A 57,671-nucleotide genomic window follows, 5' to 3' on the forward strand; every position below is an offset into this window, starting at 1 on the left:
TTTCTTGACCCTGTTGATTGAGTTTTACTAAATGAAAATCGTAACAGTTGTTTTGCTTACTGCCTGAAGCTTGTTGCTTATTGCTTTGAATAGAACTTCCTGTGATAAGATACTGCCCGTCGATGGTTGTGGTAACCTGGCTTAGAAAATCCTGGGTAGAGGATTTGATGTCTTTCTGCCATAGCACTTCCTGGGCAGATACGTCCAGAACCATGCACAAAGTAAGTGCACTGAGATAAAACTTTCTCATTCTAATGTTTTTTTGAGTTAGTAATTAGCTTTTTAAAACCTTGCGAATTTAACACTTTTTAATATGCAAAAATCACATTAATGCGATTTAATGTAAAACCTGCTATTAAATGTTTAATTTCCTAATTTATATTTAGTTTTATTTTATTCTGAGGCAAAAATATATACACACAACGACAAAACTTGTCGTAATTTTTTAATTACAAAAATAAAAACAAAAAGCCCCGGAAATAACTCCCAGGGCCCACTATTGGTTAAATAATGATTAATTAAATTCTTTCGTTTTTGATTTCTTCAACAATTTCAGGATTTAAAAGCGTACTGATGTCTCCAAAATTACTGAAGTCACCTTCTGCAATTTTTCTCAGAATTCTACGCATGATCTTTCCGGAACGTGTTTTCGGAAGCCCAGAAACAAACTGTATCTTGTCCAGTTTCGCAATGGGTCCGATCTGATCCGAAATTAACTGATTGATCTCCTTTTTAAGATTTTCCTTATCACGTCCTTCTCCGGTTTCTTTAAGCATTACATAGCCATACAGCGCATTTCCTTTGATGTCATGAGGGTAACCTACAATGGCGGATTCTGCAACAGCCGGGTGCTGGTTGATACTGTCCTCAATAGGTGCTGTCCCAAGGTTGTGCCCTGAAACGATAATTACATCATCTACACGCCCGGTAATTCTGTAATAGCCCACTTCATCCCTCAAAGCTCCGTCTCCTGTAAAATATTTTCCAGGGAAAGCTGTGAAATAAGTTTCTTTATATCTTTGGTGGTCACCCCAGATGGTTCTTGCGATTCCGGGCCATGGAAAACGGATACAAAGATTTCCTGTCACTTGATTTCCTGTGATTTCATTGCGTTTATCATCCATCAGAACAGGTTGTACACCTGGTAAAGGAAGGGTAGCGTAAGTAGGTTTTGTAGGCGTTACAAAAGGAAGCGGTGAAATCATGATTCCTCCTGTTTCCGTTTGCCACCATGTGTCTACAATCGGACATTTTTTCTTCCCGACATGGTCATTGAACCAGTGCCATGCTTCATCATTGATAGGTTCACCTACTGAGCCAATGACCTTCAGAGAACTCAGGTCATGTTTGTCTACCCATTCCGTACTTTCTTTTGCTAAAGAACGGATCGCAGTAGGTGCCGTATAAAACTGAGTAATCTTGTGTTTTTCAATCACTTCCCAGAAACGGTCCGGTTCCGGATAAGTAGGAACTCCTTCAAAAATCACTGTAGTTGCGCCGTTCAGCAGCGGCCCGTAAAGAATATAGGAATGTCCGGTAATCCATCCGATATCTGCTGTACACCAGTAAATATCATTTTCTTTATAGTTGAATACATTTTTAAAAGTATATGCGGTGTACACCATATACCCGGCGCAGGTGTGCAGCATTCCTTTTGGTTTTCCTGTAGATCCGGAAGTATATAAAATGAAAAGAGGATCTTCAGAATCCATAATGACAGTAACGAAATCAGGAGAAGCTTTTTCATACAGATCGGCCATCCAGTAATCTCTTCCTTCTTTCATTTTAATTTCGTTGTGGGTTCTTTTTACAACAAGAACTTTCTCCACGGTCGGCGTTTTTTCCAGCGCATCGTCTACAATGCTTTTCAGATCCAGAACTTTATTACCTCTGTAGCTTCCGTCCGATGTGATGACCATTTTGGCTTCACAGTCATTGACCCTTGAAGCCACTGCTGAAGCTGAGAATCCTGCAAAAATAACAGAATGTACAGCTCCCAGTTTTGCACAGGCAAGCATCGTAATAGCCAGTTCGGGGATCATAGGAAGATAAATGCAGACCCTGTCTCCTTTTTCAATACCCATATCGCGCAAAACATTGGCCGTTTTATTCACCCGGGTGTATAATTCGTTGTAAGAAATATGCTGTGCTTCTTCCTTAGGATCATTGGGTTCCCAGATGATTGCTGTTTTTTCTCCTCTTATGGTAAGATGTCTGTCGAGACAGTTTTTGGTAATATTGAGTTTCGCATTTTTAAACCAGGTGATCTTCGCTTCATTCATGTCGTACTTAACAACCTTGCTCCATCTCTGATACCACACGAAGTTTTGATCTGCAACTTTATCCCAGAATTTTTTAGGATTTTTGATAGACTTCTTATAGTCTTCAAAATATTGTGGTAAATCTTCTATTAAGTAATTTCTCATATCCCTTTTGTTTTTTGAAATTTGAATTTATTATATTTTTAAATTTATGTTTAATTTCCCGTTTAAGCTCTATAAACCTGGATTTTTTCCTGGATTTCCTCAATGATTTTTTCGTCATCAATAGTGGATGGAATCTGAAAATCTTTACCATCCAGCAGTGTCCGGATCAGCTTTCTTAAAATTTTTCCGGATCTCGTTTTGGGTAAACGTTTGACAACCATTACATTTTTTAAAAAAGCAACTGCCCCGATTTTGTTGCGAACCATCTGAACGATGTCTTTTTCAATATCTTCTTCAGAAATCGCCGAGCCGTTTTTCAAAACTACCGTGGCAAAAGGAACCTGTCCTTTTAAATCATCATCAATGCCTACCACTGCACATTCTGCAACATCAGGATGTGAGGAAACAATTTCTTCCATTTCGGAGGTCGAAAGCCTGTGTCCTGCTACATTGATCACGTCATCCACTCTTCCTGTAATGAAAATATAACCATCCTCATCCTGAATAGCTCCATCTCCCGAAAAATAATACCCTTTATACTGAGACAGGTAACTGCTTTCAAAACGGGCGTAGTCTTTCCATATTCCAAGCATGGCGCCAGGTGGGAGGGGAAGTTTGATCACCAGATAACCTTCATGGTGAGGATTGAGTTCGTAACCGTTTTCATCAAATATTTTAATATCATATCCCGGAACAGGTTTTCCTGCAGAGGCCCTTTTGATCTGATAATTTTCATCATGAGTCAACAACCCCAGCATTGGCCAGCCGGATTCTGTCTGCCACCAATGGTCTATTGCCGGAACACCAATATGTTCTGCAAACCAGTCCAAAGTGGCAACATCGCATCTTTCACCAGCGAGAAACTGTTTTTTAAAATGGGTTAAATCGTATTTTTTTACCAGTTCTCCGTTCGGATCTTCTTTTTTAATAGCTCTGATAGCAGTAGGGGCTGTAAACATCACCGAAACTTTATATTCTGAGATAATTCTCCAGAAAGTTCCTGCATCAGGAGTCATGATGGGTTTCCCCTCAAAAATAATAGTCGTGTTTCTGTTGATTAAGGGGCCGTACACAGAAAAGCTATGGCCAACCGCCCATCCGAAGTCTGAAGCGGCCCAATACGTTTCTCCCGGTTCTACACCATAGACATAAGTCATTGAGAATTGTAATGCCGTGGCATAACCTCCTGTATCACGAACGATCCCTTTAGGTTTTCCGGTAGTTCCTGAGGTGTAAAGCAGGTAAAGCGGATGAGTAGATTCTACAGAAACGCAGTCCGCAGGAGCTGATTTTTCTAACAGTTCTTCATAATCAATAAGTCCGTCAAACATCTCATCCTGATTATCTACTAATTTTCTGTTGTATACAACGATATTGTCTACTTTGTCCTGAGCCAGCTCGATTGCTTTTTCTACCAGTGGCAGATAGGGAATTCTCTTTGCAATTTCCACACCGGCCGTGGCTGTGATTAAAACTTTCGGTTTGCAGTCATCAATTCTAACTACAAGCTCATGAGGAGCAAAGCCTCCGAAAACCACATTGTGAATCACCCCGATTCTTGCGCATGCCAGCATGGCAAAAAGTGTCTGAGGAATCATAGGCATATAAATAACAGCTGTGTCTCCTTTTTTTAATCCTAAAGAAACCAATCCTCCTGCCAGCTTTGCTATTTCCTCTTTTGCCTGATGAAATGTGTAGGTTTTCTTCTGATGGGTTACAGGAGAATCATAAACGATTGCAATCTGATCACCAAAACCGTCTTCAATGTGTCTGTCAATGCATAAGTAACACATATTGAGCTTTCCGTCAGAAAACCACTGTGGGTAATCGTTTTCACCATTGGAAAGAATCTGCTGCGGAAATTCAAACCATTGTATTTTCCCGGCCTGTTCCTTCCAGAAGTCTTCTTTGTTTTCTATACTTTGTTTAAATAAGGTATCTGTATTCATATCAATATCAAGGTCAATAGTTGTGTTTAGTGTCTGCGTGTCATTGCGAGCCGCAGGCGAAGCAATCTCTTAAAACATCTCCTCAATCTGCTGCATCAGTTTCTTAATCGAGTAGGGTTTTGTAACGTAAGCGTCAGCTCCCATTTCCAATCCTTTTTCAATATCTCTTGGATTGTTTTTGGCACTCAGAAAGATGACTTTAGTATCCTTTAGTTTTTCGTCCTGCTTAATGAGATCGAGCGTGCTGTAGCCGTCCAGATTGGGCATCATGATATCGAGAAGAATCACATCCGGAACCATGGTTTTCAGAAAGTCAAGGACTTCCATTCCGTCACGGGCAATATAAACATCATATCCGTTTTTCTTAAAACTGTATTCCAACGACATCAATATTTTGTGTTCGTCATCTGCAATAATTATCTTTCTCATAAGAAGGTTTTAATGGTGTTCAACTTCATCTGTAATCTCTTTTTTAGTTTTTTTGGGAATGTTGATGGTGAAAGTTACGCCCAGTCCGCTGTTTTCTGCTTTTATACTTCCTCCGTGTGCCTCTACAATTTTTTTGGAAATGGCCAGTCCCAGTCCGCTTCCTGTAGGCTTTAATATGTTTTGGTTTTTTGATTGATAAAATTTATCAAAAATCATTTCCAGATCCTCTTCCGGGATATGCTTTCCCGTATTGAAAATGGTAATGATCAGCTGCTGGTCTTTTTCAAACAATTTGGTCTGAATGGTGCCGTGTTCTTCCGTAAATTTTAAGGCGTTTCCCCAGATATTCTGAAACAGCTGAATCATTCTTGCTTCATCATATTCAAATATAGACTGATTCAGGAGATTAACTTCACTCAAATGAATATTTTTCTGCTGTATCAGGTGAAGAAGCGGATTCAATGCTTTTTTATACGTGTCAACAATATTGTTTTCCTGAATATGCAAAGAGATTTCACCATGCTGCAGTTTGTCCAGATAAAGAATATCATTGATGATTTCGCTTAATCTGTCGGATTCTGTGATGATGTTGTTTAAAAACTCCTGTTTGATGTCAAAAGGAATATCATCGTCATCCGCTAAAATTTCTCCTGCTGAACGGATGGCCGTAATCGGAGTTCTTAGCTCATGAGCGACAGAATCCAGAAAATCGTCTTTTTGGCGGTCTTTAATAATCAGACTTTCGTTGGCAGTTCTCAGATCATTAGACAATTTCTGAAGTTCTGCAGACTGTTCGGTAAGCTTTTTATTTAAGCTGATATTTTCCTGTGATTCTTCGAGAATATTTAAAACTTCTTTTAACGATATTTTATCTTCTTTGGTTACTCCTTCAATCAATATTTTTGCGGAAGCTGTACCGATTCTTCCTGCCAAAAGGTTTTCTGAGAATTTGATAAACCTTGAATCGGCAGTCTCAGTATTGGAGTCGATGTTATATTTTAAATTAAAAATCCTTAAGGCCTGTTCCGTTTTATTCTTACCTAAGAAACGTTCCAGAATATTCTGAATGTCTGAAATATAGGCGGTTCCACGCCAGATAAAAGCATTCTCATGATTCTGAATGTACTTATCAATGTCTACGTAAAGCTCAGCAAAGTTTCTTTCGCGGTAATTTCCTTTTGAACTTACGGAAACAATGGTAAACAGGCTTGTATTGACCAGCATCGACCAGAAAAAGATCTGTGGAATTCTTCCTAAATAAGGAATGGTAAAAAAACCGAAAGCATTATACATATCCCTCAAGACCCCTTTAAATTCCTGATTGTACGAAAAATAATACTGGGGAATAATCAGTCCGAAATAGCAGATTACCAATCCGGCTAAAAGTCCTGCAACAGCACCTTTATAACTTCCTCTTCTCCAGAATAAAGCTCCGAAAAATGCAGGTGCCAGCTGTGCAATCACGACAAATGAGATTAATCCTACCGAATCAAGTGAGGTCTTCAGAATGAAATATTTATAGAAGGCAAAAGCCATAATAATCAATGCGAAAATACTGAACTTCCTGATATTGGTGATGATTCTTGTATTTTGCTCCTCGCTTTCAGATTTTAATTTTCCCAGTAATCCGTATGGAATGATGAGATTGTTGGAAAGCATGATGGATAAGGTAATGGCAGAGATAATGATCATGGAAATACATGAGCTCAATCCTCCAAGAAAGACGAATACTGTGATCAAAGTATTGTCGAAATGCTGTGGAATCAGGATAGAGTAGAACTCGGGATTTACTTTCTGTCCGTCAAAAATTAATCTTCCTCCCCAGGCAATCGGGAAAATAAATACAGTAAAGATTAAAAGGTAAAGCGGAAAAAACCAAATAGCTGTTCTGATGTGTTTTTCCTGCCTGTTTTCAACAATGGCAGTGTGGAACTGTCTTGGGAGAATGCAGATCGCTGTTGCAGAAATCATGCAGAGAACCATCCAGTTCAGGGCACCTTCAATTCCGTTGAAGGTGTTTTTTTCTTTAAAATCTTCAAATTTACTGGCTTTCTCATAAATATCAGAGAAACCATCAAAAACATAATAAATGACAAAAAATCCGAGAATGATAATGAAAAATAACTTTAAAAAACTTTCCAGAGCAATGGCGGAGATAATTCCAAGCCTTTTTTCTGAAGCATCCACATATCGTGTTCCATAATAAGAAGAAAATAAGGCGATTAAAACTACCACGAAAGTTGCATTATCAGTAAGGATATCTTTCGACATCGGAGTTTCAGTTACCAAATGAAATGTTTCAGAAATAGCTTTGATCTGAAGTCCGATATAAGGAACGATCGCCAGAAGGCAGACTATCGTGATAATGGCACTCAGGCTTCTGCTGTTACCATACCTTAATGAAATGAAATCAGCTAAGCTGCTTATCTTATTGACTCTTGAAATTCTTACAATCCGGGTGTTGATGTATATCCATGCCGGAATAATCATAATAGGTCCAATGTAGATTGGTAAATAGTTTAATCCGCTTGTCGCTGCCACTCCGATACTTCCATAATACGTCCAGGCGGTACAATATACAGCAAGGGATAAAGCATAGATGTATGGATTATTGATCCAAAGCTTGCTTCTTTTCTTCTCTGCCAGGTAGGCAACTAAGAAAAGGAGGGCCAGATAAAACAGAACGACAAAAAATAATGCGAAACTACTCATCATGTCTTTTTACAATTACAAAAGAAATCACAATGGAAATCATCCAGACCACGAACAGGTAAATAAGGATCATAGGATAGCCCAAAATTTCCCTGTCACTGTTGAAAAGCAGTGAAATAGGAATGCTGAAAGCAATCATAAGCCCTACGCTCAGTATGATAAGTTTTTGTTCGTGTCTTTTTTTCATAAATGATTTTTGATAAAAGATAATTGATGAATGACTACATTCATCAATTATCCATATTGCTTTTAAATTTTATCGTCAGAATATTCTCCTTTTAAGGCGTAATAACCGAAAACTGCCATTCCGCCTGAGATAATCGGCATCAGTACAAAAAGAATGATGATGCCAAAAACCAGATCTTCCTGTTTTCCGGAAGTTATTTTCGGGATTCCCAGTACGGTAATTCCGAAGTAACCCACAATTACTGCTATTGCGATCCAGAGAATGCCTAATATTTTTTTTAGTCCGTTCATTTTAGTAGTTTTAAAATTAATAAAAATTTAAGTGATTCAGTACCTAATCGTGAAGATTATTGTTCTTATTTTTAAGATAAAATAATCCGATGACCAAACATACGGCAGCGACTCCAATTGGGTACCAGAGTCCTTCCAGATACCATGTTGCATGTCCTGCTTCTTTTCCTGTAGTCACCAGATAAGTAGCTACCGCTGGAAGAAGTCCTCCAAATACCCCGTTTCCAATATGATAAGGTAATGACATTGAGGTGTAACGGATTCTCACAGGGAACATTTCAACAAGGAAGGCAGCGATAGGTCCGTAAACCATCGTTACAAAGATCACCTGGATGAAAACAAGGAATACCAGGTACCATTTGGTGTTGTCATTTAATTTTAAACTTTGAGAAACTTTGGCTTCTTCCGGTTTTCCGTCTTTCATAACAATCCCTGAAGGTGACCAATGAACTACGCTGTCTTTTTTAATTAAAGTTCCGTCTGTATAAAGTGTTTCTTTGTGAAAAGTCACCAGGCTGTCTGTCGCAATATCATTGTGGATTTTCGCCGTTCTTTTTTCTGTAATTCCATTGGCTGCAATTGTTTTGTTTTCGAGGTTTACACTTTTAAACATGCTGTCGTAAATAGGTCTGTACGCTAAAATAGCGATAAGCATTCCGGTCATCATCACTGCTTTTCTGCCGATTTTGTCAGAAAGCCATCCGAAGAATACAAAGAAAGGTGTTCCTAAAAATAAAGCCGTAGCCATCAATGAATCTACCTGTGCCGATTCTACATTCATGACCTTTTGAAGGAAACTCATGGCATAGAATTGTCCCGTATACCAGATCACACCTTGCCCCATCGCAGCCCCGAATAAAGCCAATAGTACAAATTTGAAATTGTATTTGTTTCCGAAACTTTCCTTTAAAGGGTTTTTGGACGTTTTTCCCTCGCTTTTGGCTTTCGCAAAAAGGGGAGATTCTTTCATGTTCTTTCTGATAATGTAAGATACAGCAACCATCAGAATAGAGATCCAGAATGGAACTCTCCATCCCCACGTATCAAATTCTTCTGCAGAAAGAGTGGTCTTGGTGATCAGAATAACAATTAATGAAATGAAAAGTCCGGCTGTTGCTGTAGTCTGGATCCAGGAGGTCCAGTATCCGCGGCGATGAGGTTGTGCATATTCTGCGACATACGTGGCAGCACCTCCGTATTCACCTCCTAAAGCAAGTCCCTGAAGTAATCTTAAAATTAAAACTAAAACCGGTGCCAGAAATCCAATGGTTTCATAACTTGGAATACATCCGATCAGGAAAGTGGAAAATCCCATAATCAGTAACGTAACCAGGAAGGTATATTTTCTTCCGATAAGATCTCCCAGTCTCCCGAAAAATAATGCCCCGAAAGGTCTTACTACAAATCCGGCAGCAAAAGTAGCCAGGGTAGATAAAAATGCGGCAGTAGGATTATCCGCAGGGAAAAATTTGGTGGCTAAAACAACGGCCAGACTTCCAAAGATATAGAAGTCATACCATTCTATCAATGTTCCGAGAGATGAGGCAGTGATCACACTCCAGATGGTGCGGTTTTTCTGCCTGTCGGTCATATTTTCGTAGCTTTCGTGATGATTTTCGCTCATATTGATTAGTTTTTGATGTTAGTGGAATAGGATGTTAATTTGTTTTTTTTTTTAGCCATTAAGGATTTTATGATTAAGTTCATTGCTTTGGGATTATTTCAAAGTTTCATTCTGAATGAAATGTAATGAAGAATCTCATGTAGTTCTGGTTGTTAATAAGATTCTTCCTTCGTCAGAAATCAAAGATTCGACGTAGTCAATGACAAAAGTCAAATTATTTGAATCTTGAGAAAGTATCCCTGATCTATCTTAATTTCTTTACTGTTCTTAATGGTCTAAATTTTAAAGGTAGATCTGAAATTGTACAATAAATTCTCCTTTAGAAGAAGGACTTTCCGTAGGATTGGTGTAAACAGGTCTTGTGGAATATTGTGTTGTTATTTTCGCATGATGTCCGTCTATGAACCAGTTGGCACCTACATCAAACTGTGATGAAGATTTATCGAAAGCCTCAAAGCTTTTGTGGGTATAAGCTGCAAAAGGCTGTATTCTGATCTTTGGCTTTTCTGCCTGACTTGGTAACAGTAAACCTGCCTGAGCGTAGATAATATTACCTGTCCCGATGGTTGGCTGCAGATTTCCTGGCCCTGCAATAGCTTTATTCCCGATGAAATTAGGATCCGATGCTCCAATATTCATCGTTCCCAGATTTCTTACATAGTTCGGTCCGAAATTGTAATTATAGTATCCGGCATATGCAGAAACGGCCATTTTGTTTTTTGCCTCACCCAAAGGTATATCTGCAAACGCATCTACCGCGAAAAGAGTGATGTCGTGTTTTTCAATATTTGAGTTCACAGAAGTTCTTGTTCCATCAGCCTGATGATAAAAACCTGCGCCTACATTGAAAACTTTCTTTGTTCCAAGGTAAGATCCCACTTTGAAAGGAAGGGTGTTGGATTCTTCATCAAGGAATTGATATTCAACATATCCTGCCTTTGAAAAACTGGGATTTCCGTTATTATCAACAGCGACTGCTTTTGAAGGATCTGTCACATTCACAGGAACGAGGTCCGTAGCAAATGGTTTATTTAAGCTAAAACGGTATTCGAGTTTTCCATATTTTCCTTTGGCAAACATTCCGAGCTGTCTTGCAAACTGATCTGAATTATCAATTAAAGGCCATGAAAAAACAGGAGAATCTAATGTAAGAAAGTTAAGCGTAGAAGCCATAGTCATACGGGAAAGTCCCATATAATAGTGAAGCCCGGCCCCTAAAGTTAAACTGAATTTTCCCGCTTCTCCAGGTAAAATAACTGCATATTCGTTCCAGGCATCATGAAAAAACAGCTGGGTTTTCTTTCCGTTTCCATAACCTCCTGTTCCTGAGGTGCCTGAAGCGCCGCCATTGATGAAAGTCTGATTATTAATTCCAAAATGGAGCAGGATCATATATCTCTTAGAGATCTGTGCGTACGTTAATGCACGTAACCTTCTGTTTCCCAGGCTCCATGAGTTGTCAGCAGGTTCACCGCCTACCATAGTCCCAGGGTTCATAGATGTATTTCTTACCCAAAACTGGTCCCATAAAATAAATCTGACGAATTTATCCCCGTTTTGGTTGAGGTTAATTTTTAAGCCACTGCCATAATCAGGAGAACCTTGTGAGTATACGGAACTACTGATTAAAGCTAATCCAATGAATGTAAGTAATTTCTTCATAAATTATCAATTTTTGGCGTTGTTTTTTGTGAATGCCAAATTGTAATTAATAATTTATTTATGAAAATTTAATATATATTAGTGGTAATAGTATAGTTAATGTTGGCGGGGCTTTGAGTTTTGAGGTGAGGGATTCGGGTTTCGGGTTTCGGGGTTTTGTGATTCGGGATGCGGGTTTCGAGGTTCGAGGTTCGAGGTTTGGGGTTCGATATTTTAAAAATATAATTTTTTAAAGATTTGATATACAGTTTTTTGCAAGAGTATTTTTACCTCGGTTTTTAAACCTCGTAACTCGCATCCCGAAACCGCGCATCCCGTAACTCGTACCCCGTACTACTTCTTAAACCGTTCCCATTTAATCAGCATATACTTATCAGCAAATTGGGTGATGATAATTCCTGAGTTTTTAATATTCTCTTCCTGAGCGATATACTCAATCAGTTCGCTTTGTTTTAATATTTTATAAACAGGATGGAATTCAGAATGGGGAGGTCTTGTGATATTGTATTTTTTAATCCATGAGCTTATGGTAACATGGGAAACCCCGATGATTCTTTCAATTTCACGGTAACTTAAACCTTCCAGATAAAGCTGAAGAGCTTTGGTTACGTAGTAATCATCAATTTGTTTTCCCAGTTTTTTAACGGTAAAATAATAATTGCAGTCTTTGCAGTGGAAGCGCTGTTTATTGTTGATAATGCCGCTTTTTACTACTTTGATACTCTTGCATTTAGGACAGGTATTTTCCATAACTATATTATTTTAGCAAATATATAATAAATTAGCAAATGTATATTTTTCAATAAAGATAATTTTACCTGTTTAAAATTTTAAAACAAAAAAAATATCTTTTTTATTTGGATTTAAAAGAAATTATATTTTAAATTTGCCAAAAAATTTAGATAAATAAATGGAAATAGAAATTTCCTCATGCGAACATCTAATGTATGTGAGTGAAATACAGCAGGAAATGTACGATTCTGCACAGCGTAGAGGAACGGGTATCGCAAAACGTTCCATAGAATATTTGAGTAAGAAGATTTCAGAAGGCAATGCTGTGGTAGCCACTGAAAACGGTGAGTGGGTAGGTTTCTGTTATATAGAGACCTGGTCGCACGGGAAGTTTGTGGCCAATTCGGGGCTGATTGTGTCACCGAAATTCAGGAACGGGGGAGTAGCGACTCAGATCAAGCAGAAAGTTTTCCAGTTATCTAGAGACAAATATCCGGATGCAAAAGTGTTTGGATTAACAACAGGTTTGGCAGTGATGAAAATCAATAGTGATTTGGGATATAAACCCGTGATCTATTCTGAACTGACTCAGGATGAAGAATTCTGGAACGGCTGCAAAAACTGTGTGAACTATGAAATTTTAATGATGAAGGAACGCAAAAACTGTCTGTGTACAGCCATGTTGTTTGTTCCTGAAAACGATAAAAAAAAAGAGGAGGTAGTGAATAATCTGCCTGAAAATAAATATGATGGAATGATTCAGAAAGATTTTGATGAATTCCATGTAACCATTAATAAAAATAAAAAGAGTCCAGATGAAAAAGAAAGTCATCTTAGCGTTTAGCGGAGGTTTAGATACTTCCTACTGTGCTAAATATCTTAGTGAAACACTGGGATATGATGTGTATGCCGTTACTGTAAATACCGGAGGTTTTTCAAAAGAAGAGGAAAAAGAACTGGAGAAAAAAGCCTTAAACCTTGGAGTAAAAGAATACAGGTGCGTAGACGCTCAGGAAGATTACTATAATTCATGTGTGAAATATTTGATTTTCGGGAATGTATTGAAAAATAATACGTATCCGCTTTCTGTAAGTGCTGAGCGTACTATTCAGGCGCAGGAAATTGCAAAATATGCCATTGAAGTACAGGCAGATGCTATTGCTCACGGAAGTACAGGAGCTGGGAATGACCAGGTTCGTTTTGATCTGATCTTCCAGGTAATGTGCCCAAATATCGAAATCATTACGCCTATCCGTGATATGGCTTTGTCCCGTGAGGAAGAAATTGAGTTTTTGAAAGAACACGGTTATGAAATGGAATTCCAGAAAGCGCAGTATTCTGTCAATAAAGGCCTTTGGGGAACTTCAGTAGGCGGTAAAGAAACACTGACATCCAGAAATTACCTGCCGGAAGAAGCTTTTCCATCCCAGATTAAAGAAACTCAGCCTTCAGAACTTGAAATAGAGTTTAAAAACGGAGAAGTTATAGCTGTCAATGGAGAAAGTTTTGAACATTCAGTATATGCCATTCAAAAAATAGAAGAATTGGCTTCAGCATATGGAATTGGCCGTGATATCCATGTAGGTGATACTATTGTTGGAATTAAAGGACGTGTGGGGTTTGAAGCAGCTGCAGCATCGGTGATTATCAAAGCGCATCATTTATTAGAAAAACATACGCTTTCAAAATATCAGCAAATGATGAAGTCGCAGTTATCCGACTGGTATGGAAACTGGCTTCATGAAGCGCTTTTCTTAGATCCTGTGATGAGAAATATTGAGTCTTTCCTGGTAGATTCTCAGAAAACGGTGAGCGGAAAAGTATTTGTAACCCTTCATCCATACAGATTTATTTTGAATGGAATTGAATCTGCTCATGATCTGATGTCTGACAAATTCGGAAGCTATGGAGAAGCGAACAGAGCATGGACAGGAGAAGATGTGAAAGGATATACTAAGATTGTTAGTAATTCTCTCAATATATATCATCAGATTAACCAAAATATCAACTAGTTCCGCAAGGACGATGTAATGAAAGGCAGAACAAAAATCTGTCAGAATCAAAATGAAGAAAACAGTAGGAATAATTGGTGCCAACGGTTATACAGGAAGCGAACTGATACGCTTACTGGCTTTTCATCCCCATGTGACATTGAGTTTTTTATATAGTCGTTCGAATTCGGGAACAAAAATTTCAGATCTGTACCCGGATTTAACGACGGTTTGTGAAATGGTTTTGACGGATAAATCTGAAGACGTAGATATTCTTTTTCTGTGTCTTCCACATAAAGAAAGTCAAAACTGGTTAACGCAGAACCCTGTCAAAGATGAAACGCTGGTGATTGATCTTGGAAACGATTTTCGTTTAGAAGGAAATTTCGGAAAAAGAGATTTTATCTACGGATTGCCTGAAATTAATAAAAAACAACTAACGGGTGCTAAGAGTATTGCCAACCCGGGATGTTTTGCTACGGCTATTCAGTTGGCCTTGCTGCCATTGGCGGAAAAAGGAGTGTTGAATGAAGTCTTTACCACAGGGATTACGGGTTCTACAGGAGCCGGGCAGTCTCTGCAGGCAACGACTCATTTTACCTGGAGAAATGATAATGTCTCAGCTTATAAAACCTTAACACATCAACATGTGGATGAGATTTTACAACAGCTGATTTCATTCAATAATAAAGAAGTAAACCTGAACTTTGTTCCTTGGAGAGGAGATTTTGCAAGAGGGATTTTTACAAGTTCCACCATGAAGACGGATCTGGAGCTGGAGGAAATAGAACAGTTGTATCAGGATTTTTATGCAGAGGAGCCTTTTGTTACAGTAAGCAGGAAGGCAGTGGATTTAAAGCAGGTTGTCAATACCAATCGCTGTGTGATTCAAATCGAAAAGAGTGGAAATGTTGTCGTTATTCACTCAGCGATTGACAATTTGTTAAAAGGTGCTTCGGGGCAGGCCGTACAGAATATGAATCTGGCTATGAACTGGGAAGAAAATGCAGGATTAAACCTGAAACCGATAGCATTTTAAATTGACGGTAAGTAATTGAGAATTTTAACAGAAAGTAAATCCGACTTAGGAAAATGGAGCGTTAAGAAAATTAATTCTATGAACGTTAAGAAAATTCTACTGTTCGAAGTGCGAGGAAAATAGAGAACCGAAGAACCAATTCGGATTTCGCACAAGTTTTAGAATTTTTAGTGAATAGAACTAATTTTTAGCGGAAGTTTCCAGGTCTTGAACTTTTGTTTCTTTTGTTTTAAGACAAAAGAAAAATAAAAAATAAAAAAATGAATTTATTCAACGTATATCCATTATTCAACATCAATCCGGTAAAAGCTCAGGGATCCTTTCTTTGGGACGATAAGGGAGAGCAATATCTTGATTTTTACGGAGGTCATGCTGTAATCTCTATCGGGCACAACCATCCGTATTATCAGAATAAGCTGAAAGATCAGCTGGAAAAAATTTCCTTCTATTCCAATTCTGTTCAGAATGAATTACAGATTGAACTGGCAGAAAAATTAGGAAAGCTTTCAGGATATGAAGATTATAACCTTTTCCTGTGTAATTCCGGAGCAGAAGCGAATGAAAATGCATTGAAGCTGGCTTCTTTTCATAACGGAAAAAGCAAAGTGCTTTACTTTTCAGGTTCATTCCACGGCAGAACTTCTGCAGCGGTTTCAGTGACTGATAATCCGAAAATTGTAGCTCCGGTTAATTTTTCTGAAAGATTTATCAAATCAGAATGGAATGATGTACAACAGCTTGAAGAAACCTTTGAAAAATATGGAAATGAAATCTCTTCTGTGATCATCGAGGGAATTCAGGGAGTAGGAGGTATTATGATTCCGACACCGGAATTTTTATCTAAAATCAAAGAACTGTGTGAAAAATATGATACTGTTCTTATTTTGGATGAAGTGCAGTCCGGATACGGGCGAAGCGGATATTTCTTTGCGCATCAGGAATTTAGTGTAGAGGCAGATATTATTACAACCGCAAAAGGAATGGGAAATGGCTTTCCTGTGGGCGGAGTTTTGATCCATCCTAAATTCCAGGCAAGCAACGGTTTGCTGGGAACGACATTTGGAGGAAACCACCTTGCCTGTGCCGCCTCTATTGCTGTTCTGGATGTTATGAAAGATGAAAATCTTATCGAAAATGCGCAGAAAATGGGTGAGTATATTGAAAATGAAATTAAAGATTTACCACATATTAAATCCATCCGAAGGAAAGGATTGATGATCGGAATAGAACTCGACAGAGACTGTTCAGAAGTAAGGAAAGAGCTCCTTTTTGATCATCATATTTTCACAGGAAACTCTAATGATAAAACCGTGTTGAGGATTCTTCCGGCACTGAATATCAAAAAAGAGGAAACGGATCTTTTCATCAATGCTTTGAAAGCAGTGCTTGGAAATATTTAAACCATAAAAGTCACAAAAGAATTTAAACACCTAAGTGATTTTAAGAAAATACTAAAGGCTTAAGAAGTGCACTTAAGTTTTCGAAAATCTTTGATTTTCTTCCTATGTGAGCTTATATATTTTCAAAATAATCAACTTTTAAAACTTAAGTGTTCTAAAGTGTTTTAGTAAAAACTTTTGTGCCTTTTGTGGTTAGATCAACAATCAATGTGTAAACAAAATCTTTACAATCAATTCAATGAAATGGATATTCCATTTGTCCATTGAAAAAAATAGAAAATACCAAATGAAAAAATTTACCTCTGTAAGTGATGTAGAAAACTTACAGGAAATCATAAAAAAAGCTTTACAGATAAAAGCAGACCCCCTTACTGAAACAGAAAAAGGAAAGGGAAAAACAATCGGACTTGTATTTTTAAATTCAAGTTTAAGAACCCGTCTGAGCAGCCAGATTGCAGCTCAGAATCTTGGGTTGAATGTATTGACGTTAAACGCAGCACAGGAAGCCTGGAATCTTGAATTTGCTGATGGAGCGGTAATGAACGGCGACACGGTAGAACATATCAAAGACGCTATTGAAGTCTTAAATCAATATTGTGATATCATTGCGGTACGTTGTTTTGCAGGGATGAAGAGCAAAGAAGATGATGTGAATGAAAGCATATTAAGCCAGTTTGAAAAGCATGCAAAAGTACCTGTCATTTCTCTGGAATCAGCTACACGCCATCCTTTACAAAGTCTTGCAGACTGCATCACCATTACAGAAAACTGGAAAAAAGACCATAAACCAAAAGTAGTATTAACATGGGCGCCGCACATCAAGCCTATCGCTCATGCTGTTGGAAATTCTTTCGCAGAATGGATGCAGGAAATGGATGTGGAATTGGTGATTGCTAATCCCGAAGGGTATGATTTAGATAAAAACTTTACCAAAGATGTGAAAGTAATCCATGATCAGGATGAAGCTTTGAAAGATGCAGACTTTATCTATGTGAAGAACTGGTCTTCTTTTGATGATTATGCTGCAATGCCCGAAGTGAAGGGAAACTGGATGCTGACGAATGAAAAATTAGCCCATACCAATAATGCGAAAGTAATGCACTGCCTTCCGGTTCGCCGTAATGTAGAATTGAGTGATGAGGTGATGGATGGAGACCATTCTATCATATATCAGCAGGCAAAAAACCGGATTTTCTCAGCACAAGCCGTATTCAGTGAAATTTTAGATGAATTAAAAGCTTAAAATAATCCTTGTCAAGGTTCAAAACCTTGACAAGGATAGAAAAGATCAAGTATCCCAAAATGTTTACAATGAAAGAAAAGTTATACATCATAAAAATTGGCGGAGCTTTAATAGATGATGAGGAATTATTAAACCAATTCTTAGAACAGTTTTCTGAAATTACTGAAAAGAAAATCCTTGTTCATGGCGGTGGCAAGTTGGCAACAACGCTGGCTGATAAACTGGGCATTGAACAGAAAATGATCAATGGCAGGAGGATTACGGATAAAGAAACTTTGGACATTGTAACGATGGTGTATGCGGGAGGAATTAATAAAAATATTGTGGAAAAGCTGCAGCAGAAAAAATGCAATGCCATAGGATTCTCGGGGGCAGACGGAAATTTAATTAAAGCTAAGAAAAGAGAACATCCTGAAATCGATTTTGGATTTGTGGGGGATATTACAAAAAAAAGTGTGAACAGGAAGCTGGTATCAAAATTAATCAAGCTTGATCTTGTTCCTGTGTTTTCTGCGATTACCCACGACAGAAAAGGAAATCTTTTCAATACCAATGCTGATACCATTGCCTCTGTGATGGCTCAGGCTTTGTCTGAGAAATATGAAGTTGAACTGTTGTATTGTTTTGATAAAGAAGGTGTTTTAGAAGATGTAAACGATCCGGAATCTGTGATCAAAACTGTCAATGAAGAAGAATTCACGGTATTAAAAGAAGAAGGAAAACTTCATAAAGGGATTTTACCCAAACTTGAAAATGCTCTTGGAGCGATAAAAAATAATGTAAATAAAGTGTTTCTGATCAAAGAAACAGAACTGAAAAACCATATAGAAAATCATCATGCAGGAACTGAAATCTGTTTATAATAAAGAAGAACTGTTGAATAACGCGGTCGGATTGCTTAAAAATTTGATTGAGATTCCTTCATTCAGTAAAGATGAATTCAATACGTCGGTAGAGATTGAAAATTTTTTCAAAAAACATCAGATTCCTACCAAACGTTTTAAAAACAATATCTGGGCGGTGAACAAACACTTTGATGTGTTTAAGCCTTCTGTTTTACTGAATACCCATCACGATACGGTAAAGCCTAATAAAGCTTATACACTTGATCCGTTTGTACCGATCGAAAAAGAAGGTAAACTGTTCGGATTGGGTAGCAATGATGCAGGAGCTTCTCTGGTTTCTATGGCACAGGTTTTTTTACATTTTTATGATAAAGAAGATTTAAAATATAATTTAGTTATTGCTTTGACGGCAGAGGAGGAGATTTCAGGATTTGATGGAATCGAAGCCTTATTTCCGCAGCTACCCAACGTAGAACTCGCCATTGTAGGAGAACCCACGCAGATGAACCTGGCGATTGCAGAAAAAGGACTTCTTGTGATTGATGGAGAAATGAAAGGTACTCCTTCTCACGCCGCTCATCCTAATGATGATAACTCAATTGTAAAATGTATGCAGGATCTGCAGAATATTCTTTCCTTTAAATTTCCGAAGGTTTCAGAATATCTGGGCGAAGTTAAAGTGACTTTATCAGGAATCCATGCAGGAGTACAGCATAATGTGGTTCCGGAATCGTGCAATTTTACATTGGATGTGAGGGTAACGGATGAATATTCCAATCAGGAAGCATTTGAAATCATCCAGTCTCAGATGAAATCTACATTAACGGCAAGATCGTTCAGGCTGAATTCCTCCAAGATCGAAATGGATCATCCGTTTGTAAAAGCAGGAATTGAAATCGGAAGGACAACCTACGGTTCTCCTACTTCCTCAGATCAGGCGATTATTCCATGTACATCAGTGAAAATAGGTCCTGGAGACAGCAGGCGCTCTCACACAGCAGATGAATTTATCTATATCCATGAAATAGAAGAAGGAATAGAAATCTACATCAGCATTTTAGAAAAAGTGTTATAAAAATGGAAGATGGGTGTAGGAAGAGGGAAGTTATTGCAGTATGTTATTAGCTTCCTGCCTCCAGCCTCAGGCTTTCAGCTCAATATATGTTTTGACTCCGTCCGGCAAGCTCTGGAAGTTCAGTTTTTAATAAGATTTATGCAAAAAGAAAATTAAAAATGAAAGCTTTACATAAGGAAATGTTTTTTTATAGTTATTAGTAATAAGGATTGCCTTGCCGGGCATGTCAAAACCAACAAATATTTAAATCAAATATTATCATGAAAAAAATATGGCAGAAGGATGACCTTGCCACCAATATATTAGTCAATCAATTTACAGTCGGTAAAGATCTTGACTTCGACGAGCGTTTAGCCAAATATGACGTTAAAGGTTCTATGGCACATTGTAAAATGCTGGCAGAAACCGGTATTATTACAAAAGAAGAATCAGAGCAGATGTTATCTGTTTTAAATAGTATTTTAAATCAAATTGAGGATGGCACTTTTGAAATTGATAAAGAAGCTGAGGATATCCATTCTCAGGTAGAAGCGATCCTGATTGAAGAATTAGGAGATACGGGAAAGAAAATCCATACGGCACGATCAAGAAATGATCAGGTTTTACTGGATATCAAACTGTATTTATTGGATGAAATCCGTGAAATTACAGCCCTTACAGACGAGTTTTTTCAGATTTTAATTCAGCTGGCAGATCAGCATAAAAATGTTCTGCTTCCGGGATACACCCATTTTCAGATTGCGATGCCTTCATCATTTGGATTGTGGTTCGGAGCTTATGCAGAAGCGCTTTTGGATGATGTGGAAATGCTGTTTTCAGTGAAGAATATCATTAATAAAAATCCACTGGGATCAGCTGCTGGTTATGGTTCGTCTTTTCCGATCAATCGTGAAAGTACCACCTATAACTTAGGCTTCCAGTCCATGAATTACAATTCTGTTTACGCTCAGATGACCCGTGGAAAGTCAGAAAAAATGCTGGCCATGGCGATGGCTACTTTAGCGGGAACGCTTGGCAAGTTCGCTTATGATGTATGTCTTTACCTGAGCCAGAACTTTGATTTTATCAGCTTTCCAAAAGAATTTACTACGGGAAGCAGTATCATGCCGCACAAAAAAAATCCGGATATCTTTGAGCTGGTTCGTGCACGATGCAACAGAATTCAGTCACTTCCAAACGAACTGATCCTTCTAACAAGCAATCTGCCTTCAGGATATCACAGAGATGTACAGCTGACAAAAGAAATTCTTTTCCCTGCGATAGATTCTTTAAAGGAATGTCTGGAAATCTTAAGCTATACTTTACCGAATATTAAGGTGAAAGACGGGATTCTGGAGGACGAAAAATACAAATACCTTTTCAGTGTGGAAAAGATCAATGAAGAGGTGAAAAGCGGAAGTTCTTTCCGTGATGCTTATGTAAAAGTAGGGCAGGAGATTGAAAACAATACGTTTGAATTTGAACCCGGCAACCTTGAACATACCCATCAGGGAAGTATAGGAAATCTTTGTCTGGATAAAATAGAATATCAGTTCAATAAACTGAAAAATAAATTATTGGGTTAGAATCTAAGCCATTAGGATCATCAAAACTTAAGCAAAAATCAGTAGAATTTCTAAAATTATTTTAGCCTGCTGTCTTTTCGTTGTGGAAGCCTTAATCTTAAATCTTATCTGCTTAAGTGATCTTAATGGTTGGATTTTACTCTGCTCTTTGAATTTGATGATTGATAAATTGAACCATTAAGGTAGTTGCAGATTTCAAGGTTAATTAAGGAAATCTGCTGCATAAAATTTTATCGGAGATAAAATCTTTGCTCCTTATTACATAAAGTTTATAAATTTCTTTTGCGTCTTTGCGTTTTCTAACAAAATAAGAGATTATAAAATCGAAAAATGTTGGTATACGCAACGGCGCAAGGAATTGTATGATAAATATTACTTTTAAGACGCAAGAAAATCCAAAGATTTTCAGCAAGTGAAATAGAAATAAATAGTGAGTTTAAAATAGAAGGATTACTCCAGATCAATTTTGAATTTGGTAGATTTTTTTACCTCATGAAGGACAATGGAACTGTGGTACTGCCCGATATTGGGAATGTTTGAAATAACATTAACCGCAAATTCGTTATAAGAATTGATGTCCTTGGCAATAATCTTCAACATATAGTCGTACTCTCCGGAAAGGCTGATGATTTCCTGTACTTCATCATATTTTCCGATATGGTTCTCAAAAGTTTCCAAAACTTTCTTGGATTGTTCCTTGAGACGGACATTACAATAGACTACAATATTTAAACCCAGTTTTTCACGGTTTAAAAGTCCCACATACTTCTGAATGATCCCCTGCTTCTCCAGTTGTTTGATTCGCTCATACGTAGGAGTAAAGGTAAGACCTATCTTTTCGGAAATTTCTTTAACCGATAGCGTAGAGTCTTCCTGAATAATGCTGAGAATCATTTTGTCTTTTAAATCCATAGAATAAATTTGAGTGTTAACAAAAATATTAATTTTAAATGAGAATAAGGAAAGACTGAAGTTTTTAATTTATTTTAAACATAATTTTTGCCAGTTCATAAAATTGTTGTATCTTTGCACCTAATGAATAAAAAAGCATTTATATCATTAGATTTACCGGGCGAAAGCGCCCTTTACGATATTTATTGTTATTAGCGAAGATTGTTGTCTTCGCTTTTTTTATGCCCAAAAATTAGAATTATGTTTACGATTACAGAACTAAGCACCGAGAGAATCAACAGTATACTGACAGAAGCACTGGCTTTTGCAAACGGTAAAACTGCTAAAATTGAAGGAGAAGTTTTTTGCTCAAATCTTTTCTTCGAAGACAGTACAAGAACGAAAACAAGTTTTGATCTTGCAGAAAGAAAACTGGGACTTCAGGTAGTTCCTTTTGATGCATCACACAGTTCGGTAAACAAAGGTGAGAGTCTTTATGACACCGTAAAGACTATTGAAAGTATAGGAGTAAACCTTGTAGTGATCCGCGATAAGAAAGACAGATACTTCGAAGAACTGAAAAATATTAACATTCCGGTGATCAACGGAGGAGACGGAACAGGAAACCACCCTTCACAATGTATGCTGGATTTGCTGACTATTTATCAGGAATTCGGAAAGTTTGAAGGATTGAAAGTAGGAATTGTAGGAGATGTAAAACACAGCCGCGTAGCAAACTCAAACGCAGAGGCATTACGAAGACTGGGTGCAAAAGTTTACTTCTCAGGACCGGAACAGTGGTTTGACGAAGGAGCCCTGATCAACGGAACTTATATGTCGGTAGATGAACTGATCGGCGAAGTGGATGTGTTAATGCTATTAAGAATCCAGCACGAAAGACACGATTCCGCAATGAGTTTCACCGCTTCAGAATACCATAAAAGATATGGTCTGACGAAAGAAAGAGAAAAGGCCATGAAAAAAGAAGCAATCATCATGCATCCTGCTCCCATCAACAGAGGAGTGGAAATAGATTCGGATCTTGTAGAATGCGAAAGATCAAGAGTCTTCAAACAAATGCAAAACGGAGTATTCGCAAGAATGGCCATCTTAAAAGGAGCATTGGAAAGCAAAGGGTATACTTTTAAATAAGAGCCAGGGTGAAAAGTAAAAAGGTAAAGAGCCCTGTAAGGGCGACCTGTTAATGACATATAATAAAATAATAAGAGATAAAAGTTTAAAATGAAGAAAAAATTAATACTGGAGTCCGGTGAAGTGTTTCATGGAGAAGGTTTCGGAGCAGAATTGGAAACTGCAGGGGAAGTAGTTTTCAATACCGGAATGACAGGGTATCAGGAATTGATTTCTGACCCATCGTATTGCGGTCAGATAGTTTGTATGACCTATCCGCTTATCGGGAATTATGGTATTAACCGTGATGATTATGAAAGTATCGAGCCGGCAATCAAAGGACTTATCGTAAAAGAACTTTGCGATCTTCCTTCCAACTTCCGTACTCAGATCACTTTAGATGAATTATTTAAAAAGAAAAACCTTTCAGGAATTTCAGGAATCGACACCAGAAGACTGACAAGAGTTCTTCGTAACCATGGAGTGGTAAAAGGAAAAATTGTAAATGCTGATGCTGATGAAACGGCAGTAGCTTCTGAATTGAAATCAACAACTTTCCCTACCAATCAGGTTGAGGAGGTTTCTACAAAAACACCTTATGCTAATCCAAACAGAGGTTTCAAAGTAGTATTGGTAGACTTCGGTGCCAAGCTGGGAATTATCAGAGAATTGTCTCAGAGAAACTGTGACATTATCGTGGTTTCTCAGGATACCACAGCAGAAGAAATCCTGTTGATGAATCCTGACGGAATTATGTTGTCAAACGGTCCTGGTGATCCTGAAGATGTACCCCATGCTTTAGACATGATCAGAGGATTATTAGGAAAAGTCCCAATCTTCGGAATCTGTTTAGGACACCAGTTAATTGGTCTTGCTTGTGGAGCCAAAACTTTCAAACTGAAATTCGGACACAGAGGAGGAAACCACCCGGTATTGGATCTGGAGAAAAATACAGTAGCCATTACTTCTCAAAACCACGGATATGCGGTAGATCAGGAAAGTTTAAAAGGAACAGACCTTATCGAAACGCACATCGCCCTGAATGACAGAACAAACGAAGGATTAAAACACAAAATCCACCCTTGCTTCTCCGTTCAGTATCACCCTGAAGCAAGCCCGGGTCCTGAAGATGCAAACTACCTGTTTGATGAGTTCATTCAAATGATGGAGGACTTTAAGAAATAAGAGAGACTTCAGATATTAGACATCAGATAGCAGACTTTATCATGCATAATTTTGAAAAATTGGTCTTTTGGCAGAAATCTATTGAACTTGCAAAACAGGTTTATATCATTTGTGCGGAGTTACCTAAAGATGAAAAGTTTGGTTTGATTTCTCAAATTAAAAGATCTGTAATCTCTATTCCTTCAAATATAGCTGAAGGTGCAGGAAGAAATAATGATAGAGAATTTTATCATTTTCTCGGTATAGCAAATGCATCCTCCTTTGAGTTACAGACCCAGTTAATTTTAACTAGAGAATTAAATTTACTTGAAGCAGAAAAAGTTAATGGTTTAATATCAAATCTAAATGAAATTCAAAGAATGATTTATACATTCAAATCTAATTTAAAAAAGTAAATCAACCTGTTGGAAGTCTGAAATCTGACATCTAACATCTGGTATCTAAAAAAAGAAAAATGGCAAAACGTACAGATATAAAAACAATTTTAGTAATCGGTTCAGGACCTATCATCATCGGTCAGGCAGCTGAATTTGATTACGCAGGAACGCAGGCTTGTCTGTCTCTTAAAGAAGAAGGCTACAAGGTAATTTTGATCAACTCGAACCCTGCAACGATCATGACGGATGTGGAAATCGCTGATAAAGTATATATCGAGCCGATTTCATTACAGTTTGTAAGCCACATCATCAGAAAAGAACGTCCGGATGCTTTATTACCAACTCTTGGAGGGCAGACAGGTCTGAATATGGCGGTAGAACTGGAGAAATCAGGAATTCTTGAAGAGTGCAAAGTGGAAGTATTGGGAACAAAACTTTCTGCCATCAACAGAGCAGAAGACAGAGACCTTTTCCGTGAGCTGATGAGAGAACTGAACGAGCCGGTACCGGAATCTGATATCGTCAATACGGTAGAAGGAGCGCTTGCTTTCGCAGATGAAATCGGATATCCTGTAATTGTTCGTCCTGCCTTTACAATGGGAGGAACCGGAGGTGGTATCGCTTCCACAGAAGCTGAATTGAAAGAAATCGCTGAATTGGGATTAAAGCACAGCCCGGTTACACAGTGTCTTATTGAAAAATCAATCGCAGGTTTCAAAGAAATTGAATACGAAGTAATGCGTGATGCAAACGACAACGCCATTGTGGTTTGTAACATGGAAAATATAGACCCGGTAGGTGTTCATACAGGAGATTCAATCGTAGTAGCACCTTCTCAGACGCTTTCAGACAGAGAATATCAGTTACTGAGAAATGCTTCACTGAAAATCATCAGAGCATTAGGAATTGAAGGTGGATGTAACGTACAGTTAGCTTTAGATCCGCATTCATTCGATTACTATATCATCGAAGTAAACCCTAGAGTTTCCCGTTCATCAGCGTTAGCAAGTAAAGCAACAGGTTACCCGATTGCAAAGATTGCTGCGAAGATCGCAGTTGGATTAACTCTGGATGAAATCATGAACCCGGTAACAGGAAAAACATACGCATGTTTTGAGCCGGCTCTTGACTATGTGGTAACGAAATTCCCAAGATTCCCATTCGATAAATTCGAAACGGCAGACAGAAGACTTTCTACTCAGATGAAAGCTACCGGAGAAGTAATGGCGATCGGAAGAAACCTGGAAGAATCTTTACAAAAAGCGATCCGTTCATTAGAAACAGGAATCAAACATTTAGGATTAAAAACAAAGCAGGCTCAGGCACTTACTGCTGAAGAAATCGAAAGAAGAATCAGAGTATGTGATGACGAAAGATTATTCATCATCGGGGATGCTTTAAGAAGAGGTTACGACTGGGAGCAGATTGTAGAATGGAGTAAAATCGACAAGTTCTTTATCTGGAAACTGAAAAAACTGGTTGACTTCGAAAAAGTAATCGCTGACAACAAATTTGATAAAGAAACCCTGATTGAAGCTAAGAGATTAGGTTTCGCAGACATCAATATCGCTGTTCTTTGGGATGTAAAAGAGCGTGAGGTTTTCAACTTCAGAAAAGAAAACGGAATCATGCCGGTTTACAAAATGGTAGACACTTGTGCCGCTGAGTTTGAAAGTGAAACACCTTACTTCTATGGAACCTACGAAGAAGAAAACGAAAGTGTTGTTTCAGATAAAGAAAAAATCATTGTACTAGGTTCAGGACCTATCAGAATCGGACAAGGTGTTGAGTTTGATTACGCAACCGTTCACTCAGTATGGGCAATCAAAGAAATGGGGTACGAAGCGATTATCATCAACAACAACCCTGAGACAGTTTCTACAGACTTCTCAATTTCAGATAAACTTTACTTCGAGCCGCTTACAGAAGAAGATGTGATGAACATCATCGAGCTTGAAAAGCCTAAAGGAGTAGTGGTACAGTTCGGAGGGCAGACAGCGATCAACCTTGCAGATAAACTAGCCGCTCACGGAGTACAGATCTTAGGAACTTCATTAGAAGATCTTGACAGAGCTGAAAACAGAGATAAATTCGAAAAAGCACTTCAGGAGCTTGGAATTCCTCAGCCAAAAGGAAGAACTTCAACTTCCAAAGAAGAAGCGATAAAAATTGCCAACGAAATCGGATATCCGGTATTGGTTCGTCCAAGCTATGTTCTTGGAGGTAGAGCAATGGAAATTGTATACGCTGAAACAGAATTGGCTCACTACATGGAGCACGCAGTAGATGCGAGTCCTGAACACCCTGTTTTGGTAGACAAGTACATGGTAGGAAAAGAAATCGAAGTAGATGCCATCTGCGACGGTGAAACGGTAGTGATCCCGGGAATTATGGAGCACATCGAAAGAGCAGGGGTTCACTCCGGAGACTCTATCGCAGTGTATCCGCCGCAAAATATCTCTCAGAGCGAGATAGATACTTTGGTAGACTACACTCAGAGACTGGCAAAAGGATTAAACGTTATCGGATTAATGAATATCCAGTATGTTCTTTTCGAAGGAAATGTTTATGTAATTGAAGTAAATCCACGTTCTTCAAGAACAGTTCCTTTCTTATCTAAAATCACAGAGGTTCCTATGGCGAACCTTGCAACAAAGGCAATCTTAGGACAAAAACTGAAAGATTTAGGTTACGAAAACGGATTGGTTCCAAACAAAGAAGGCGTATTTGTAAAAGTACCCGTATTCTCTTTCTCTAAATTAACGAAAGTTGATATCTCTTTAGGCCCTGAAATGAAGTCTACAGGAGAAGTTATGGGGAAAGATACAACCCTTGAAAAAGCATTGTACAAAGGATTGGTTGCAGCAGGAAGAAAAGTTCCTATGCACGGATCTATCCTGTTCACAGTGGCAGATAAGCACAAAGATGAAGCAGCAGCTCTTGCCGCAAGATTCCATGAAGTAGGATTCAGAATCTGGGCTACAGAAGGTACTGCGAAGTTCTTCGAAGAAAAAGGAATCCCTTGCAAAATCGGATACAAAATAGGAGAGGAAGATGTAAACCTTATCGACCTGATCCAGAAAGGAAAAGTTCAGTATGTTGTGAATACCACTACAAAAGGTAAGCAGGCAGAAAGAGACGGATTCCAGATCAGAAGAATGAGTGTGGAAAACGGTGTTCCTTGTTTAACTTCAATGGATACGGTAGAAGCCATCTTAAAAGTAATCGAAAGCATGAGCTTCAAAATGGAGACGATGTAATTTCGAGCTATAATAAATATTAAAATCCCACAAGTTTTCTTGTGGGATTTTTTTATCAATTAATCCAGGAAAAATAAAGGATTCTGTTTACTTTTGCAAAAGCCATTTAAACTTCAGTACAATGAATATAAAATCAATTACGATAGGATTTCTATGTTGTATTTTCGTAGCAGTGCTTTCAGGATGTTCCTGGATAACTGATTTCTATATTCAAAACCTGACTGACTCCAAAAAAATAATTAAGATCAATTACAGTTATCCCATCTCAAAAGCAATTGATAATGAAGCCGACAGCTTTGCATTTAATTATGAAAGTGGAATATTGTCACCTCGGTCTTTCTATAAAATCAAAAATCCAAAGTCTCTTGAAAAAATAGAAGTGAAAGACTCTTCCATTGTCCTTGAACTTTATCCAAATTCAACAACAAAAATTTACACAAGCCATAATGGAAGCTGGAGATATAGGATTAAAAGTGTTGAGATTAATGGAACCATTTTTTATCCTTCAGAATTAATAAATAAAAGCAGATATATCAGTAAGAGTTATGTTTATAAAATTAATTAAAAGTTTACTATGAATTTTTATTTGAAAATAAAACAGACTTTTCTAAAAAGCGTAGTAGCGTTTATACTTATTATTGGTTTTCAGGCCAAAGCTCAAAAATCCCAGTTTAATATTATTGGAAACTGGGAATCCATTGATTACTGGAAGAGTAAAGGCAAAGCAGGCTTTACAAAAGATGGATATGTATCTATTACAATTAACGGGGAAGAAATTGACGGCAAGAATTTTATCATCCACGGAGGTCCTAATAATGGACAAAAGGGTGAACTCAAATATAAAATTGATATGGAAAAGACACCAATTCATATTGATTTTATTGCACTAAAAGATAATCAGGAAAAAGGAAGACTGCTAGGAATTATTGTTCCTATTAACGATTCAAAATTCCTTATGCTGATCAACATGAATGGGAAACGGCCTGAAAGTATAGATCATAATGAAACAATGACACTTACAAAGATTGAATAAAATTGATCTGAAAACAATTCAAACCTCATAGATTTCAAAAATCTATGAGGTTTTTTTTAGTCCCTATTAAAAATGTTTGTAGATCAATATAAAATCTATATTTTCGGATGAGGTAACCCATAATATATTAATGATCTTAAAAATATGTCGAGATTAATTTTGCTTCTCTTTTTTCTAACCTCTTTAATTTCCTGCAATGGAGATCTTAAAGAGTTTAAACTATTGAGGTATTCAGATAAAAATAAAAAATATGAATTTGAAATTTGGGAAAGAAATTATGGTCAAAATGACTCTTTAGATTTTGTAAAGACCTATTTCAGAGTTATTAATTCTGAAAACCAGATAATAAATAAGAACAATACGGAATTTTTATTTTATAATAATCAGCATAAAATTGATGAATTAATCTCTGTTTATCATCGAGGTTGGAGAACTCATATTCTATCCTATAAGTATCTTTATACCACTAATGGTAAACTTAATTTTGTAATACAAAGAGACGATAACAAAACTGACACTATTGAGCATTATTTATATAATCATTTCAATCAATTAATCGAAAAGAGAAATGGTCTTTATAAAGTAAAGTATACTTATGAAAAAGATAAATTGATTGAAGTCACTGAATTTGAAAATGATGAAGTTTCCAAGCATTCAAAATTTATTTATGATGACAGAAGAAATAAATCAATTGAAAACTGGGTTTTTAGTGGTGATCAAAAAATGAGAACTTATTTTAAGTACAATTCTAAAAACAAATTAATAAGTAAAAGAGACAGTTCTATAACCGTTCATGGCAATCCTAATGAATATGTTGAATTCCTTACGCTATATCAATATAACCACAACGATTCTTTAGTAGAAGAAAAAAACTTTGGAAGAGTTCTCAGTGAAAAAGATTTTAAATATCGTGGAAAAACAACGTATGAGTATAAAAAACTGTGACGTTAAAGCATTGAAATATTTTCAACGATGTAACCAAGTTTAACAACCAATGAAGAATGGATAAAAAAGCAATACAAATTTTACTCAACACTATAAAAACTTCCCAGAACGAAAGTGTAAGGGATTGGTTTTATTGGGAAACCTATATGCAGTATATCTCCGAAGATGATTTTGAGTATGCAAAGAAACAGTCTGTAATGTATGATCAGGAAGACATAAGCCATGATGAAATTTGCAGGAGAATTAAAAGTGCTGTGGCTGGTATTGAAAAGCAGAAAGTTGTGGATGCTTTCGTATATAGTTTAAGTACCAGGCAATTAGAATATCGTTCATTTTTATCCAGCTATTGTATTGCAGAAAGTCTGGAAGAACATAGCTTTACGCCAAGCCCGGAACCTAATGAAGACATCTGTGCCATATGCGGGCTTCATACCTTTGAGTTTGAAGATCCTATCGAATTCAATACCATCAATTATTTCAAATACAAGGATGGATGTTGTTTTGATAATTTAATTCAGGTTTTATTTGATGTAGAACAGTTTCCAAAACTTCCGGTCGTTAAACCCATCGAAAATGACTACAGGATTCTTAATGAACTGAAAGAAATTATTGAAACATCAGAACCCGGCGACAGAATTTCTCAACTTAAAAAGAGAATCGCCAAAACAGTAAAATCAAATGATGAAGAACGATTAGGATTGTTGGAAATTTTAGGAGTTATCGGAATTTTACATGATGATACTCATTTTGGGTATGCAGATCAATATGTTACCTATCCGGAAAGAGAACACAGACCCATTAGGAATGATGATGTTGGTTATCCCGCAAGATGGTGGCAGGGAAAATTTGGAATTGATGATGAGAAATGGAAGTACTGGTTTGAAAGCAATTAAGTGATTTTTTATCATGCTATCGTACATTTAAAAGCAAATTTTCAATACAAAAAACAGGGTTAAAATGAATTCGGAAGTGTTTTTATCGGATTAGCTTAAAAGTAGATTATGTTTGCCGAATTATTTATAAATTAGAGCGTTAAAATTCAAGCTGTTAATATTATTTAAAAACTAATACAATTCCACCAAATCAAAATATAACCATGGCAGAATATTACGCAAAATCAAGCAATTCTTTAACTTTTGAAATCACAAAAGAGGAAAAATTAATTGGGAAACTTGCCTACACAAGTTGGTTTAAATTTAATGCTGTCATTGAAATTGCAGATGGTAAAATCTATCAGGTGGAGCCGAAAGGTTTTTGGGGAACTACGATTGAGCTTAAAGACCATGAAAGGGTACTTCTTAAATTCAGAATGAACTGGAACGGGGAAATTGTGGTGCAAACTTATTTTGACGGCGTGAAAAATGGTTATCTTTTTAAACACAGAGGCATTTTTAAAGAATCATTTGTCCTTACAGATCAGGACGGCATCGAGCTGATGATTATAAAACCCCACCTGAAATGGACGTCTATGAATTACGAATACCAGATCACCACCTCTGATGCCTATGAAACCTTTCCGGAAAAAGAAATCGTTTTAATTAATGCACTGCATTGCGCCAATTACTATATGTCGATGATGGCAGCTGCGGTGGTGTAAACTAAAGAAGTACTTTAGTATATACTTAGCCCTATTAAAGTGTCTTACATACCCATTTCTCCCTTGCAGAAACGTAGTGAGGATATTATTTATTTCTTATTAATAATAAAGCTATACCTTTAACAAACTTAAATAAATAAATAAATGATAATATCTGAAAATATATTGCTGCAGAATGGTGGAGAGGTTTTAGACTTTCACTCTAACGATCTTATCTTTAAACAGGATACACGTGCAAAGCATTACTTGCAAATAATAAAAGGGACTGTTAAAATGAATACCACCAATTGCGGTGGCAAAGAATTTTTGTACGGTTTACCTTTTGATGGCCATTGCATTGCTGAATCCTACATGTTTTGTGACAAAAAGTACCCGTTTAACGCTACTGCTACTTCAAAATGTGAAATAATAAGGTTGGAAAAAGATAAATTCCTTGATTTAATGAGCAAAACACCAGCTCTTTTGCTGAATGTTTTTGCCTATAGTGCAGAAAGGATTCATTACAAAAATCTGCTGCTTTCAACCTTAGATATGACCAGTTCCTTAGAACGGTTAACCCTTCTACTGAATTATATTAAAGAATTTTATATGCTTGATAATCTTAAGCCCTTTATTATTCCTTTTACAAGACAGCAGCTGGCTTCATTATCAGGTCTTTGCCTTGAGACCATTATCAGGACTGTAAAAAAAATGGAGTCTCTCAAATTACTGGTTATTGTTAATGGAAAAATTTCTTACTAGATATTGAGGATATCCACTCAATAGAAGGAGGATGATGCATATAAGGGTTTCTGATTTTTCAGAAATCCTTTATTTATGGGGTATTTCATTAAGTAAGTTTTATGATTTGTATCATGTTTTTATTTAGAATTAATAAAAATAAGGTAGTTTTGCAGAACTAACTTAATTATAAACATGAAAAAAACTATTATTTCTGCAGCTCTGTTAGCCGTAACGATGCTGAGTGCCCAGGAAACGGATACCATTAAAGTGGCTGAAATCCAGTCTGTATCACTCCAGGGAACTCACAATTACAGAACCAAAAAATCTGAATCTATCGCAAGACTTCCTCTTGAAAACCTTGAAAATCCCACTGTTTATAACCTTGTTCCCAAAGAAATCATCAGTGAAATGGGAGCAATGGACTTCAATACAGCCATGGCTTCTGCTCCGGGAGTTGTTGTCAGCAACAGTGTCAATGACAGTGGAAACGATATTTTCATGAGAAGTTTCAGTTCCAATGCCAGTTTCAGAAACGGATTGATTCAAAACCCAAGGGTACAATCCGAGATCGCTAATATCGAGAGAGTAGAAGTAATAAAAGGCCCATCCGGAACTTTATTCGGAGGAACATTAGCCAATTATGGCGGTGTGGTGAATATCGTTACGAAAAAACCACAGGAAAATTTCGGAGGAATTATCAATTATACCACTGGAAGCTGGGGAATGAACAGAATCACAGCCGATGTAAACACCCCTTTGAACAAAGAAAAAACAGCATTGGCAAGATTCAATGTGGCAGCCTATTCTCAGGATTCTTTCCAGGATGCAGGGTATAATAAAGGACTATTTTTCTCAGGAAGTGTTTTGTACAAAGTAAGCGACAAAACCACGGTGACACTTGATACCGAGTTCCATGCTCCGGATAAAACATTGAATGCCTATGTAAGAAATTCAGAAAAGCTGACCTTACACTCTATGAAAGACCTGGAAGTGGCTTACAAAAGAGCATTCACAAGTAATGACATCGGTTCCAAAAGAACCAATTTTGTAACAATGGCTGAGGTTACCCATAAATTCAATGATCAATGGACGTCAAGAACATCTTACCAAAGAGGAGAAGCCAATGAAAATGAGTCGATCTTTTTGGTGTTAAGATATCTGAATAATAATCAGGTAGAAAGAATGATCCGTCCTTTTGACAGCTTTAAAGTGACCACAGATAATATCCAGCAGAATTTCACAGGAGATTTTAAAATAGCAGGTCTTCGAAACCGTCTGGTAGTGGGAATAGATTACTTCCAGCAAAGAACAAAATATCAGTTTCCATATTATGAAGCCAATGGATACAGTAATGTTTTCATGCCTTATGACAAGGTAAATCTTGACAGCTCTTCTCCATGGGATCCTATCTCAAGAAACAAATTCATGAATAAGGAAAGAAAATCCACAGAATCTGATATCACAACATTCAGAACGATAAGCGGTTATATTTCCAATGTTTTGAATGTCACAGATAACTTACTGGTAATGGCCAGTTTGAGAGTAGACCACTATAAAAATGATGACACAGTAGTAAACGGTGTAGAGATTTCTACCAAAAACGGATATCCTGAAAATAAAGTGACCGGATACAGCCAGACCCAGTTTTCACCAAAATTCGGATTGGTGTATGAAATTGTAAAAGATCAGATCTCATTCTTTGCCAATTATGTGAACGGATTTAAAAACTATGCACCATCATTGAATGAAGTAGGTGTTTTGACAAAATGGGATCCTGAGCAGGGAAATCAGATTGAAACTGGTTTTAAAGTAGATCTTTTCCATAAAAAATTACTGACAACCGTAAGCTATTATAATATTAATGTTAAAAATAGACTGGTTGCAGATCCGGGCGGAATAGGAAGTATTCAGGATGGGAATATCAAAAGTCAGGGACTGGAAATAGGGATCATTGCCAACCCTTTTAGAGGATGGAATATCGTTGCCGGATATGGTTATAACGATAATAAGTATGATGACCGGAGCAAAGACAGCGGAAAAAGAATCGCCTGGACTCCAAAACATGTAGCCAATCTATGGACAAGCTATAAAATCATGGACGGAGCTTATGAAGGACTTGGTTTCGGGGCCGGATTTAATTTTGTAGACCAAACCTATATCAATATTGTTAACCATTTTCTAGCTCCTTCTTACACTACTGTAGGTGCAACCATTTTCTACGACAAGAAAAAATACAGAATCGGTCTGAAAATGAATAATGCTCTGAATGAAAACTACTGGAACTTCTACGGACAGCCACAGAAGCCTAGAGAAATCCTTGCCAATTTTGCATTCAAATTTTAATACCTGAAAACAAAAAATATCAACGAAAATATAAGGATGAAAACCGCAAAGGTGCAACACTTAGATTTATAATACTCCCTATTTCTGAAGCCTTCAAATATGCTAAAGTAAACGGCAGCAGGAATAACTCTTTTCACTTTACATACACGCCATTATAAACTCTATTGCGCCTTTGCATTTTCTGCTCTTATATTTTGAATAGATAAAAAACAGATATGGAGAATAAAAAAACTAATCCTAAAAAAAAGCAGGGTAAATCCCTCACCAAAAGGATCACCGGCTGGCTGCATCTGTGGCTGGGGCTGGTTTCGGGAATCATTGTTCTTACAGTGACTCTTTCAGGAACGGTATTTGTCTTTTGTGACGAAATCATTGATCTGTGCGGCGGAAGCGCAAAATATGTCCAGGCTCCGGCTCATACTAAAAAAATGACCCCTGAAGAATTGCTTGTTCAGTTTCACCAGCAGGTTCCGGACAGAAAAGCGTTCTATTTTGATACATACAAAGATGCTGACAGAACCTTCAGAGTAGCTTCAGCAACGAAACCGCCTAAAAACAAAAATGCGGACAAAGCAGAAAAATCAAAGAAAAAAGAGCGTGGACCAAGAGGTGTATTTGCCTATCATTATCTCAACCCTTACACCGGAAAAGTAATCGGTTCTACAAAAAGCTATGAGTTTTTCTATATTGTGGCCCATATTCATGCGCAATTACTGGCTGGGAAGTTCGGGAAAACGGTAGTTGGCGTTGCTTCCATCATATTTTTTATCCAGCTCATCGGCGGACTGATTCTCTGGTGGCCTAAAAAATGGAACAAAACCACAAGAACAACCGCTTTTAAAATCAAATCCGGAACAAAATGGCGCAGGAAAAACTATGATTTTCATAATGTTTTTGGATTTTATTCATTGCTTCCTGCAGTGTTTATTACTATTACCGGACTGATCATGGCATACAAGATCTTAACCGATCTTACCCAGCAGGCCTTCGGAGGGGCTGTGGATGCCCATACCATTGCAGAAAAATATGAACCCAAGTTTGAGCCGGAGAAAAAAGCTCTGACCTATACTGATTTTGTTGATAGAAAATTCAAAGAATTTCCTGATGCAAAACAGTTCAGAATGAGTATTCCGAGAAATGATTCCGCAACGGTCTATCATGTGGTGGCCGCTCAGTTTATTGGTCTGAAAAGCCTTATCAACGGGAAAAGAATGGAAACCAACAAATACACCGGAAAGGAAATTGATTATCCTGAAGAAGTACAGAGGCATGAAGCGATTGAGCATATGAATTTTGACCTTCATGTAGGGTATTGGGGCGGAATGTTTGGTAAAATATTCACCTTCATTATCGGAATCATCTGTACAAGTCTGCCGGTTACCGGATTCCTGATCTGGTGGGGCAGAAGAAACAAATCGCCCAAAAAAAATAAAGAAATTAAGAACATTCATCAACACAGAAAAGATTCACACCATGAACAATTGGTTTAAAATTATTGCCCTCTCATTACTTTTAGTATTTACCTCCGGAAAAGCTCAGGACAAACTGATGATAGGAGAGAAACAAAACCTATTTTCAAAAGTTTTAAACGAAAACAGAGAAATCTGGATACATCTTCCTAAAACCTATAACGACAATACTATCAATCCTGCAAAATACCCGGTGATCTATCTTCTGGATGGAGAAATCAATTTTGAATATTACACAGGATTAACGGATTTCATTGCCAGAACTCCTTATGCAGATATTCCGGAATGTATTGTTGTCGGGATTAAAAACACAGAAAGAACAAGAGATCTTACCCCGACAAAGTCTCAAAAGAAAAGTCCTGTAAACCCTAATATCACTCTTTTTGCAGATAGTGGCGGAAGTGAAGACTTTCTGAAATTCATGCAGGAAGAATTGAAGCCGTTCGTTAATAAAAACTACAGAACACAGGATTATTCCGTGTTGGTAGGGCACTCTTTCGGAGGATTGTTTGCCATTAATACCTTCCTTTTACATCCGGATTATTTCAATGCTTATGTTGCGAATGATCCCAGTTTATGGTGGGACAATAAAGTAACCATCAAAAGAACGAAAGAGTATCTGGAAAAAAATAAAAACTTTCCTGCAAAAAAATCTTTGTATGTTTCTCAGGCAGACAATGAAGAACAGCAGAAAAACTGGAACTCCGATATGACTCAGGCTATTGAAGAATTTAAAGGCATGATAGAAAAAAACGGATCTTTGAACTATAAACATCGCTTTTTTGAAGGGGAAACCCACGGAACTGTTTCCTATCCCGGAAATTATGAAGCCTTGAAATTTATATTTAAAGGTTTCAGAACGGATATAAAACAGTTAGCTAAAAATCCCAAACTGCTTGAAGAAGAGTATCAAAAGTTTTCCGAAAAACTGGGAGTAGAATTTATCCCTTCAGAAACTTATCTGAATGTAGTCATCAAATTCATGAAGAGTAATGGTTTTAAAGAGTCCGAAACTTATTTTATGAATCTGAAAGACAAGTATTATCCTGAGAAATAATGCACTGAAAAAAAACCAAATCCGTTTACCAACAGATTTGGTTTTTTTATATCTTGATTCTAAAGTAAGCTTTGGCTAAAGCAGATTTATTCTAAAAAACGATCCGCACAGTTTATCATTCCGATTTCTTTTATTTAGATGATAAGAGTATAGATTCCTACGGAATGGACAACTGAGTGTATAATGGATTATTCCGGTAGAAATCTGAATAATTTTTCAGTGAATTAATGCCTGTTATCACAATTAATCGGGAAATCCTTCTCCTTTTGATCTAAAAAGCTGATGGAAGGACAACCAAAAGACTGTGCCATGAATCCAAAAATAACAGGAGGCTTTCCTTTGAACAGGTGGCCGGTATATTGGAAAACATTGGCTTCATCAGCATCTATTCCATACAGAGGAAGAAACTCTCCGCCATCACTTCCAGCAAGACTGAATGTTTTCTCCGCCATTTTTTCTTCGCGTTCATTGATGGCTACAAGTCTGCGTTCTGTGATATTCCCTTCTTCAAGATAATCCTGCAGGTAATAGGTCAGATTTTCATACTGTGCCTGGTAGGTTTTTCCCGGGGTAAGCTTTGATGGACTGAAATATTTTTTTGCAATAGCGGCATCAGCTTTTTGCCATTTCACAGCTTTCATTTTATGATCTACGAAAGGATTTTTATTCCCAAAATACGCGATGGCATTAATGTAACGGTCGTAGTCTGTTGTCTTTTGATGAGTGGCTACCTGAAACCCCATCATGTAAGAGTCCGGATCTAAATCTTCATCATCTGAATAAGGACTTAAATAAGCCACGGCCTTTAATTGGCTGACAGGCATTTTTTGAAGATGATTAGATCCATACTCATAGATGTACAAAGAATCATTTTCTTTGAGATGAATTCCATCAAGCAGTTTTTTTCTGCTCGGAGCATCCAGTTCAAAATGCTGGCGTTCCTCATAAGTCATCTGCTTCCGGTTTTTCATAATAGCTTCCGGTACAGGCTGTACTCCTTTATAGATATCCGAAACAGAAATGAAAATATCAATATCGGAATCTTTTTCTGCGGATGAAATGACAGACAGACTGAAAATATTAAAATCTGTATAATCTATTTTCTCTTCAGTTTTTACTGTTTTTACAGAATCATTTGTTGTTTTTATTTCTGTAGCCACTGTTTTTTTCTCTTCTTTCTTACAGCTGACGATAGCCAATGGCAAAAGTAAAAGAGCAGCGGCAGTTTTGGGTTTCATGATTTTTTTTAGCATTAAAGTGTTTATCATAGTCTAATTCATTTTGTAATAAGGTTCCGAAAAGTATTTGCTGGGTTTGATATAAGCCATTTTCCTTTCTGCATCAAAGATCCAGATAAACCTGCGGAGCATATCAGCACCGAGATAACTTACATTTTGTGTTTTCAGTTCCCCGGAGAAAAATCCTACGGAAACATCTTTAAATACACTGTTTCCCAACTTGAAATACGGCAAAACCGCTTGTTTGGTAGTTAAAGTTTTACCTTCAGAGTTCCTGAGGGTTTTCTCTCCTGTTATCTTCAGTTTTTTTTCAAGATGTTGTTTTTCAGCGAATTCGTTGCTGTAGAGTATTGCTCCCGAAAATCCGGATTGCAAAACAAAATAGGTTTCCTGCTGCGGTCCGTCATCCATAATATTATCTGCTGCAAGATAAAAGCCCTCATGATCCTGAATAATGTTAATGGGTTGATAATCTTTCAGATCCGGCATTTTGTCGTAGATCACAAACTGGTTGTTATCATAATCAATTTTAAAGGCTTTCCCTTCAAAAATTCCGGTTCCGATTTTTCCGTCCGCTTCATGACCTGTCAGCTGATTGTCAAAAAAACGCACATTTTCCTGGACGATCTTTCCGATCTCAACAGTATTATTATCGCTGATTTCTTCTTTATTAAAAATAAGATGACCTGCTTTGCGCTTGCTGTCGGGAGAAATTGAATAATCCTTCATGGCGATCTGAAACATCAGATCCAGAGAATCCTTTTTGTTGACAAGGGTCTTTACAATGATATTATTGTGTTTTGTGATCCGGAAGGGGATGGTCTGCTGTGCTTTCATACCATACAATCCGGCAGAAAGCAGTATGAAAAGTACTGTTCTTTTGAGCATTATCAGTGATTAGTGTTTTAAAACTTTAAAATTACCTATTATCTTTGGAAAAGCAAATAATAAAATGAAATGGTTGAAAAATTGCTTCAGAGCGGAATCCATTGGGAAAAGAAAGCATTCAGACGGAATGAGTTTCTGAAGATTTCAGGCAGTACAGATACCTCTATTTATTTTATAGAAAAGGGAAGTGTCCGGATCTTTATGATGGATGAAGATGAAGAAAGGATCATTCGTTTCGGATACACAGGAAATATTATTGTCAGCCTGGATTCCTTTTTGTCGGGAAAGCCTTCGGAACTTTACATTCAGGCGATTAAGAAAACAACGGTGAAAGTAGCTTCCAAAAAGGATTTCTATGCATTTATACAATCAAATGAAGAACACATGAAATTCTGGATGAGTGTTCTGGAAGATCTTGTACTACAACAGCTTGAAAGAGAAAAAGATCTGCTGATCAATGCTCCCGGAGAACGTTTTGAAAGAGTTTTAAAACGAAGCCCAAAGCTATTTCAGGAAGTTCCCAATAAATATATCGCCAATTATCTGAGAATGTCACCGGAAACCTTGTCCAGACTGAAAAAATCTTGAGTTCAGTCAAGATTTAAGAACAACCAGATCAGCATATTTGCATAAAAAACGTAATGAAAATTTCAACCTCAGAATTACTGAATGAATTAAAAAACAGGACAAAGCAGCATTTAGAGTTTGCTGAAATGTTGTCTTCAAAGACGGAACATGATCTGAATTTCAGAACTTCCGCAGACAGCTGGAGTACCTTGGAATGTCTGGAACATCTCAACCGCTATGGAAACTTTTATATTCCTGAAATCAACCGCACTATTTCTTCAGCAAAGAAGTCTTCTCAACTCTATTTTAAACCCGGAATTCTTGGAAATTATTTTGCTAAAAGTATGCTTCCCAAAGAAAAATTGAATACAATGAAAACGCTTAAACCCATGAATCCTATCCACAGCAATCTGGATAAAAGGGTAGTGGAAACATTCATAAAACAGCAGCAGAAAATGCTTGAGTTACTGGAAGAAGCACAATATATTGATCTGGAAAAAACAAAAACAAGTATTAGTATTTCAAAGCTGATCAAACTGAAGCTGGGAGATACTTTTCGTTTTGTTATTTATCACAATCAAAGGCATGTTGAACAGATAAAAAGAATTTTAACGGATTAAAAACAAGTTATGACTTCCAAAAAGCTTACTTTTAAACTAATGGAAATGATACACAAAAAAAATATATCAACTCCTTTGGGTGAAATGATCGCCTGTGCCGTGGATCAGGGAATTTGTCTGCTTGAATTTACAGACCGGAAGAATATCGAAAAACAGCTGAAGGCACTGTCAAAAGTTTTAAAAGCGGATATTGTAGAAAGAGAACATTTTCATTTTGTACAGCTGGAGAAGGAACTGAAAGAATATTTTGAGGGAAGAAGAACCCGTTTTGAAGTTCCGTTGTTTACCACGGGAACAGAATTTCAGGAGAAGGTCTGGCAGTTGCTGCGTGAAATTCCGATGGGAGAGATAAGAACCTACAAGCAGCAGTCAGAAATACTGGGAAACCCTAAAGCGATACGTGCCGTAGGAACAGCCAACGGAATCAATAAAATTGCGATTTTGATTCCCTGTCATCGTGTGATAGGCTCAAACGGTGAATTGGTTGGATATGCCGGTGGAATCTGGAGAAAACAAAAACTGCTGGAGCTTGAAAAGGCCATCTTATTTTAAACCAAAATTTACATTCGGAGAATTATAAAAAATAGGTGTCCATTTTTCGGTTGTAGAACAGGCAGTAATCTTTCTACTTTTGAATAAAAAAATTATGATCAGTTTTAAACAGTTACATCATGGTGAAGAACCGTTACTTTTGGGTAATGTATGGAATGTAGAAAGCGCAAAGGCATATGAAAAGCTGGGGTATAAAGCATTGGCAACCTCAAGTTCGGCAGTCGCGCTGAGTTTGGGATATGAAGATGGAGAGCAGATGACCTTTGAAGAATATTTTTATATTATCAAGAGGATCAGAGCTTCCGTTTCAATTCCTCTGTCGGTAGATCTGGAATCCGGATATGGTCTTGAAAATGATATGGTAGTTTCGAATATCCTGAAACTTATAGAAATTGGAATATCAGGGATTAATATCGAAGATACCAATGTTATTGACGGAATACGAGAACTGGTAAACAGAGATGTTTTCTATGAAAAATTAAAAGATATTTTTATCAAATTAGGAGAAAACAGAGGTAAGGTATTTATTAATGTACGCACAGATCCTTTTTTACTGAATATTGAAAATGCGCTGGAGGAAACTTTAGAGAGAATTAAACTGTGTGAAGAACTTAAAGCCGATGGCGTTTTCATTCCGGGCATGACAGCTGAAAACGACATCAGAACCATTACAGAAGCTACTTTTCTTCCCGTGAATGTTATGGCTCTTGCTGATTTACCCGATTTTGATACGCTTAAAGCATTAGGTGTAAAAAGAGTTACTTCAGGTGCTTTTATGTACAGACATATTTACAGGGAGCTTGAAAAAGCAAGTCAGAAAATTACAAACGTAAGAAGTTTTTCACCTCTTTTTATTTCATGATGGAACTTACAGAAAAAATAATGTACGAGGCATCTTATATCAAAGATGTTTCATTTGAAGGGATATTCTGGATGGGCGTAAAAACCACAGGGATATTCTGCAGACCGACCTGCACCGCAAGGAAACCGAAATTTGAAAATGTAGAATTTTTTTCCAATACCAAAGATGCAATGCTCAAAGGATATCGCCCATGTAAAGTGTGCAGACCTTTGGAAAATCTCAACGCTACTCCTCCATATATCAAAGATTTATTGAAAGAAATTGCCGACGACCCCGCGTTAAAGCTTAAAGATTATGATCTTGTAAAAAGAGGATTGGAACCCGCAACAGTCCGAAGATGGTTTCTGAAACACCATGGGATTACGTTTCATGCTTTCCAGAGAATGTCAAAACTCAATACAGCATTTAAAAAACTTCAACAGGGAGAATCGGTTACAGAGGTAGCATTTGACACAGGATATGAAAGTCTGAGCGGTTTTAATGAGAGTTTTAAAAATATTTTTGGAGTATCACCTAAGAATAATTCCATGGAAAAGATCATTGATCTGAAGAGAATAGAAACCATGCTGGGAACAATGATAGCCTGTGCCGATGAACATGGAATCTGTCTTTTAGAGTTTTCCGACAGAAAAGCACTTCCGACAGAATTAAAAAGTGTTGCGGAATATTTTAAAGCAAATATTATACAAGGGGAAAATCCTCATTTTGTTACGCTGGAAGAAGAATTGAAAGAGTATTTTGAAGGAAAAAGAACCGCATTTACAGTTCCTATTTCCCCTGTAGGAACAGCTTTTCAGAAAGAAGTCTGGACTATTCTTCAGGAAATTCCTTATGGTGCAACAAGAAGCTATCAGGAACAGGCAGATAGTATGGGAAATCCTAAATCCGTAAGAGCTGTAGCCAATGCGAATGGTCTGAATAAGATATCTATTATCATCCCTTGTCATCGCGTAATTGGCAGCAACGGACAATTAACGGGCTATGGAGGTGGAATCTGGAGAAAACAAAAGCTGTTGGAATTGGAAAAAGCTATTTTATTTTAGAATATATATAAAATATCCTTATATTTCGGAATTTATAATAAACCTGCCCACTTTTTATGAAATCAAAAATTCCGGATATCTTGATTTTTTCCAGACTGATTATTGGATTTGTCATCGTTTATTTAAGCTTTATTAAAGTAGAAAATTATCAGACAATTGCTGTTGTTCTTTTATCCATAGGCTTACTGACTGATATCTTTGATGGGATTATAGCAAGATATCTCGATGTCTCCACTCAGAAACTCAGACGTCTGGATTCTTCGGTTGATCAGATATTTTTTATATCAGTGGGAGTGGCTACGTATATCCAGTGCCCTGTTTTCTTTGAAACCAATGTTTACAAAATAAGTATTCTTGCAGGGGCTGAAGCTCTTATTTACGTGGTAAGCTTTTTAAAATTCAGAAAAGAAGTTGCTACCCATTCTATTGGTGCCAAGATCTGGGCTTTATTGCTTTTTGGAACATTGGTACAGGTAATTTTAGAATGCCGGTCCGTCGTTCTGTTTAATCTTTGCTTCTGGGTAGGGCTGCTAACCAGGGCAGAAATTATTGCTATTCTTTTATTATTAAAAACATGGACAAATGATGTTCCTTCTGTTTTTCATTCAATACAACTTAGAAAAGGGAAAACTATTAAGAAAAGTAAAATTTTTAATAGTTGATTATTTACTTTTTAAAAGGATTTGGTTAAAAATACCCGCATAGAAAAATATCGGTAAAACAAATTTTAACGAAGTTTATGAAAGCTATTTCGCTCTGAATTTTGTAATTTTAAACAAAAATTTACACGTGAAAAAGTTACTAGCAGCAGTTTGCATTTCAGTTTCAGCATTCAGTTTTGCTCAGGATTATTCTGTGCCGGCAGCAAGTCCGCGCCAGAAGGTTGAGCAGCAGTTTTCAATGTCTAAAATTACCATTGATTATGGAAGACCGGGAGTGAAGGGACGTAAAATTTTCGGAGAACTGGTTCCTTATGGCCAGGTTTGGAGAGCAGGAGCTAACTCGTCTACGAAAATTACTTTCGGGCAGGCCGTTAACTTCGGAGGGAAAACAGTACCTGCAGGAACTTACGGTTTATTTATCGTTCCTACAGAAAAAGAGTGGAAAGTAATCCTGAATAAAGATTTCCAGCAATGGGGAGCGTATACGTATGATCCTAAGCAGGATGTAGTAGACGTTACGGTACCGGTGAATAAATTGACAGACAAACAGGAATGGTTTGAAATTACTTTAAATCCTACAGATGAAAACTCAGGAAACCTGGTGATCAAATGGGATATGGCTCAGGCGGAAGTTCCTTTGAAACCATCCAAATTAGACACTGTCATCAAGATTTCCGACAAGTTGAAAGAAATCAAGAAAATAGAATCAGACTCTACTAAAAAAGGCTAAGCAATGAATTTTTCTGTTCAACCTGTTTTAGAGAATGAAGAATTTCAATTAATCCCCTTACAGCAAGGGGATTTTGAATCTTTATATGAAGTAGCTTCCGATCCTAAAGTATGGGAACAGCATCCCAACAAAGATCGTTACAAGAGAGAAGTTTTCGAAAACTTTTTCAAAGGAGCTATGGAAAGTAAGGGTGCTTTCAAAATTATGGAGAAAGCAACCGGAGATGTACTGGGAAGCAGCCGTTATTATGATTTTAATGAAGAGAAGAACCATATTTTCATCGGCTACACTTTCTATGGAACAAAATCATGGGGAAAAGGAATTAATCCTCAGGTTAAAAAGTTGATGCTGGATTATATTTTCCGGTTTGTAGACAAAGTTCATTTTCATATCGGAAAAGAGAATTTCCGTTCGCAGACCGCTTTGGAAAGACTGGGAGGACAAAAAATAGCTGAAGAAGAAGTGGCTTATTTTGCAGAACCTACAAGAACCAATTTCGTATATGAAATTAAAAAAGAAGATTGGGTATGAAAAAATACAAAATCCAGCAGTCACCATTTATCGTTCCCACAACAGATGGAAAACTGATTGAAGAACATTGGGGAAATTCTACAGGGAATTCTACTATTTCTATTGCTCACATGGTAGCCCCTCCGGATTGGAGTGAGCCCCACCAGACTCCTGAATTTGATGAATTTACCTACATTATTTCAGGAAAAAAGCAATTTGAAATAGACGGAGAAATTGTTACATTGGAAAAAGGACAAAGTATCCTTATTGAAAAAGGAGCTAGAATCCGTTACAGCAATCCGTTTTCAGAACCTTGCGAATATCTTGCCATCTGCCTTCCTGCATTTTCTATGGAGCTGGTGCACAGGGAAGAAGAAGGTGTAGACTAAAAAAGCTGTTAAAAATAGAAAAAAGCAAATCTGCATACCAGTGGGTTTGCTTTTTTTATGCCCAATTTTCAAAAGACGATGCAACTTTATGGTATTGAGTCTTTTGAGACCAGATTTCAGGATGAAGGTACTGAAAACATTTGTCAATACTATATTTTTTAAAATATTTGCTCTGATTGATAGTACTGATTTTTGAATTATTTTGTAAGTTCGCGGACTTAAAAAAATGAACAACTAAGATCTATGAAAAACAAATTATCAATTGTGCTGTCCCTGAGTATTGCGCTTTCTACCACTTCATGTGCAACCATTTTTACAGGAACTCAGGATCCAATAGCTTTTACTTCAAACCCTGAAGGGGCAAAAGTGTTTCACAAAGGAATAGAAAAATGTACAACACCTTGTACAACCAAAATTCCAAGAGGTTTGGGTAAGCAGATGGTTACATTTGAAAAAGAAGGATTCGAGAAGAAAGAAGTGAAGCTGACAAAAACTTTTAATGCCGTGACTTTACTGAATATTATTCTTGGAGGAGCAATAGGAGTGGGAATTGATGCTGCAACAGGTTCTCTTACCAAATATTCTCCCAAAAAATATGACGTGGAGCTTCAGGCTAAACCGTAATTAAGCTAACACTATAAAAGTAAAAAGGCAAATTCATTGATTCACGAATTTGCCTTTTTTATGTTTATTTCAAAATTTCTTTCAGGAACAGCAATGTGTGGTTCCATGCTCTTTTAGCCATTGTCGGATTATAATCCGGTGATTTCGGATCTGTGAAAGTATGTTTGGAATGGGCATACGTGATGATCTGCCAGTCGGCATTTCCATCGTTCATTTCTTTGATGAGGTTATTGTAATCTTCAGGTGTCACGCTTTTATCATCTGCCGGATTTTCAACAAGAATTTTAGCCGTCAAAGCTTCATTTTTTCTGTTCAGATCTCTGCCCAGACTTCCGTGGATGGAAACAACACCCGCTACAGGAAGATGGCCTCTTGCCGATTCTAATGCTCCTGTACCTCCGAAACAGTAGCCGATTACCGCTACCTTATCAGAAATTGCTCCGTTTTTCTTCAGTTGTTCCAACGCCAGCGAAATTCTTTTCTGGTACTCCTGGTAATTCTGTTTGTAATACCCTGAGCTTTTTGCAGCAGATTCGTTATCTGCAGGAATTTTTCCTTCACCGTAAATATCAGCGATAAAAGCAATATATCCTTGCTTTTCGAGTTCAATAGCGGCTGTTTTAGCTTCTTCGTCTATACCTTTCCAGGCTGGAAGAATCAGTACTCCGGGAAGTTTTTTTCCTGCATTGGAAGTGATGAGACCATTAAGTTTCTGGGAACCGTCCTGGTAGGAAACAGGGTTAAGTTTTTGACTGAAAAGGGTTCCTGAAGCCATAATCATTGCGGTTAATAAGATGGAACGTATCATATTTTGTAATTTATTTTATTATAAACTACACTAATCCTTTCACAAATACAACCAACAACAATTGTGCAATTCGTGTAAAAATTTGTGATATTAGTGTTGAAAAGAAATCTTATCGAAATTAATAAAAATAACTCAGAAAGAATATTAATAGAATATTATTTAATCTTTTTCAGGAATCATTTGGTATTTTAACCCTTACTCAGGTCTGTAAAACTGATACTGTCCGTCTTCATAATAAGCATTGATGTGCTGCAAACCGTTTGTTAAAATAATTTCCCTGGCACCGATAATAGAATTGTATCGGGCAGTCTGTTCAAAAGTTTTTTCCGTTAATTTGATCTGCGGGGCTTTACATTCAATCAGAATTATAGGTTCTGTTTTTTCAGTAACCAGAAGGTCAATCCTTTTGGTAAGACCATTCAGGATAATTTTTTTTTCGGTAATCAGAGCCGATGTGGAGTAGGATTTTACAGTAAGATAATAATGTACCCAGTGTTGTCTGACCCATTCCTCAGGAGTGAGCAGAAGATAAGTTTTGCGGACCAAATCATAAATAAAAAACTTATCTTTGTCTTTCTTGAATTTAAAATCAAAAGTTTCCTGAAAATTCAGTTTTGGAAGTTCCATTAATAAGATGAAAGAATTAGATTTAATCCTCAAAAATATTAAAAATAAAGAAGTTTTACCTATTTATTTTTTCCACGGAGAAGAAGCTTACTTCATTGATGTCGCTGTAAAGGCTCTTGAACATAACTTTTTGGAAGAAGATGAAAAAGCTTTCAACCAAACGGTTACTTACGGAAAAGATACTTCTTATCAGGAAGTTCTTTCCCTGGCAAGGCAGTTTCCGATGATGGGAGACAAGCAGGTGATTATTGTGAAAGAAGCTCAGGATTTACGATTCAATGAAGAGGAAAACAGAATTCTGGAATCCTATGTAGAGAACCCGGTGCCTTCAACGGTATTGGTTTTTGCCCATAAACACAAAAAACTGGACAGCAGAAAAAAAGCGGCCAAAGCTCTGGATAAAGCCAAAGCCCTTTTCCTTAGCGAATCTGTAAAGGAAAGCAACTTACCGAAATGGATTTCGGATGAATGTGCAAAGCTTAAAATCAATACAGCTCCCAATATCTCTCATCTACTGGCAGAATATCTTGGAAATGACCTGTCCAGAATTGCCAACGAGCTGAACAAGCTGAAGATGATCCTTAAAGAAGGAGAAATCCTTGATGGAACCATCGTTGAGAATCACATCGGAATCAGCAAAGAATATAATATTTTTGAGCTCCAGAAGGCTTTAGGAACTAAAAATGCCAATGCAGCTTTTAAAATTGCCCATTTTATGGGTAAAAACCCGAAAAATAATCCTTTTGTCATGATGCTGGCAAGCCTTTACAATTATTTTTCAAATGTTATTATTTATCAGACGATGGCGGGGCAGTCTCCACAGACGATTGCTTCACAGATGGGAGTGAACCCTTATTTTATCAAAGATTACGCGGAAAGTGCCAGGCTTTATCCTCTGAAGCATGCCACAAGAGTGATTTCTATTCTTCGTGAATTCGATATGAAAGGTAAAGGACTAGGAGCGGTGAATATGGGAGAAGCGGAGCTGATCCGGGAACTTGTGTATAAGATCATCAATGTAGATAAGATTAAGATGAAGGTGTGAGGCGAGTTGCGAGATGCGAGATGCGAGGTAGCGAGTTGCGTGATGCGAGGTAGCGTGATGCGTGTTGCGAGATAGTGAGATTCGGGATATGATGGATAAAGGACATTAAAAAGTTTTAAATTTTCTGCCAATCTAAATTCCGTAACACAATAACCCGCACCCCGAAACCCCGAATCCCGCAACTCGCTACCCCGAATCCCGAATCCCGAACCCCGGAACTCACCCCACAACAGTTACCATCGAAATACAACATATCAGATATTGACAAGTATCATTAAAATAACTTTAAAAAGAAATTAAAAATTCCGAAATTAGCGGTCTAATTCAAATTAAATCTTTTCGAACAAAGCAAATTATGGAGCAAAACATTTTAGATTGTGTGATCGTTGGATCTGGGCCTTCTGGTTTCACAGCTGCTATCTACGCAGCAAGAGCAGACTTAAAACCTGAATTGTATACAGGTTTGGAGCCGGGCGGACAATTAACAACCACTACTGAAGTGGATAACTTCCCAGGGTATCCAGCCGGGATTACAGGTCCTGAAATGATGATGGATCTGCAAAAACAGGCAGAAAGATTTGATACCAAAGTTCATTACGAAATGATCACCAAAGCTGAATTCTCCAAAGAAGCAGGCGGTGTTCACAAATTATATGCAGGAAACAAAGAGATCCTAGCCAGAACAGTTATTATCTCTACAGGAGCTACAGCAAAGTATTTAGGTCTTGAAGATGAGAAAAAATATGCAGGAGGCGGTGTATCAGCTTGTGCTACGTGTGACGGTTTCTTCTACAGAGGAAAAGACGTGGTAGTAGTAGGAGCGGGAGATACAGCTGCTGAAGAGGCTACTTACCTTGCCAAACTTTGTAAAAAAGTAACGCTGTTGGTGAGAAAAGATGTTTTCAGAGCGTCAAAGGCAATGGTTCACAGAGTGGAAAATACACCGAATATTGAAGTGAAATTCCACCATGAATTAATTGGAATTGAAGGAGAAAACAGCCTTGTAGAAAGAGCGGTAATCATCAACAATCAGACTCAGGAGAAATCTACAGTGGATGTGGAAGGGATTTTTATCGCCATCGGTCACAAACCCAATACAGATATCTTTGTGGGGCAGGTAGATCTTGATGAAAACGGATATATCGTGACTGAAAAAGGGTCTTCAAGAACCAATCTTCCGGGTGTATTTGCTGCGGGAGATGTTCAGGATCATATCTACAGACAGGCTATTACAGCTGCGGGAAGCGGATGTATGGCGGCAATGGATGCAGAGAAATATTTAGCTGAATTACACGGATAGTATTCAGTATTATACAATACAAAGCGTACCCACCGGGTGCGCTTTTTTGTTCCTATATCCCTGAGTTTTATTGGGTAATCGCAACGTCGCAAAGTTTTTTTCACTTTATGTATAATTTTAAAGCGTATGAATACTTCGACTTCGCTCAATATGAGATTTTCACCAAAGAATATATGTTATCAATTTTATCGGAGATAAAATCTTTGCACCTTATAACAGTCTTTTTTTAATATTACTTGCGCCTTTGCGCTTACAACATTCAACATCTCTCCATACCCAATATTCGATAAGAAATTAAATAAATAGCTTTATTTTCCAGAAATATTTCCAAAATCCTCATGACCATCTATATAACAACTGAAGACGTACACATTCCCTTCCTTTGGAGGGGTGTCAAAAATTCTTTGAATTTTTGACGGGGTGGTTACGACTATACAATTGAGTAAAAGTGATAGATAAGTTATTATGATCATCTTGTTTTGCGTAAAGTAAAATCCCTAAATTAGCCCATAATCAAAAACAAAATGGAAACAAAAATCATAAAAGTTACACATGTTACCGGAACTTACATCATTGAAATTCCCAATGGAGCACTTAATGACATGAAAACCCAGCTGGACAAATGCCTTAATGATGAACAGGGTGCTATTGTAGTAAAGGGAGAAGATGGAGATCAGTTTGTATATCCGTCTGATTTTTTAAAAAACAGTTTTATTTCCATTGTTGATCGGGAATAGGGAAGATCTTCAAAAAATAATTCCCCTGATTCCTAGTCTATTATTAAGTTTTGTTAAAATTTGTGTGGGAAAAGTTTTGCAGAAATTAAAAATCGTTCTATATTTGCACCACTGAAAACAACGGTATAGCCGGAGTTTAGGGAGAGTTGGCAGAGTGGTCGATTGCGGCAGTCTTGAAAACTGTTGACTGTAACAGGTCCGGGGGTTCGAATCCCTCACTCTCCGCAAAAAAGCCTTGAATCATTTGATTCAAGGCTTTTTTATTGCTCATTATTCTAAAGAGCAATCGGGGATCAAGCGGATCAAGCGCAAAAGTTGGGGTAATGTTAAAAGGCTGCCGCGACAGCTGCTATCTGGAATAAGCAGCTCCGGTAGCATGAATTATTTCAAGTTTTACTGCAGAAAAAATTTACTCGCCACAATCCAAGAAACTAACGAAAATCACCCATCCTGAAACGGTGTTCCATTGCCTCCTTGTTCAAAAAATACAAGCCTCAATGAAATTGAAAAACTTTAATTTTTAAAGTTATAGTAAAAGTTATAATATCCATCCTTATCTATGCTATGATTGCATTTCTGAAAAAGAATATCATTTTCTACTTTATATTAATGCTGAAATTTTTAACAAATAACCGGTGTTTAGTTTATAAGATACAGGAAAATAAAAACCGGAGGTAGAAAAATAACCTCCGGAAAAACACAAAGTTGAAAAAATTACATAGTCCTTAGTAAGGACATAAATAATTTTTTGGAAGCGGGTAGAAACACTATGAAATACCCGCCTGAAAAAAGATTCATTAAAAAGAAATGAAATTATATGTTTGTTTGATCTGCTATATCAAGATTAGATATCCATGTCAACTATCAATCTATTCCTTCTATGGAGTATAACCAATCTGACATTTGCCAGGAGTGCCTAAACTGTTATTCCATCCACTGCCAGACGGACAGTCATAAGAGAATATAACCAGTTGTCCCGTACTATACCGGTAACATTCATAGTATTTATTATCGCGATCTGCTCCAAATAGAAAACGACCTGTTGTAGGTGATCCTATTGTCCTTCCGACACATGAAACAGACGCAGTACCTGCATTAACATGAAGTATAAGAGTACATGTTCTTCCACCTATATTAATTGCAAAACTTGCATAGCCAATCCCTGAAGGCGTTCCTGTAATTGTGTACGTAAGAGTACTATTCCCATTAACAAAATTTCCTGCGGCCAATGTCGCTGTAAGGCCTGTCACTCCTGTAGAAGCAACAGTCTGTCCGCCATGTGATCCTCCGTTTCCACCAGTATAAGAAATTACAGAAGTTACTCCGGATGCAGCGGAACCATGAACTAGGGTGCCGCTATTGGTTGCTCCTGCACAATTTAAACTCGTAATAGTACCTGCTGGAGCAGTGACAGTTCTTGTTAATGTACAAGTTTGCCCTCCGATATTCATTGCAAAACTTGCTGTACCCGCTGTACTTGGTGTTCCTGTGATGGTATAGGTGAGAGTGCCGTTTCCAGTAGCAAAGTTTCCGGCTGCTAAAGTTGCAGTAAGTCCTGTCACTCCTGTAGAAGCAATAGTTTGTCCACTATGGGTTCCTCCATTACCGGCCGTGTATGAAATTACAGATGATACTCCGGATGCTGTTGTTCCTCTTGTTAATGTTCCATTATTAGTTGCTCCGGCACAGTTCAAACTGGCAATGGTTCCCGCAGGTATGGTAACAGTTCTTGTTAAAGTACAGGTACGCCCTCCAATGTTAATTGCAAAATTGGCATTACCAGAAGCAGAAGGAGTTCCGGAAATCGTATAAGTGAGATTGCCATTCCCATTAACAAAACTTCCTGCGGCCAATGTCGCTGTAAGACCTGTCACTCCTGTAGAAGCAACAGTCTGTCCGCCATGTGATCCTCCGTTTCCTCCTGTATAAGGAATTACAGATGATACTCCGGATGCTGCAATACCGGGATTCAGAGCTCCGCTATTGCTTGCACTTGTACAAGTAATTCCTGTAATAGAACCGGCTGATGGAGGAGTCGCAGCGCAGGTAGATACCCATTCTGAAGAGTTCCAGAAATCCATACAATTTGTTGTTGTGTTATAAACCATCAAACCTGCAGGTTTGCTCGCAGCCGGAATGGCATTTCTCTGTACTGTGGTCAGTCTTGGAGGAAGAAAGCCTTTATTGGTAGCATTTAACTCCAGAATGGCATTTGCATTGGGAGCTACAGTACCAATTCCCATATTTCCATTGGGAGCCATTGTTGCAACAGTATTCAGAGTCTGTCCGGCATCTCCATAAATACCTACTGCATTTTGTCCCACTTTAAACTGAAGACCGGTTTCTGCTCCCGAAGCATTGATTGAAGGGCCATATGAATTTGTAACATCAAACCAGATATTATCCCAGCTTCCGCTATTAAGAGCATTTCTTAATCCTAACTTTCCACCTACTATATCTACTTTTGCAGCAGGCGCATCACCGGCAATGCCTATTCCTATATTCCCCAGATCCGAAAGTATCATTGCGGGTGCGGAATTTTTTGCAGCTGCTGCATGAAATTGAAGCCTGTTAGAGCTTACTCCCAGTCCATAGAATCTTGTTCCCGCAGTATTGTTATAAACAGCCAGTTTCTTACCTGCCTCATCGTTGATATCTTTTCCAGCAATATCTCCAAGATCAAGTGTATGATTGGGTTCAATAGTTCCTATACCTATTCTATTATTTTCAGCATCTACAGAAAATGTAGATCCATCTACAGAAAATGCATTATTTACACTTCCTGTAAAAGCTAATCTTTTGTCTTCCTGTGTTATGACACGATCAGAGGTAAGAGTTCCATTAGTATTATACATATTGACATCTGGTCTGCTCACTATTTCCGGATTTAGTTTTACCCAAAACATTCCTTCAAAATAATAATAGCCTGCACTATCTATATTGGTTGCTGTACCGGTCTGTGAACCTGTACTGGCATCATCTACATAAATCAATGTGGAAACAGGAGTTCCTGTCATAGACTGTGCCCGTTGGCGATCTACTCTGGGAACAAGTATGCCTTCGGGAGCAGTAGTTGCTCCTTTTGAGTTTTTTGCTGTAATATCAAGTGTTACTTTGGGATCAGGAGTATTCACTCCTACCTGCGCAAAGGTAAAAGCAGATGTTATGAGCGTAATTACTGTAAACGCATTTTTTTTCATTATAAATTTTTTATCCTTAAGTGTAATTAGAATCTTCTAAATGTTTAAAAAATTAACCGGTTTTAAATTTTCTGACATTTTTATTTCTGACTGTGCAAAATTATAGTCATTAGATCATTATACTACTACTACAAGTACACTTCTTTGGTTTAATTTGTTGATTTTAAGACTGTTATTGTTGTGTGTGCGTGCTATTGTAGTAGATGAATTGAATTTATTTTTAATATTTTCTATTATTTTTAAGAATAAAATGATATTTTTATCATTCAGTGAACACAATGGTAAGCAGGACTGATACTTTAAAAATTTTATTGTTTATTTTATTGTTTTCAACTTTAAAATACAAGGCGCAGGATTATTCTTTTTTTCCTGAAACAATAAAAAAAACAGCAGAATATTCGAACCGGGGAGAACTTTCCGGAGCAATGAACTATAATATTAATGCTCTTGGCAAGTATAAAAAACTTAATGATAAAGAAAATATTGCTACGGTATATATTAACATCAGCTATCTTTTATTTCTATTAAACAAAACTGATGAAGGTTTAAAGTACCTGGATCTTGCAAAAGAGGAAATGAAAGGACTTAAAAATCCTCTGCTGGAAGCAAGACTTTATAATGAATATGCTAAAATAAGTACAAGGCTGTCATTAACAGAGCAATCAAATCTGGAGTTTGATAAAGCAATACGATATGCGTTGAAAGTCCCGGACGAAAAACAAAAAAATTACCTCCTTTTTTATAGCTACACCTGGAAACGACTTAACTTTCTTAACAAAAAAGATTCTTTGATCAGTCTTGAAAAGAAGAGTCTGAAGTATATGCCTAGCGGAATTACCTATACCAAAATTGCCGATCGTTTTATACAGGATGGAAAACATCTTGATTCTGCAGACTATTATCTTAAGAAAGCGCTTATTGCGCCTGATAGCAACATTGTTGCAGTTCGTGGACTTATCTGGTTTAGCTATGGAAATCTTTACAATGTCCAAAAGGATCATAAAAAAGCACTGGAATATTATTTAAAATCCCTTCAGACTTTTGAAAAAATAAAATTCAAAGCACAGATAAGAAAGTCCTTTGATTCTCTCTCCAGCACGTATGATTACCTTAATGATCACCAAAGTGCTAATCTTTATTTTAAAAAATACAAACTCATTAATGATACCATAAAAAAGGATGAGAAGAAAGCAGTAAATATTGTAGTAGAAAGGTTAATGCTGGCAAAGGAAAGAGAAGAAAAAAATAAAAGAAACTATTTGTATTTTTTTATTTTTATCATTGTTGGCTTTTCTGTCACTGCTTTTTATGTTGTTAGGAGAAAATATCAAAAAAAACAAAAACAAAAAAATGAACTTATTCAGGAAATGACTTCAGAAACAGATCAACTGAAGAAGAAAGTGGGGGGATCGTACAGAGAGATTATACAGCTGGCAGAATCCAGAAGTCCTTTTTTTCTTACCCGCTTCAAGCAAGTCTATCCCGAATTTTGTGAGAAACTTATTCTTCATTGCCCGGAATTGTCTGAACATGATATTAAATTTTGTGCTTATATTAAATTGAATCTTACCAATAAAGAGATTGTTTTATTTGAAAACATCACGGTTCGGGGCGTAGAAACAAAAAAATACAGGCTTAAAAAGAAATTAAGCCTGTCTGCTGATACCGATCTTAATAAATGGCTCATGGAGCTTTGAAAGTATCGGTTTGTTTTTAATAATTAAAATATAAAGGAATCAGATAAACTTATTTATTACTTGAAAAGTTAATTTAACTTTGTTAGAATAATTTGGTAATTTCTACTTATATTTCCATTATTTGTTATATTTATTATACCTACTGAGGGCATATTCAAAGTATAATTGAAAGCAGTGGTATTCCCTCCATCCTGACAACCAGGATATGACCAGGTAGTTTGTACACTAAATCTATTTACCTGATTAAAAACAGGATTGTTGCTAGCTCCATTTCCTGATGTATGACCTCCTTGGCCGTTGAGTCCATAAAAACTGTTAAGAGGATGATTTGTAACAAAATACTCTGTTGTTGCAATATTACCACAGTTATCATATGTAAAAACATAAGCTTTATATACTCCACTGGTAACTAAACCTGAAATAAGTTGTTGTGTTGCTCCGGCAGCAGCAGTTATGGAATTATTAATTACGGTTCCATAAGCAGCACTTACAGCTTTGTTTAAAACTCCGCTAGCATCTGAATACACAGGAGTAACTACAGTTGGGCCAGCTGCAATAGGGATGTCTCTCACCCTTGTTGTACCATTGATATCCAGAGTATTGGTTGGATCTGTTACTGCAATTCCAACGGTTCCCGCGGTAGAAAGAACCATTCCGGGAGCTTCATTTGCTGTAGATCCTGCGTGAAACTGAAGTATTCCGGTATTGATTCCTAATCCATAAAAGTCGGTTCCTGAAGAATTATTGAATAGAGCAAGTTTTTTTCCAATGGGATCTGTGACACTCGCTCCGCCATTAGTTCCCCCTAAATCTAACCTGTTCTGAGGTGCTGTAGTTCCAATGCCAACATTTCCGTTTGAGCTTAGAGTTGCTACTGTAGTTAAAGTTTGTCCGTCTCCGTAAGTGCCGGTAGTATTTGCGCCCACTTTAAATTGTAAACCGGTTTCGGCTCCGGAAGCATTAATAGAGGGAGCTGATGCATTGGAAATATCAAACCAGATATTATCCCAGCTTCCACTGCCTGTTGCTCTTTTTACCCCGAAAGTATCTCCTACAATGTCAACTTTTGCCACCGGGTTTGCAGTTCCAACTCCAACATCTCCATTTTCATTAATTCTGGCTCTTTCTATCCCTGAAGTTAGCAGCTGAAGGTCAGTAAGACCTGTTGTTTCATCTCCTCTGTAATTGGAAAAGATAGCAGAACCGGACTGAAAAGTATTATTTGCTCTTGGGCTGAAATTAATATTTCCAATTCTTTGTCCATTAGTCATATTCTCGGGAGCTGCAGCTGTTCCATTGGCGGAACGAAAAAAAATGCCAGGATTTATAGAGCTTCCAAACCCTCTGAAGTTAAAATCATTTTGTTCACTGCCTCCGATATTGTCTGAGATAATATCGAGTTTACTTGCCGGAACAATGGTTCCCATTCCTACATATCCGTTATTACGAATAACTACATCGTTAGATTGTTGAGCTGCAGTAGGGGCACCTGTTTCCGGATTATCTTTCGCTCCATCCACGTGAAGGGTTGCCTGTGGATTGGGGGTATTAATTCCTACCTGGGAAAAAACAGCACCTGAAAAGGTAACTGCCAGTACAATTAATAAGTTTTTTTTCATTGTCTTAATTTTTGTAATTAGTAAATTTTCAATTGTTGTGTTATTAGAATCATATTTGATGGGTTTAAAAAATGAAGAGCTACTTTGTTAAGTGTATCTATATTCAATTTCGTCTGCAAAATTAACTCTAGATGGTTTTGAAATAAGTACTACAAATGCACTTTGTAGTGTAAATGGTTGAAAAACAGCGGTTTTTAAAATAATTGAAGTATTGTTGAAGTATAGGTATTGCGGAAATTAGATATCAGATTTTCACTTAGAATAAATGATATCGGATAGAGGGAATTATTCCGAGCTATTAATGTTTAGTGTTTTCATGATTATGTTTTTTTCAAAAATGTGTGAATATTTTATAAAATTACGATTTTTTTTGAATCATATTAAAATATTAATAATAATTAATAAAAGTTAATAATAGCGCTGTGTTTAGGTTGTTATGATAAAGATTCATGAAAAATATTGGTGATTTTTAGGAATTTAAGAAAGGAGAAATGAGATATAATTTAAAAAATCATCTAGGCATTCTTCTTCATGTTTTACATCTGATGATTAAAAGTTCTATGATGTCATGGATATTTTATTGATTGAATATAATTCTCCGACTTCAAATCTACTTCGCATTAAATTTAATATCCTGAAACATAAATTCTTATGCTGTGATGTGTATTTGAGGTAATTGAACTTGTTCTGGGTTGGGTATCTTTATCAGGTAATAAGTTTTTTTCATTCTTTCAAGTTTGAAAAAGAATTTGTCTTTAGAGGCAGGGGAAGGG

At 37.2% G+C, this 57,671-nt stretch carries 51 protein-coding genes, 1 tRNA gene and 1 pseudogene; 36 read left to right on the forward strand and 17 right to left on the reverse strand.

The annotated features are described in order from the left end of the window. From AC5YGI_RS14045 to AC5YGI_RS14090, 10 genes and pseudogenes are all read right to left on the reverse strand, one after another. Window positions 1-250 (reverse strand): annotated as a pseudogene (locus AC5YGI_RS14045) (T9SS type A sorting domain-containing protein); the annotation flags it as partial. Between the two features lie 268 nt (window positions 251-518). After that, window positions 519-2,426 (reverse strand): acetate--CoA ligase, encoded by a 1,908-nt coding sequence (acs, locus tag AC5YGI_RS14050; protein ID WP_330745838.1) that lies wholly within the window; start codon window positions 2,424-2,426, stop codon window positions 519-521. Window positions 2,427-2,488: 62 nt separating this feature from the next. Further along, window positions 2,489-4,375: an AMP-binding protein gene (locus AC5YGI_RS14055; RefSeq protein ID WP_330745839.1), complete on the reverse strand. Its 1,887-nt coding sequence runs from the start codon at window positions 4,373-4,375 to the stop codon at window positions 2,489-2,491. 69 nt (window positions 4,376-4,444) lie between these two features. Beyond that, window positions 4,445-4,804, reverse strand: a complete 360-nt coding sequence (locus AC5YGI_RS14060; RefSeq protein ID WP_110011117.1) for a response regulator transcription factor — start codon at window positions 4,802-4,804, stop codon at window positions 4,445-4,447. A gap of 9 nt (window positions 4,805-4,813) precedes the next feature. After that, window positions 4,814-7,516 (reverse strand): ATP-binding protein, encoded by a 2,703-nt coding sequence (locus AC5YGI_RS14065; RefSeq protein WP_496168800.1) that lies wholly within the window; start codon window positions 7,514-7,516, stop codon window positions 4,814-4,816. Next, complete coding sequence (locus AC5YGI_RS14070) at window positions 7,509-7,703, reverse strand: hypothetical protein (protein ID WP_330745841.1); 195 nt, start codon at window positions 7,701-7,703, stop codon at window positions 7,509-7,511. Before AC5YGI_RS14070 ends, AC5YGI_RS14065 begins: the two co-directional genes overlap by 8 nt. A gap of 62 nt (window positions 7,704-7,765) precedes the next feature. Then, entirely contained in the window at window positions 7,766-7,993 is a 228-nt protein-coding gene (locus tag AC5YGI_RS14075; RefSeq protein ID WP_062670707.1) for a DUF6814 family protein, read from the reverse strand. A 43-nt stretch (window positions 7,994-8,036) separates the two neighbouring features. Beyond that, window positions 8,037-9,617, reverse strand: a complete 1,581-nt coding sequence (locus AC5YGI_RS14080) for an MFS transporter (protein ID WP_496168696.1) — start codon at window positions 9,615-9,617, stop codon at window positions 8,037-8,039. A 282-nt stretch (window positions 9,618-9,899) separates the two neighbouring features. Then, a complete protein-coding gene (locus tag AC5YGI_RS14085; RefSeq protein ID WP_446106269.1) occupies window positions 9,900-11,279 on the reverse strand; it encodes a porin in 1,380 nt (459 codons plus the stop codon). 333 nt (window positions 11,280-11,612) lie between these two features. Beyond that, a complete protein-coding gene (locus AC5YGI_RS14090; RefSeq protein ID WP_062670701.1) occupies window positions 11,613-12,029 on the reverse strand; it encodes an IS1/IS1595 family N-terminal zinc-binding domain-containing protein in 417 nt (138 codons plus the stop codon). A gap of 160 nt (window positions 12,030-12,189) precedes the next feature. Here AC5YGI_RS14090 and AC5YGI_RS14095 point away from each other — a divergent pair, with 160 nt between their 5' ends. The 8 genes from AC5YGI_RS14095 to argH all read left to right on the forward strand — a co-directional run bounded on the left by AC5YGI_RS14095 (window position 12,190) and on the right by argH (window position 21,169). After that, on the forward strand, window positions 12,190-12,855 hold the full coding sequence (locus AC5YGI_RS14095; protein ID WP_062670699.1) for a GNAT family N-acetyltransferase: 666 nt from the start codon (window positions 12,190-12,192) through the stop codon (window positions 12,853-12,855). Next, entirely contained in the window at window positions 12,827-14,023 is a 1,197-nt protein-coding gene (locus AC5YGI_RS14100; RefSeq protein ID WP_496168698.1) for an argininosuccinate synthase, read from the forward strand. The genes AC5YGI_RS14095 and AC5YGI_RS14100 overlap by 29 nt, the downstream gene beginning before the upstream one ends. Window positions 14,024-14,075: 52 nt before the next feature. After that, window positions 14,076-15,041 carry an N-acetyl-gamma-glutamyl-phosphate reductase gene (argC, locus tag AC5YGI_RS14105; RefSeq protein ID WP_330745849.1) on the forward strand — a complete coding sequence of 322 codons (966 nt, stop codon included), beginning with the start codon at window positions 14,076-14,078 and terminating at the stop codon, window positions 15,039-15,041. A gap of 260 nt (window positions 15,042-15,301) precedes the next feature. Next, window positions 15,302-16,441, forward strand: coding sequence for an aspartate aminotransferase family protein (locus AC5YGI_RS14110; RefSeq protein ID WP_496168701.1), 1,140 nt, complete (start codon window positions 15,302-15,304; stop codon window positions 16,439-16,441). 286 nt (window positions 16,442-16,727) lie between these two features. Beyond that, a complete protein-coding gene (locus AC5YGI_RS14115) occupies window positions 16,728-17,684 on the forward strand; it encodes an N-acetylornithine carbamoyltransferase (protein ID WP_330745851.1) in 957 nt (318 codons plus the stop codon). A 68-nt stretch (window positions 17,685-17,752) separates the two neighbouring features. Continuing rightward, window positions 17,753-18,547 (forward strand): acetylglutamate kinase, encoded by a 795-nt coding sequence (gene argB, locus AC5YGI_RS14120; RefSeq protein ID WP_454509785.1) that lies wholly within the window; start codon window positions 17,753-17,755, stop codon window positions 18,545-18,547. Further along, on the forward strand, window positions 18,522-19,604 hold the full coding sequence (locus tag AC5YGI_RS14125) for a M20 family metallo-hydrolase (RefSeq protein ID WP_496168704.1): 1,083 nt from the start codon (window positions 18,522-18,524) through the stop codon (window positions 19,602-19,604). The genes argB and AC5YGI_RS14125 overlap by 26 nt, the downstream gene beginning before the upstream one ends. 260 nt (window positions 19,605-19,864) lie before the next feature. Next, window positions 19,865-21,169, forward strand: coding sequence for an argininosuccinate lyase (gene argH / locus AC5YGI_RS14130; protein WP_110011105.1), 1,305 nt, complete (start codon window positions 19,865-19,867; stop codon window positions 21,167-21,169). Between the two features lie 450 nt (window positions 21,170-21,619). On the opposite strand, the gene AC5YGI_RS14135 is transcribed toward argH, so the two are convergent. Further along, on the reverse strand, window positions 21,620-22,081 hold the full coding sequence (locus AC5YGI_RS14135) for an Lrp/AsnC family transcriptional regulator (protein ID WP_002980286.1): 462 nt from the start codon (window positions 22,079-22,081) through the stop codon (window positions 21,620-21,622). Between the two features lie 240 nt (window positions 22,082-22,321). On the opposite strand from AC5YGI_RS14135, the gene AC5YGI_RS14140 reads away from it, so the two are divergent. From AC5YGI_RS14140 to AC5YGI_RS14200, 13 genes are all read left to right on the forward strand, one after another. Further along, a complete protein-coding gene (locus tag AC5YGI_RS14140; protein ID WP_110011104.1) occupies window positions 22,322-23,212 on the forward strand; it encodes an aspartate carbamoyltransferase catalytic subunit in 891 nt (296 codons plus the stop codon). A 90-nt stretch (window positions 23,213-23,302) separates the two neighbouring features. Beyond that, window positions 23,303-24,376 (forward strand): carbamoyl phosphate synthase small subunit, encoded by a 1,074-nt coding sequence (locus tag AC5YGI_RS14145; RefSeq protein ID WP_121487400.1) that lies wholly within the window; start codon window positions 23,303-23,305, stop codon window positions 24,374-24,376. A gap of 41 nt (window positions 24,377-24,417) precedes the next feature. Further along, the gene (locus AC5YGI_RS14150) at window positions 24,418-24,771 is read left to right on the forward strand and encodes a four helix bundle protein (protein ID WP_062670677.1); all 354 of its coding nucleotides are present in this window, start codon (window positions 24,418-24,420) and stop codon (window positions 24,769-24,771) included. Window positions 24,772-24,830: 59 nt separating this feature from the next. Continuing rightward, window positions 24,831-28,013 carry a carbamoyl-phosphate synthase large subunit gene (gene carB / locus AC5YGI_RS14155; protein ID WP_227941688.1) on the forward strand — a complete coding sequence of 1,061 codons (3,183 nt, stop codon included), beginning with the start codon at window positions 24,831-24,833 and terminating at the stop codon, window positions 28,011-28,013. 121 nt (window positions 28,014-28,134) lie between these two features. Next, window positions 28,135-28,578 carry a hypothetical protein gene (locus AC5YGI_RS14160; RefSeq protein ID WP_330745855.1) on the forward strand — a complete coding sequence of 148 codons (444 nt, stop codon included), beginning with the start codon at window positions 28,135-28,137 and terminating at the stop codon, window positions 28,576-28,578. Window positions 28,579-28,587: 9 nt separating this feature from the next. Next, window positions 28,588-29,046 carry a hypothetical protein gene (locus AC5YGI_RS14165; protein ID WP_330745856.1) on the forward strand — a complete coding sequence of 153 codons (459 nt, stop codon included), beginning with the start codon at window positions 28,588-28,590 and terminating at the stop codon, window positions 29,044-29,046. A 222-nt stretch (window positions 29,047-29,268) separates the two neighbouring features. Next, window positions 29,269-29,991, forward strand: a complete 723-nt coding sequence (locus tag AC5YGI_RS14170; RefSeq protein WP_496168708.1) for a hypothetical protein — start codon at window positions 29,269-29,271, stop codon at window positions 29,989-29,991. A 56-nt stretch (window positions 29,992-30,047) separates the two neighbouring features. Next, on the forward strand, window positions 30,048-30,884 hold the full coding sequence (locus AC5YGI_RS14175; protein ID WP_330745858.1) for a hypothetical protein: 837 nt from the start codon (window positions 30,048-30,050) through the stop codon (window positions 30,882-30,884). A gap of 203 nt (window positions 30,885-31,087) precedes the next feature. After that, entirely contained in the window at window positions 31,088-31,588 is a 501-nt protein-coding gene (locus AC5YGI_RS14180) for a hypothetical protein (RefSeq protein ID WP_330745859.1), read from the forward strand. A gap of 144 nt (window positions 31,589-31,732) precedes the next feature. Beyond that, window positions 31,733-32,329, forward strand: a complete 597-nt coding sequence (locus tag AC5YGI_RS14185) for a Crp/Fnr family transcriptional regulator (protein WP_330745860.1) — start codon at window positions 31,733-31,735, stop codon at window positions 32,327-32,329. Between the two features lie 174 nt (window positions 32,330-32,503). Beyond that, entirely contained in the window at window positions 32,504-34,654 is a 2,151-nt protein-coding gene (locus AC5YGI_RS14190; protein WP_330745861.1) for a TonB-dependent siderophore receptor, read from the forward strand. A gap of 215 nt (window positions 34,655-34,869) precedes the next feature. After that, window positions 34,870-36,144 carry a PepSY-associated TM helix domain-containing protein gene (locus AC5YGI_RS14195; protein ID WP_330745862.1) on the forward strand — a complete coding sequence of 425 codons (1,275 nt, stop codon included), beginning with the start codon at window positions 34,870-34,872 and terminating at the stop codon, window positions 36,142-36,144. After that, window positions 36,128-37,180 (forward strand): alpha/beta hydrolase, encoded by a 1,053-nt coding sequence (locus AC5YGI_RS14200; protein WP_330745863.1) that lies wholly within the window; start codon window positions 36,128-36,130, stop codon window positions 37,178-37,180. The genes AC5YGI_RS14195 and AC5YGI_RS14200 overlap by 17 nt, the downstream gene beginning before the upstream one ends. Before the next feature lie 224 nt (window positions 37,181-37,404). On the opposite strand, the gene AC5YGI_RS14205 is transcribed toward AC5YGI_RS14200, so the two are convergent. Both AC5YGI_RS14205 and AC5YGI_RS14210 read right to left on the reverse strand, forming a co-directional pair. Continuing rightward, window positions 37,405-38,418, reverse strand: a complete 1,014-nt coding sequence (locus AC5YGI_RS14205; protein ID WP_330745864.1) for a hypothetical protein — start codon at window positions 38,416-38,418, stop codon at window positions 37,405-37,407. A 33-nt stretch (window positions 38,419-38,451) separates the two neighbouring features. Further along, window positions 38,452-39,306, reverse strand: a complete 855-nt coding sequence (locus tag AC5YGI_RS14210) for a hypothetical protein (protein ID WP_330745865.1) — start codon at window positions 39,304-39,306, stop codon at window positions 38,452-38,454. A 69-nt stretch (window positions 39,307-39,375) separates the two neighbouring features. Here AC5YGI_RS14210 and AC5YGI_RS14215 point away from each other — a divergent pair, with 69 nt between their 5' ends. From AC5YGI_RS14215 to AC5YGI_RS14260, 10 genes are all read left to right on the forward strand, one after another. Beyond that, window positions 39,376-39,894 (forward strand): Crp/Fnr family transcriptional regulator, encoded by a 519-nt coding sequence (locus tag AC5YGI_RS14215; RefSeq protein WP_330745866.1) that lies wholly within the window; start codon window positions 39,376-39,378, stop codon window positions 39,892-39,894. A gap of 53 nt (window positions 39,895-39,947) precedes the next feature. After that, the gene (locus tag AC5YGI_RS14220) at window positions 39,948-40,493 is read left to right on the forward strand and encodes a DinB family protein (protein WP_496168712.1); all 546 of its coding nucleotides are present in this window, start codon (window positions 39,948-39,950) and stop codon (window positions 40,491-40,493) included. 45 nt (window positions 40,494-40,538) lie between these two features. Continuing rightward, window positions 40,539-41,045, forward strand: a complete 507-nt coding sequence (locus AC5YGI_RS14225) for a methylated-DNA--[protein]-cysteine S-methyltransferase (protein ID WP_330745868.1) — start codon at window positions 40,539-40,541, stop codon at window positions 41,043-41,045. 94 nt (window positions 41,046-41,139) lie between these two features. Continuing rightward, window positions 41,140-41,907, forward strand: a complete 768-nt coding sequence (locus tag AC5YGI_RS14230) for an isocitrate lyase/PEP mutase family protein (protein WP_330745869.1) — start codon at window positions 41,140-41,142, stop codon at window positions 41,905-41,907. Further along, entirely contained in the window at window positions 41,904-42,950 is a 1,047-nt protein-coding gene (locus AC5YGI_RS14235; protein WP_330745870.1) for a bifunctional transcriptional activator/DNA repair enzyme AdaA, read from the forward strand. Before AC5YGI_RS14230 ends, AC5YGI_RS14235 begins: the two co-directional genes overlap by 4 nt. A 56-nt stretch (window positions 42,951-43,006) precedes the next feature. Further along, window positions 43,007-43,612: a CDP-alcohol phosphatidyltransferase family protein gene (locus AC5YGI_RS14240; RefSeq protein ID WP_330745871.1), complete on the forward strand. Its 606-nt coding sequence runs from the start codon at window positions 43,007-43,009 to the stop codon at window positions 43,610-43,612. A 127-nt stretch (window positions 43,613-43,739) separates the two neighbouring features. Next, complete coding sequence (locus AC5YGI_RS14245; protein ID WP_062670647.1) at window positions 43,740-44,342, forward strand: DUF2911 domain-containing protein; 603 nt, start codon at window positions 43,740-43,742, stop codon at window positions 44,340-44,342. Window positions 44,343-44,345: 3 nt separating this feature from the next. Beyond that, complete coding sequence (locus tag AC5YGI_RS14250; RefSeq protein ID WP_496168716.1) at window positions 44,346-44,873, forward strand: GNAT family N-acetyltransferase; 528 nt, start codon at window positions 44,346-44,348, stop codon at window positions 44,871-44,873. Continuing rightward, window positions 44,870-45,241, forward strand: coding sequence for a cupin domain-containing protein (locus AC5YGI_RS14255; RefSeq protein ID WP_330745873.1), 372 nt, complete (start codon window positions 44,870-44,872; stop codon window positions 45,239-45,241). The genes AC5YGI_RS14250 and AC5YGI_RS14255 overlap by 4 nt, the downstream gene beginning before the upstream one ends. A 243-nt stretch (window positions 45,242-45,484) precedes the next feature. Continuing rightward, the gene (locus tag AC5YGI_RS14260) at window positions 45,485-45,865 is read left to right on the forward strand and encodes a PEGA domain-containing protein (protein ID WP_137904244.1); all 381 of its coding nucleotides are present in this window, start codon (window positions 45,485-45,487) and stop codon (window positions 45,863-45,865) included. Between the two features lie 64 nt (window positions 45,866-45,929). Here AC5YGI_RS14260 and AC5YGI_RS14265 read toward each other — a convergent pair whose 3' ends face one another. Further along, a complete protein-coding gene (locus tag AC5YGI_RS14265) occupies window positions 45,930-46,673 on the reverse strand; it encodes a dienelactone hydrolase family protein (RefSeq protein ID WP_496168718.1) in 744 nt (247 codons plus the stop codon). 195 nt (window positions 46,674-46,868) lie between these two features. After that, window positions 46,869-47,300, reverse strand: a complete 432-nt coding sequence (locus AC5YGI_RS14270) for a type I restriction enzyme HsdR N-terminal domain-containing protein (RefSeq protein ID WP_110011083.1) — start codon at window positions 47,298-47,300, stop codon at window positions 46,869-46,871. 7 nt (window positions 47,301-47,307) lie between these two features. Here AC5YGI_RS14270 and holA point away from each other — a divergent pair, with 7 nt between their 5' ends. The 4 genes from holA to AC5YGI_RS14290 all read left to right on the forward strand — a co-directional run bounded on the left by holA (window position 47,308) and on the right by AC5YGI_RS14290 (window position 50,607). Continuing rightward, a complete protein-coding gene (holA, locus tag AC5YGI_RS14275) occupies window positions 47,308-48,345 on the forward strand; it encodes a DNA polymerase III subunit delta (RefSeq protein WP_330745876.1) in 1,038 nt (345 codons plus the stop codon). A gap of 355 nt (window positions 48,346-48,700) precedes the next feature. Beyond that, on the forward strand, window positions 48,701-49,645 hold the full coding sequence (gene trxB / locus AC5YGI_RS14280; RefSeq protein WP_110011081.1) for a thioredoxin-disulfide reductase: 945 nt from the start codon (window positions 48,701-48,703) through the stop codon (window positions 49,643-49,645). Window positions 49,646-50,169: 524 nt separating this feature from the next. Next, window positions 50,170-50,382: a glyceraldehyde-3-phosphate dehydrogenase gene (locus AC5YGI_RS14285; RefSeq protein ID WP_114821597.1), complete on the forward strand. Its 213-nt coding sequence runs from the start codon at window positions 50,170-50,172 to the stop codon at window positions 50,380-50,382. Window positions 50,383-50,522: 140 nt separating this feature from the next. Beyond that, window positions 50,523-50,607, forward strand: a tRNA-Ser gene (locus tag AC5YGI_RS14290). Window positions 50,608-51,260: 653 nt separating this feature from the next. On the opposite strand, the gene AC5YGI_RS14295 is transcribed toward AC5YGI_RS14290, so the two are convergent. Further along, window positions 51,261-53,582: a phage tail-like protein gene (locus tag AC5YGI_RS14295; protein WP_496168721.1), complete on the reverse strand. Its 2,322-nt coding sequence runs from the start codon at window positions 53,580-53,582 to the stop codon at window positions 51,261-51,263. A 278-nt stretch (window positions 53,583-53,860) separates the two neighbouring features. Between AC5YGI_RS14295 and AC5YGI_RS14300 the strand changes: the two genes are divergently transcribed. Further along, window positions 53,861-55,279 (forward strand): transcriptional regulator, encoded by a 1,419-nt coding sequence (locus tag AC5YGI_RS14300; protein WP_330745922.1) that lies wholly within the window; start codon window positions 53,861-53,863, stop codon window positions 55,277-55,279. A gap of 68 nt (window positions 55,280-55,347) precedes the next feature. On the opposite strand, the gene AC5YGI_RS14305 is transcribed toward AC5YGI_RS14300, so the two are convergent. Further along, window positions 55,348-56,898: a hypothetical protein gene (locus AC5YGI_RS14305; RefSeq protein ID WP_496168723.1), complete on the reverse strand. Its 1,551-nt coding sequence runs from the start codon at window positions 56,896-56,898 to the stop codon at window positions 55,348-55,350. Between the last annotated feature and the right edge of the window lie 773 nt (window positions 56,899-57,671).

It is taken from the genome of Chryseobacterium sp. CS3K3.1, assembly GCF_059515165.1.

Excerpts from the sequence above, each read along its gene's own strand:
- AC5YGI_RS14230 (WP_330745869.1), top strand. The coding sequence starts at position 41,140 with ATGATCAGTTTTAAACAGTTACATCATGGTGAAGAACCGTTACTTTTG.
- AC5YGI_RS14175 (WP_330745858.1), top strand. The coding sequence starts at position 30,048 with ATGGATAAAAAAGCAATACAAATTTTACTCAACACTATAAAAACTTCC.
- AC5YGI_RS14240 (WP_330745871.1), top strand. The coding sequence starts at position 43,007 with ATGAAATCAAAAATTCCGGATATCTTGATTTTTTCCAGACTGATTATT.
- AC5YGI_RS14080 (WP_496168696.1), bottom strand. The coding sequence starts at position 9,617 with ATGAGCGAAAATCATCACGAAAGCTACGAAAATATGACCGACAGGCAG.
- argB (WP_454509785.1), top strand. The coding sequence starts at position 17,753 with ATGAAAGAAAAGTTATACATCATAAAAATTGGCGGAGCTTTAATAGAT.
- AC5YGI_RS14060 (WP_110011117.1), bottom strand. The coding sequence starts at position 4,804 with ATGAGAAAGATAATTATTGCAGATGACGAACACAAAATATTGATGTCG.
- AC5YGI_RS14215 (WP_330745866.1), top strand. The coding sequence starts at position 39,376 with ATGGTTGAAAAATTGCTTCAGAGCGGAATCCATTGGGAAAAGAAAGCA.
- AC5YGI_RS14055 (WP_330745839.1), bottom strand. The coding sequence starts at position 4,375 with ATGAATACAGATACCTTATTTAAACAAAGTATAGAAAACAAAGAAGAC.
- AC5YGI_RS14115 (WP_330745851.1), top strand. The coding sequence starts at position 16,728 with ATGAAAAAATTTACCTCTGTAAGTGATGTAGAAAACTTACAGGAAATC.
- AC5YGI_RS14285 (WP_114821597.1), top strand. The coding sequence starts at position 50,170 with ATGGAAACAAAAATCATAAAAGTTACACATGTTACCGGAACTTACATC.
- AC5YGI_RS14165 (WP_330745856.1), top strand. The coding sequence starts at position 28,588 with ATGAATTTTTATTTGAAAATAAAACAGACTTTTCTAAAAAGCGTAGTA.
- AC5YGI_RS14260 (WP_137904244.1), top strand. The coding sequence starts at position 45,485 with ATGAAAAACAAATTATCAATTGTGCTGTCCCTGAGTATTGCGCTTTCT.
- AC5YGI_RS14190 (WP_330745861.1), top strand. The coding sequence starts at position 32,504 with ATGAAAAAAACTATTATTTCTGCAGCTCTGTTAGCCGTAACGATGCTG.
- AC5YGI_RS14265 (WP_496168718.1), bottom strand. The coding sequence starts at position 46,673 with ATGATACGTTCCATCTTATTAACCGCAATGATTATGGCTTCAGGAACC.
- AC5YGI_RS14270 (WP_110011083.1), bottom strand. The coding sequence starts at position 47,300 with ATGGAACTTCCAAAACTGAATTTTCAGGAAACTTTTGATTTTAAATTC.
- AC5YGI_RS14200 (WP_330745863.1), top strand. The coding sequence starts at position 36,128 with ATGAACAATTGGTTTAAAATTATTGCCCTCTCATTACTTTTAGTATTT.
- AC5YGI_RS14150 (WP_062670677.1), top strand. The coding sequence starts at position 24,418 with ATGCATAATTTTGAAAAATTGGTCTTTTGGCAGAAATCTATTGAACTT.
- AC5YGI_RS14300 (WP_330745922.1), top strand. The coding sequence starts at position 53,861 with ATGGTAAGCAGGACTGATACTTTAAAAATTTTATTGTTTATTTTATTG.
- AC5YGI_RS14085 (WP_446106269.1), bottom strand. The coding sequence starts at position 11,279 with ATGAAGAAATTACTTACATTCATTGGATTAGCTTTAATCAGTAGTTCC.
- AC5YGI_RS14100 (WP_496168698.1), top strand. The coding sequence starts at position 12,827 with ATGAAAAAGAAAGTCATCTTAGCGTTTAGCGGAGGTTTAGATACTTCC.
- AC5YGI_RS14125 (WP_496168704.1), top strand. The coding sequence starts at position 18,522 with ATGCAGGAACTGAAATCTGTTTATAATAAAGAAGAACTGTTGAATAAC.
- AC5YGI_RS14225 (WP_330745868.1), top strand. The coding sequence starts at position 40,539 with ATGATACACAAAAAAAATATATCAACTCCTTTGGGTGAAATGATCGCC.
- AC5YGI_RS14095 (WP_062670699.1), top strand. The coding sequence starts at position 12,190 with ATGGAAATAGAAATTTCCTCATGCGAACATCTAATGTATGTGAGTGAA.
- AC5YGI_RS14295 (WP_496168721.1), bottom strand. The coding sequence starts at position 53,582 with ATGAAAAAAAATGCGTTTACAGTAATTACGCTCATAACATCTGCTTTT.
- AC5YGI_RS14205 (WP_330745864.1), bottom strand. The coding sequence starts at position 38,418 with ATGAAACCCAAAACTGCCGCTGCTCTTTTACTTTTGCCATTGGCTATC.
- AC5YGI_RS14195 (WP_330745862.1), top strand. The coding sequence starts at position 34,870 with ATGGAGAATAAAAAAACTAATCCTAAAAAAAAGCAGGGTAAATCCCTC.
- AC5YGI_RS14145 (WP_121487400.1), top strand. The coding sequence starts at position 23,303 with ATGAAGAAAAAATTAATACTGGAGTCCGGTGAAGTGTTTCATGGAGAA.
- AC5YGI_RS14250 (WP_496168716.1), top strand. The coding sequence starts at position 44,346 with ATGAATTTTTCTGTTCAACCTGTTTTAGAGAATGAAGAATTTCAATTA.
- holA (WP_330745876.1), top strand. The coding sequence starts at position 47,308 with ATGAAAGAATTAGATTTAATCCTCAAAAATATTAAAAATAAAGAAGTT.
- AC5YGI_RS14210 (WP_330745865.1), bottom strand. The coding sequence starts at position 39,306 with ATGCTCAAAAGAACAGTACTTTTCATACTGCTTTCTGCCGGATTGTAT.
- AC5YGI_RS14235 (WP_330745870.1), top strand. The coding sequence starts at position 41,904 with ATGATGGAACTTACAGAAAAAATAATGTACGAGGCATCTTATATCAAA.
- AC5YGI_RS14140 (WP_110011104.1), top strand. The coding sequence starts at position 22,322 with ATGTTTACGATTACAGAACTAAGCACCGAGAGAATCAACAGTATACTG.
- argH (WP_110011105.1), top strand. The coding sequence starts at position 19,865 with ATGAAAAAAATATGGCAGAAGGATGACCTTGCCACCAATATATTAGTC.
- AC5YGI_RS14180 (WP_330745859.1), top strand. The coding sequence starts at position 31,088 with ATGGCAGAATATTACGCAAAATCAAGCAATTCTTTAACTTTTGAAATC.
- acs (WP_330745838.1), bottom strand. The coding sequence starts at position 2,426 with ATGAGAAATTACTTAATAGAAGATTTACCACAATATTTTGAAGACTAT.
- trxB (WP_110011081.1), top strand. The coding sequence starts at position 48,701 with ATGGAGCAAAACATTTTAGATTGTGTGATCGTTGGATCTGGGCCTTCT.
- AC5YGI_RS14305 (WP_496168723.1), bottom strand. The coding sequence starts at position 56,898 with ATGAAAAAAAACTTATTAATTGTACTGGCAGTTACCTTTTCAGGTGCT.
- AC5YGI_RS14160 (WP_330745855.1), top strand. The coding sequence starts at position 28,135 with ATGAATATAAAATCAATTACGATAGGATTTCTATGTTGTATTTTCGTA.
- AC5YGI_RS14220 (WP_496168712.1), top strand. The coding sequence starts at position 39,948 with ATGAAAATTTCAACCTCAGAATTACTGAATGAATTAAAAAACAGGACA.
- AC5YGI_RS14065 (WP_496168800.1), bottom strand. The coding sequence starts at position 7,516 with ATGAGTAGTTTCGCATTATTTTTTGTCGTTCTGTTTTATCTGGCCCTC.
- argC (WP_330745849.1), top strand. The coding sequence starts at position 14,076 with ATGAAGAAAACAGTAGGAATAATTGGTGCCAACGGTTATACAGGAAGC.
- carB (WP_227941688.1), top strand. The coding sequence starts at position 24,831 with ATGGCAAAACGTACAGATATAAAAACAATTTTAGTAATCGGTTCAGGA.
- AC5YGI_RS14255 (WP_330745873.1), top strand. The coding sequence starts at position 44,870 with ATGAAAAAATACAAAATCCAGCAGTCACCATTTATCGTTCCCACAACA.
- AC5YGI_RS14110 (WP_496168701.1), top strand. The coding sequence starts at position 15,302 with ATGAATTTATTCAACGTATATCCATTATTCAACATCAATCCGGTAAAA.
- AC5YGI_RS14135 (WP_002980286.1), bottom strand. The coding sequence starts at position 22,081 with ATGGATTTAAAAGACAAAATGATTCTCAGCATTATTCAGGAAGACTCT.
- AC5YGI_RS14075 (WP_062670707.1), bottom strand. The coding sequence starts at position 7,993 with ATGAACGGACTAAAAAAAATATTAGGCATTCTCTGGATCGCAATAGCA.
- AC5YGI_RS14185 (WP_330745860.1), top strand. The coding sequence starts at position 31,733 with ATGATAATATCTGAAAATATATTGCTGCAGAATGGTGGAGAGGTTTTA.
- AC5YGI_RS14090 (WP_062670701.1), bottom strand. The coding sequence starts at position 12,029 with ATGGAAAATACCTGTCCTAAATGCAAGAGTATCAAAGTAGTAAAAAGC.
- AC5YGI_RS14070 (WP_330745841.1), bottom strand. The coding sequence starts at position 7,703 with ATGAAAAAAAGACACGAACAAAAACTTATCATACTGAGCGTAGGGCTT.